Source organism: Lentzea alba (assembly GCF_011067745.1).
In the GTDB taxonomy this organism is placed as follows: Bacteria; Actinomycetota; Actinomycetes; order Mycobacteriales; family Pseudonocardiaceae; genus Lentzea; species Lentzea alba.
Genome location: NZ_JAAMPJ010000003.1, coordinates 395,285 through 452,955 on the forward strand (window position 1 = coordinate 395,285; position 57,671 = coordinate 452,955).

The 57,671-nt window shown below is 68.7% G+C and carries 50 protein-coding genes and 1 riboswitch (2 of these 51 running past the window's edge); of the genes, 23 read left to right on the plus strand and 27 right to left on the minus strand.

Annotated features, from left to right (window positions below):
- On the plus strand, positions 1-2,383 hold the 3' portion of the coding sequence (locus G7043_RS14295) for an amidohydrolase family protein (protein ID WP_166046089.1). Its footprint begins 638 nt before the window's first position; 2,383 of the gene's 3,021 nt are visible here — the last part of the coding sequence; the start codon falls outside the window, past its left edge; its stop codon occupies positions 2,381-2,383.
- Here the strand turns inward: G7043_RS14295 and G7043_RS14300 are convergent.
- Complete coding sequence (locus G7043_RS14300) at positions 2,380-3,309, minus strand: DUF6461 domain-containing protein (protein ID WP_166046090.1); 930 nt, start codon at positions 3,307-3,309, stop codon at positions 2,380-2,382. The two genes, G7043_RS14295 and G7043_RS14300, sit on opposite strands and share 4 nt — an antisense overlap.
- A 46-nt stretch (positions 3,310-3,355) precedes the next feature.
- Entirely contained in the window at positions 3,356-4,486 is a 1,131-nt protein-coding gene (locus G7043_RS14305) for an HNH endonuclease signature motif containing protein (protein WP_166046091.1), read from the minus strand.
- Positions 4,487-4,800: 314 nt separating this feature from the next.
- Here G7043_RS14305 and G7043_RS14310 point away from each other — a divergent pair, with 314 nt between their 5' ends.
- Positions 4,801-5,739 carry a phosphotransferase gene (locus G7043_RS14310; protein ID WP_166046092.1) on the plus strand — a complete coding sequence of 313 codons (939 nt, stop codon included), beginning with the start codon at positions 4,801-4,803 and terminating at the stop codon, positions 5,737-5,739.
- On the opposite strand, the gene G7043_RS14315 is transcribed toward G7043_RS14310, so the two are convergent.
- The 3 genes from G7043_RS14315 to metH form a co-directional block, all read right to left on the minus strand.
- Positions 5,730-7,652, minus strand: coding sequence for a putative bifunctional diguanylate cyclase/phosphodiesterase (locus G7043_RS14315; protein ID WP_166046093.1), 1,923 nt, complete (start codon positions 7,650-7,652; stop codon positions 5,730-5,732). The two genes, G7043_RS14310 and G7043_RS14315, sit on opposite strands and share 10 nt — an antisense overlap.
- Before the next feature lie 172 nt (positions 7,653-7,824).
- The gene (locus G7043_RS14320; RefSeq protein WP_166046094.1) at positions 7,825-8,859 is read right to left on the minus strand and encodes a sugar ABC transporter substrate-binding protein; all 1,035 of its coding nucleotides are present in this window, start codon (positions 8,857-8,859) and stop codon (positions 7,825-7,827) included.
- Between the two features lie 91 nt (positions 8,860-8,950).
- Entirely contained in the window at positions 8,951-12,523 is a 3,573-nt protein-coding gene (gene metH / locus G7043_RS14325; RefSeq protein ID WP_166046095.1) for a methionine synthase, read from the minus strand.
- 13 nt (positions 12,524-12,536) lie between these two features.
- Positions 12,537-12,619, minus strand: a riboswitch (S-adenosyl-L-homocysteine riboswitch).
- Between the two features lie 64 nt (positions 12,620-12,683).
- Here metH and G7043_RS14330 point away from each other — a divergent pair.
- Complete coding sequence (locus G7043_RS14330) at positions 12,684-13,514, plus strand: patatin-like phospholipase family protein (protein WP_313887874.1); 831 nt, start codon at positions 12,684-12,686, stop codon at positions 13,512-13,514.
- Positions 13,515-13,620: 106 nt separating this feature from the next.
- Complete coding sequence (locus tag G7043_RS14335) at positions 13,621-15,297, plus strand: glycosyl hydrolase family 8 (protein WP_166046097.1); 1,677 nt, start codon at positions 13,621-13,623, stop codon at positions 15,295-15,297.
- A gap of 12 nt (positions 15,298-15,309) precedes the next feature.
- Here G7043_RS14335 and G7043_RS14340 read toward each other — a convergent pair whose 3' ends face one another.
- The 6 genes from G7043_RS14340 to G7043_RS14365 are packed head-to-tail and all read right to left on the minus strand — an operon-like array spanning position 15,310 to position 19,351.
- Positions 15,310-15,633, minus strand: coding sequence for a hypothetical protein (locus tag G7043_RS14340; RefSeq protein WP_166046098.1), 324 nt, complete (start codon positions 15,631-15,633; stop codon positions 15,310-15,312).
- Positions 15,620-16,207 (minus strand): toll/interleukin-1 receptor domain-containing protein, encoded by a 588-nt coding sequence (locus G7043_RS14345; protein WP_166046099.1) that lies wholly within the window; start codon positions 16,205-16,207, stop codon positions 15,620-15,622. The genes G7043_RS14340 and G7043_RS14345 overlap by 14 nt, the downstream gene beginning before the upstream one ends.
- On the minus strand, positions 16,189-16,680 hold the full coding sequence (locus tag G7043_RS14350; protein ID WP_166046100.1) for a nucleotide exchange factor GrpE: 492 nt from the start codon (positions 16,678-16,680) through the stop codon (positions 16,189-16,191). The genes G7043_RS14345 and G7043_RS14350 overlap by 19 nt, the downstream gene beginning before the upstream one ends.
- On the minus strand, positions 16,681-16,881 hold the full coding sequence (locus G7043_RS14355; RefSeq protein ID WP_166046101.1) for a hypothetical protein: 201 nt from the start codon (positions 16,879-16,881) through the stop codon (positions 16,681-16,683).
- Positions 16,863-17,834, minus strand: a complete 972-nt coding sequence (locus tag G7043_RS49855) for a tetratricopeptide repeat protein (RefSeq protein ID WP_166046102.1) — start codon at positions 17,832-17,834, stop codon at positions 16,863-16,865. The genes G7043_RS14355 and G7043_RS49855 overlap by 19 nt, the downstream gene beginning before the upstream one ends.
- Before the next feature lie 2 nt (positions 17,835-17,836).
- A complete protein-coding gene (locus tag G7043_RS14365) occupies positions 17,837-19,351 on the minus strand; it encodes an Hsp70 family protein (protein WP_207311142.1) in 1,515 nt (504 codons plus the stop codon).
- 178 nt (positions 19,352-19,529) lie between these two features.
- Between G7043_RS14365 and G7043_RS14370 the strand changes: the two genes are divergently transcribed.
- Genes G7043_RS14370 through G7043_RS14390 form a run of 5 tightly spaced genes read left to right on the plus strand, consistent with a single transcriptional unit; the run spans position 19,530 to position 26,039 of the window.
- Positions 19,530-20,834: a serine hydrolase domain-containing protein gene (locus G7043_RS14370; protein WP_166046103.1), complete on the plus strand. Its 1,305-nt coding sequence runs from the start codon at positions 19,530-19,532 to the stop codon at positions 20,832-20,834.
- A gap of 7 nt (positions 20,835-20,841) precedes the next feature.
- On the plus strand, positions 20,842-21,543 hold the full coding sequence (locus G7043_RS14375; RefSeq protein WP_166046104.1) for a MerR family transcriptional regulator: 702 nt from the start codon (positions 20,842-20,844) through the stop codon (positions 21,541-21,543).
- 49 nt (positions 21,544-21,592) lie between these two features.
- Complete coding sequence (locus G7043_RS14380) at positions 21,593-22,477, plus strand: DUF5829 family protein (protein WP_242642247.1); 885 nt, start codon at positions 21,593-21,595, stop codon at positions 22,475-22,477.
- Between the two features lie 42 nt (positions 22,478-22,519).
- Complete coding sequence (locus tag G7043_RS14385) at positions 22,520-25,021, plus strand: helix-turn-helix transcriptional regulator (RefSeq protein WP_166046105.1); 2,502 nt, start codon at positions 22,520-22,522, stop codon at positions 25,019-25,021.
- A gap of 40 nt (positions 25,022-25,061) precedes the next feature.
- On the plus strand, positions 25,062-26,039 hold the full coding sequence (locus tag G7043_RS14390; RefSeq protein WP_166046106.1) for an alpha/beta fold hydrolase: 978 nt from the start codon (positions 25,062-25,064) through the stop codon (positions 26,037-26,039).
- 21 nt (positions 26,040-26,060) lie between these two features.
- On the opposite strand, the gene G7043_RS14395 is transcribed toward G7043_RS14390, so the two are convergent.
- Positions 26,061-27,488, minus strand: coding sequence for an amidohydrolase family protein (locus G7043_RS14395; RefSeq protein ID WP_166046107.1), 1,428 nt, complete (start codon positions 27,486-27,488; stop codon positions 26,061-26,063).
- A gap of 86 nt (positions 27,489-27,574) precedes the next feature.
- Positions 27,575-28,558, minus strand: a complete 984-nt coding sequence (locus tag G7043_RS14400; RefSeq protein ID WP_166046108.1) for a sugar ABC transporter substrate-binding protein — start codon at positions 28,556-28,558, stop codon at positions 27,575-27,577.
- A gap of 213 nt (positions 28,559-28,771) precedes the next feature.
- Between G7043_RS14400 and G7043_RS14405 the strand changes: the two genes are divergently transcribed.
- The gene (locus G7043_RS14405) at positions 28,772-30,736 is read left to right on the plus strand and encodes a putative bifunctional diguanylate cyclase/phosphodiesterase (protein ID WP_166046109.1); all 1,965 of its coding nucleotides are present in this window, start codon (positions 28,772-28,774) and stop codon (positions 30,734-30,736) included.
- Here G7043_RS14405 and G7043_RS14410 read toward each other — a convergent pair.
- From G7043_RS14410 to G7043_RS14435, 6 genes are all read right to left on the minus strand, one after another.
- A complete protein-coding gene (locus tag G7043_RS14410) occupies positions 30,733-32,064 on the minus strand; it encodes a M28 family peptidase (RefSeq protein WP_166046110.1) in 1,332 nt (443 codons plus the stop codon). The genes G7043_RS14405 and G7043_RS14410 overlap by 4 nt on opposite strands.
- Before the next feature lie 56 nt (positions 32,065-32,120).
- Entirely contained in the window at positions 32,121-33,131 is a 1,011-nt protein-coding gene (locus tag G7043_RS14415) for a YbaB/EbfC family nucleoid-associated protein (protein WP_166046111.1), read from the minus strand.
- Positions 33,132-33,300: 169 nt separating this feature from the next.
- Positions 33,301-34,608 carry a PepSY-associated TM helix domain-containing protein gene (locus G7043_RS14420; protein WP_166046112.1) on the minus strand — a complete coding sequence of 436 codons (1,308 nt, stop codon included), beginning with the start codon at positions 34,606-34,608 and terminating at the stop codon, positions 33,301-33,303.
- A gap of 65 nt (positions 34,609-34,673) precedes the next feature.
- Positions 34,674-35,186 carry a hypothetical protein gene (locus tag G7043_RS14425; RefSeq protein ID WP_166046113.1) on the minus strand — a complete coding sequence of 171 codons (513 nt, stop codon included), beginning with the start codon at positions 35,184-35,186 and terminating at the stop codon, positions 34,674-34,676.
- A gap of 82 nt (positions 35,187-35,268) precedes the next feature.
- Positions 35,269-35,577, minus strand: a complete 309-nt coding sequence (locus G7043_RS14430; protein ID WP_166046114.1) for a hypothetical protein — start codon at positions 35,575-35,577, stop codon at positions 35,269-35,271.
- Positions 35,578-35,592: 15 nt separating this feature from the next.
- Complete coding sequence (locus G7043_RS14435) at positions 35,593-36,165, minus strand: PadR family transcriptional regulator (RefSeq protein ID WP_166046115.1); 573 nt, start codon at positions 36,163-36,165, stop codon at positions 35,593-35,595.
- A 57-nt stretch (positions 36,166-36,222) separates the two neighbouring features.
- Between G7043_RS14435 and G7043_RS14440 the strand changes: the two genes are divergently transcribed.
- On the plus strand, positions 36,223-36,618 hold the full coding sequence (locus G7043_RS14440) for a nuclear transport factor 2 family protein (RefSeq protein WP_166046116.1): 396 nt from the start codon (positions 36,223-36,225) through the stop codon (positions 36,616-36,618).
- Here the strand turns inward: G7043_RS14440 and G7043_RS14445 are convergent.
- Positions 36,598-38,328, minus strand: a complete 1,731-nt coding sequence (locus G7043_RS14445; RefSeq protein WP_166046117.1) for a hypothetical protein — start codon at positions 38,326-38,328, stop codon at positions 36,598-36,600. The genes G7043_RS14440 and G7043_RS14445 overlap by 21 nt on opposite strands.
- 60 nt (positions 38,329-38,388) lie before the next feature.
- Positions 38,389-39,111, minus strand: a complete 723-nt coding sequence (locus G7043_RS14450; RefSeq protein ID WP_166046118.1) for a class I SAM-dependent DNA methyltransferase — start codon at positions 39,109-39,111, stop codon at positions 38,389-38,391.
- 52 nt (positions 39,112-39,163) lie between these two features.
- On the opposite strand from G7043_RS14450, the gene G7043_RS14455 reads away from it, so the two are divergent.
- Positions 39,164-39,910 (plus strand): DinB family protein, encoded by a 747-nt coding sequence (locus G7043_RS14455; RefSeq protein ID WP_166046119.1) that lies wholly within the window; start codon positions 39,164-39,166, stop codon positions 39,908-39,910.
- 57 nt (positions 39,911-39,967) lie between these two features.
- On the opposite strand, the gene G7043_RS14460 is transcribed toward G7043_RS14455, so the two are convergent.
- The 4 genes from G7043_RS14460 to G7043_RS14475 are packed head-to-tail and all read right to left on the minus strand — an operon-like array spanning position 39,968 to position 43,611.
- Positions 39,968-41,221, minus strand: coding sequence for an NAD(P)/FAD-dependent oxidoreductase (locus G7043_RS14460; RefSeq protein WP_166046120.1), 1,254 nt, complete (start codon positions 41,219-41,221; stop codon positions 39,968-39,970).
- Complete coding sequence (locus tag G7043_RS14465) at positions 41,218-41,988, minus strand: amino acid ABC transporter ATP-binding protein (protein WP_313887875.1); 771 nt, start codon at positions 41,986-41,988, stop codon at positions 41,218-41,220. Before G7043_RS14465 ends, G7043_RS14460 begins: the two co-directional genes overlap by 4 nt.
- On the minus strand, positions 41,985-42,698 hold the full coding sequence (locus tag G7043_RS14470; protein WP_166046121.1) for an amino acid ABC transporter permease: 714 nt from the start codon (positions 42,696-42,698) through the stop codon (positions 41,985-41,987). The genes G7043_RS14465 and G7043_RS14470 overlap by 4 nt, the downstream gene beginning before the upstream one ends.
- Positions 42,699-42,708: 10 nt before the next feature.
- Complete coding sequence (locus G7043_RS14475; protein ID WP_166046122.1) at positions 42,709-43,611, minus strand: substrate-binding periplasmic protein; 903 nt, start codon at positions 43,609-43,611, stop codon at positions 42,709-42,711.
- 121 nt (positions 43,612-43,732) lie between these two features.
- Between G7043_RS14475 and G7043_RS14480 the strand changes: the two genes are divergently transcribed.
- Entirely contained in the window at positions 43,733-44,797 is a 1,065-nt protein-coding gene (locus tag G7043_RS14480; protein WP_207311143.1) for a CdaR family transcriptional regulator, read from the plus strand.
- A gap of 136 nt (positions 44,798-44,933) precedes the next feature.
- Positions 44,934-45,950 carry an adenosine deaminase gene (add, locus tag G7043_RS14485; RefSeq protein ID WP_166046124.1) on the plus strand — a complete coding sequence of 339 codons (1,017 nt, stop codon included), beginning with the start codon at positions 44,934-44,936 and terminating at the stop codon, positions 45,948-45,950.
- On the opposite strand, the gene G7043_RS14490 is transcribed toward add, so the two are convergent.
- Positions 45,943-46,470: an isochorismatase family protein gene (locus G7043_RS14490; protein ID WP_166046125.1), complete on the minus strand. Its 528-nt coding sequence runs from the start codon at positions 46,468-46,470 to the stop codon at positions 45,943-45,945. The two genes, add and G7043_RS14490, sit on opposite strands and share 8 nt — an antisense overlap.
- A gap of 79 nt (positions 46,471-46,549) precedes the next feature.
- On the opposite strand from G7043_RS14490, the gene G7043_RS14495 reads away from it, so the two are divergent.
- The 4 genes from G7043_RS14495 to G7043_RS14510 all read left to right on the plus strand — a co-directional run bounded on the left by G7043_RS14495 (position 46,550) and on the right by G7043_RS14510 (position 50,179).
- Positions 46,550-47,419 (plus strand): SGNH/GDSL hydrolase family protein, encoded by an 870-nt coding sequence (locus G7043_RS14495; RefSeq protein ID WP_166046126.1) that lies wholly within the window; start codon positions 46,550-46,552, stop codon positions 47,417-47,419.
- 105 nt (positions 47,420-47,524) lie between these two features.
- Positions 47,525-48,433, plus strand: a complete 909-nt coding sequence (locus tag G7043_RS49860; RefSeq protein ID WP_166046127.1) for a helix-turn-helix transcriptional regulator — start codon at positions 47,525-47,527, stop codon at positions 48,431-48,433.
- A 97-nt stretch (positions 48,434-48,530) separates the two neighbouring features.
- Complete coding sequence (locus G7043_RS14505; protein WP_166046128.1) at positions 48,531-48,899, plus strand: STAS domain-containing protein; 369 nt, start codon at positions 48,531-48,533, stop codon at positions 48,897-48,899.
- Between the two features lie 11 nt (positions 48,900-48,910).
- Positions 48,911-50,179, plus strand: a complete 1,269-nt coding sequence (locus G7043_RS14510) for a tannase/feruloyl esterase family alpha/beta hydrolase (protein WP_166046129.1) — start codon at positions 48,911-48,913, stop codon at positions 50,177-50,179.
- 25 nt (positions 50,180-50,204) lie between these two features.
- Here the strand turns inward: G7043_RS14510 and G7043_RS14515 are convergent, their stop codons facing one another.
- Positions 50,205-51,194, minus strand: coding sequence for a LacI family DNA-binding transcriptional regulator (locus G7043_RS14515; RefSeq protein WP_166046130.1), 990 nt, complete (start codon positions 51,192-51,194; stop codon positions 50,205-50,207).
- Between the two features lie 126 nt (positions 51,195-51,320).
- Here G7043_RS14515 and G7043_RS14520 point away from each other — a divergent pair, with 126 nt between their 5' ends.
- The 5 genes in view from G7043_RS14520 to G7043_RS14540 are tightly spaced (at most 7 nt apart) and all read left to right on the plus strand, a layout consistent with a single transcriptional unit that may run on beyond the window.
- The gene (locus tag G7043_RS14520) at positions 51,321-52,361 is read left to right on the plus strand and encodes an ABC transporter substrate-binding protein (RefSeq protein WP_166046131.1); all 1,041 of its coding nucleotides are present in this window, start codon (positions 51,321-51,323) and stop codon (positions 52,359-52,361) included.
- Positions 52,351-53,889, plus strand: coding sequence for a sugar ABC transporter ATP-binding protein (locus tag G7043_RS14525; RefSeq protein WP_166046132.1), 1,539 nt, complete (start codon positions 52,351-52,353; stop codon positions 53,887-53,889). The genes G7043_RS14520 and G7043_RS14525 overlap by 11 nt, the downstream gene beginning before the upstream one ends.
- On the plus strand, positions 53,834-54,802 hold the full coding sequence (locus tag G7043_RS14530) for an ABC transporter permease (protein WP_166046133.1): 969 nt from the start codon (positions 53,834-53,836) through the stop codon (positions 54,800-54,802). The genes G7043_RS14525 and G7043_RS14530 overlap by 56 nt, the downstream gene beginning before the upstream one ends.
- Positions 54,799-55,749 carry an ABC transporter permease gene (locus G7043_RS14535; RefSeq protein ID WP_166046134.1) on the plus strand — a complete coding sequence of 317 codons (951 nt, stop codon included), beginning with the start codon at positions 54,799-54,801 and terminating at the stop codon, positions 55,747-55,749. The genes G7043_RS14530 and G7043_RS14535 overlap by 4 nt, the downstream gene beginning before the upstream one ends.
- A gap of 7 nt (positions 55,750-55,756) precedes the next feature.
- Positions 55,757-57,671: the 5' portion of an AbfB domain-containing protein gene (locus G7043_RS14540; protein ID WP_166046135.1), read on the plus strand. Its footprint extends 800 nt past the window's final position; the window shows 1,915 of its 2,715 coding nt (coding positions 1-1,915); it begins with the start codon at positions 55,757-55,759; the stop codon falls past the right edge of the window.

Below are 57,671 nucleotides of genomic sequence, written 5' to 3' on the forward strand. Positions count from 1 at the left end.
GATGCAGCTGTTCGGGGCCGCGTTCGGGCCCGGTGACCAGCCCAGCTACACGCAGATGCGACCTGGTCAGGCCGAGCTGATGCTGGGTACCACGGCGGTCGTCACCGGGCAGGACGTGTTCGGGTTCGCGCCGATCTGGGACGGCGACAGCGTTCTCTACACCGCTGACGGCAAGATTCAGCTGCGCGCCAACGGGTCCACAAAGGACATCCCGTTCGTGGCGACGGTTCCGGTGCGCACGACGCGGCGGCCGCACCGCACGAAGAACCTCGCGGGCGGCGTGGTCAAGGGCATCGCGAGCCCGGTCGTGTCGCCGGACGGCAAGAAGATCGCCTTCCGGGCGCTGAACGCCATCTACCTGCTGGACGACGGCAGGACCAGGAAGCTGACCACCGGCAAGTACTTCGACTCCGATCCGGACTTCTCGCCGGACGGCACGAAGCTGATCTACGCCAGCGACCGCACCGGTGTCGCCCAGTTGCGGGTCCGCGACCTGAACACCGGTGACGACAAGGTGTTCGCGCTGGCACCGCACGCGCAGCTCATGCCGCGGTACTCACCGGACGGCACCAGGGTTGCTTACCTCGACCAGGACGGCCAGCTGTGGATCGCGGACCAGCAGGGTCGCCGGCAGGTCACGCCGACCCTGTTCCAGCCGGGCCGGCCGACGTGGTCGAAGGACGGGAACACGGTCGCGCTCGCGGCGGTGAAGCCGTTCTCGCGCCGGTTCCGCGAGGGCACCAGCCAGATCCTGAGCGTCGACCTGATCAGCGGTGAGCTCAAGTACACCGAGCCGATGCCGTTCCGCTCGATCGCGACGCGTGGCGACGACGGCCCGGTGTGGTCGCCGGACGGCAAGCACATCGCGTTCGTCGTGGAGAGCGTCGCGTGGGTCGTTCCGGTCGACGCCAAGGGGAACTTCCTCGGCGAACCGCGGCAGGTCACCCGCGAGTTCACCGACTCACTGGCCTGGCAGGGCAACAACGCGCTGGTGTACCTGAACAACGGCCGCTTGCGCAGGTCTGCACTGGACGGACGTCCGACGACGATCCGGCACGACCTGAGCTGGCGCCGGCCGAAGGCACCTGACCGCAAGGTGATCCACGTCGGCGCCTACTGGGACGGCGAGGCGCACGAGCTCAAGAAGAACGTCGACATCGTCGTGGAGAACGGCGCGGTCAAGGAGATCCGTCCGCACCACGGTCGCGCCGACGTAGACGCGTCGAGCCTCACTGCCATCCCCGGTCTCATCGACGCCCATAACCACTGGCACCTGCGCGGCCGCCAGTGGGGCGCGCGGCAGGGCCTGGTGTGGCTGGCTTACGGCGTCACGACGGTCCGTTCACCTGGCGACCCGGTCTACCAGATGATCGAGACCCGTGAGGCCCTGGCCGCCGGAGCTCTGGTCGGACCACGGTTCTACGCCACCGGTGAGGCCGTCGACGGCTCGCGCGTCTACTACAACTTCATGCGCCCGACGCTCACCAGGGCACAGCTCGACCTGGAACTGCGCCGCGCACACGAGCTCGACTACGACATGATCAAGACCTACGTGCGCCTGCCGGTCGATCTGCAGCGTGCGGCCGTGCAACGGTCACAGGTTCCGCTGTCGTCGCACTACCTGTATCCGGCGGCCAACATCGGCATGGACGGCATGGAGCACGTCGGTGCCACCAACCGTCTCGGCTACTCGCACACCATCACGCGCCAGGGCCGTGCGTACCAGGACGTCGTAGCGCTGTTCGCCAGTTCCGGCATGTCGATGACGCCCACGCTGTTCCAGTCGCGTGCCTTGTACGACAAGGACAAGTCGCTCGCCACCGATGAACGCACCCGTGTGCTGTACCCGCCGTGGGAGTACGAGCGGAACCTGGCCGACGCCAACAACCAGGGCACTCCGGCGGGTACGTGGTCCCGCGCGATCTTGCAAGGCTGGGTGGAGTTCGCGCTGAAGGTCCACCGCGGTGGCGGTTTCGTCATCTGCGGTACCGACGCACCGCTGGACAGCCCTGCTGTCGCCACGCACATGAACCTGCGCGCACTGGTCGAATACGGCTTCACCCCACGGGAAGCGCTGATCACCGCGACCCGCAACCCGGCGAAGTGGCTGGGCCTGCCGCTCGGCACGATCAAGCCGGGTGTGCCGGCGGACATCGCGTTCGTCGAGGGCGATCCACTGACGGACATCAAGGCGGCCGCGAACGTCAAGCAGGTCATGGTCGGCGGGCAGTTGCACCGGGTCGCGGACCTGCTGGAGCCGTACCGGGGCGAGCAACCGACGTTCGGCGCATTCGCCGCGGACCTGCCCGCGTTGCCTTCAGCGGTGAACAAGCACTGGTGGCACGAACCGGAGTGGGCGGAGCGCGTCTGCTGCGACCACTAGCGCCGCAGGTCCGGCCGGAACGCGAAGGCCAGTTCCTGGAGCAGCCAGCCGAAGCGGTAACCGCGCTGGCGCTCCGCGTCGGTCATCCGGTGCCGCCCTGGGCCGTTGAGCGACCAGCTCGCCCGGCGTGCCAGCGTCGACCACTCGCGCACGTGTTGCCCCAGCTCGCTTTCCGGGGTGACGAAGACGGGTTCGCCTTGCTCGGCCGTCGCCAGTGCGTCGGCCAGGCCGGGCGTATTCGCCAGGTCCAGCTCAGCGATGATCTCCTCGGCGGTGCGCTCGGAGGGAGAACCGGAGGGGCGGGCGCGGCTGAACCAGTGGTCGAAGTGCATGCTGGGCAACGGCGCGACGAGCTGTTCGAACGTCGGTGAGACGCCGGTGATCAGCTCGGCCAGCCGCAGCGCGCGGCTGAAGCGGTGGTCGCCGTCGCTCTCCTCGTCGTTTTCCTCGTCGTCGCTCTCCTCGTCGTCAGGGTCGAATCCGACTTCCCGCATCAGGTCGAGCAGCCGGCCGTTGTCCGCGCCGTAGTGCACGGGCGGGTAGTCCACGTTGAAGCCACCGACGAGCGTGCCGTCCACGGCGTGGTCGAAGCTCGCTGACGCGTAGTCGTGCCGGACCAGGGAAACGGCCTCGGTGCCCTGCGACAGCGCGGTGGTCAGCATCCCCAGCCAGAACCCGGTCGGCTGCACCAGCGCCGTCCAGTCGCCGAGTGCCAGCGCGGACACCACCTCCGGATAGCCGTCGTCGTAGTTGTGCAGCGCGCTGATCTGTTCCGGCGTGCGTTCCGCCAGGGTGTCCGGCAGTCCGCCGACGCGACGCATGGCGTCGAGCGGGGCGAGGTCGCGGACGAACGCGAGTGTGAAGATCTCGCCCAGGAAGCGCTCTGCACCCGGATAGGCGTCAGCCCAGGAATGGTCGTGCGGCATGTGATCCCCCAGATCAGTCTGATGGACACGACCCTACTTCCAGCCTTCAGAATGGCGGCGGGTCGCCGAGCACTGGTTCCGGTTCGCGGTGGTAGGTCTTTCCGGCTGGGCTGCGGAAGCAGAACCTTCCAGGTGATGGCTGGCTGACTTGCCAGGCCGTGCGGTGCTTGACCCGGTGATGCCTGCGGCAGAACGCACCGAGGTTGCCCGCCGAAGTGGTACCCAGCGGGAACGGGACCGTGTGGTCGAGGTCGGTGTGGTGGGCCTGGCGGGTGCAGCCCGGAAACCTGCACGTGCGGTCGCGAGTCCAGACGAACCTGCGTAGCGCGGCGGGCGGGCGATAGGTGGAGGTGCCGAACTCCAGTGCTTCACCGGTCGTGGGATCGGTGAGCAGACGGCGCCAAGTGGAGTCCCCAGCCAGCTCACGAGCCAGGTCGGCGGTGATTGGCCCATACCCGGCCAGTTCGCCGGGCTGCTCGGACAATCCCATCAGCGTGGCCGCGGAAACGGCGACGTACAGCTCGACCTTGACTGCACTGGTCTTGTCGGGCGTGGCGAGGATCAGGTCGGCGACGACGTCAGCGCGGACCTGGTCGAGGGTCCGGGGATCGGTCGGGGTCTTGCTCTGACGGGCAATGGCATCGACACGCGCGTAGCACGCGGTGGCGAGATGCGCGGGCAGATAGGCCCAGAACCGGGCCATGTCCTCCTCCAGGGCGTCGATCCCGGTGCACCGCTGCTTCTTGCGCTCCTCAGCGCGTTCCTTGTGCCCCTCGGGATCCACCCGCATCACCACCCGGTTGGTGAACTGCCGCATCTGCGCACCGGTCTGTTCCGGGGCCTTGGCCAGCACCCGCTCCTCGACCTGGGCGGCGAGGTCGGCGGACAGCGGCACGGTCTTGTCGTGCAGGACCCGGGCCTTGTACAGATCGATCTCGCCCTTCTCCAAGGCGTCCAACGTGTTCGGCAGCTTGGAGGCGAGGTCGAGAGCCAAAGCGATCTGGTCGGTGGTCCACCGTGACGTCCAGCGCATGGCGGCCGCGATCTCGGCGTCGAAGAACTCCTTCCCTTCACACGCAATCGCGTAGTCGGCGAGCACACGCAACGACTGCGCCTGATGATAGGCAATTTCTCTCTCGTGATAAGCCAGAGCATCGAGAACCTCGACCGATTCCATACCCCAATTCTATTCTTGATCAAAAACAAAAATGACCAAAACCCACCACCTGATAAGGTGAACCCGCAGCTCAGGCATGCCACCGTATAGCTCGTACGTCTTTTCTCTCTCTATGACACGCAACCACTAGCAACCACCTACGCACCCGCACGCGTAAAACGCAAATGAACCACGCCCCGCAACCGCCTACGAAACAACACCACAGAAATTCGTTCCGGCACACGCCCGACGAAGGAGGGCATGTGCCGGGTCGCCGCAGGCGAAACGGCATAAATGATCTGCGCACACACCAGCGAACATGACACGCTCGTGCCATGACAACCTTCGCGACCCCAGAAGACATCGCCAACCGCACCAACGCGGCCAAGGAAGCCGCAGTAGCAGCAGGTCGCGAACTGGGCCTGGAGATCACGGAGGGCAAGGTCCTCTACGAACTCTTCTCCGTGGTGGTGCACCTGGCCCCGTCCCCGGTGGTGGCCCGCATCCCGACCGTCCTACCGCACACGACCACTCTCGAAGACCTGGCCAAACGCCAGCAACAAGAACTCGACGTGGCCCAATGGCTGCACGACCAGGGCACCCCGGTGATCCCGCCAAGCCCCCTGGTAGAACGCAAACCCGTCCAGAAGGACGGCTTCTCGATCACCTTCTGGCCGTTCACCGATGAGGACAAGTCCAAAGAACCGGACTACGTGAAGAACTCCGAACTGACCGCCGACCTCCACAAGGCGCTTCAGAACTACCCCGGCGAGCTGGACTTCCTGTCCTCAGCGGAACCGAGGTTCGTCAAGGAAGCCCTGGACAGGCTGGAAGCCCACCCCGAGATCGTCGCCCCAACGGACCTGGCCAGGGCCAAGCAGGAATGGCAAGTCCTGGAACCGCTGGTCAGCGACGAAGAGGCGTTCAGCAAGGCGTTCCCGGGCATCGAACTGCAGCCAGTCCACGGCGACTCGCCGCCGGCGAACATCTTCGCGAGCACCAACGGTCCGTTGTTCTCCGACTTCGAGCTCATCACCAAGGGCCCGATCGAGTGGGACCTGGGCGGCCTCGGCCTGGAGCACGAAGCCGCCTACAACCGTGGCGCCACCAAGAACGGCCTGCGCCCGATCGACAAGGACGTCCTCAGGTTCGTCAACTCGGTGGGCGCGCTCCGGGTGATGGCGTACCTGTCGTGCGCGGACCAGTTGCCCGCCATGGTCGAGTTCATGCAGCCGTTCATCAACCAGTGGCGGGACACCGAGTCCTACGCGTGAGCGGCCGCCCGATCTCCAAGCCAGGACACGACTTCCTCGGCGGGCAACGGCTCGCTGAGGAAGTACCCCTGGACCACGTCGCACCCGGCCTCGGCCAGAGCCGTCCAGGTGTCCTGGTCCTCCACGCCCTCGGCCACGGCCTGCAGCCCGAAGTTGCGGGCCAACGCCACGAGGGCGTGCACGATCGCGCTGTCGCCCGCGTCGGTGCACATGTGCGTGACGAACGAACGGTCGAGCTTCATCTCGTGCACCCGCATGCTGCGCAGGTAGGAGATCGACGAGTATCCGGTGCCGAAGTCGTCGATCGAGAGCCGCACGCCGAGCTCGGTCAGGCCGCGCAACACTTCGACCGCGCGGTCCGGGTCGGAGATGATCGCTGATTCGGTGATCTCCAGCGTCAGCAACCGCGCCGGCAGGCCGTGGCGCTTGATCAGGTCGGCCACGTCGCCCGGGAACTCGGTGTGGTGCAGGCAGGCCGCGCCGACGTTGACCGACACCGGCACCTCCCAGCCCGCGTCGGACCACGCCCGGCACTGCCTCAGCGCGGCGTCGATGACGTAGCGGGTCAGCGGCTCGATGAGGCCGTTCTCCTCGGCGATCGGGATGAACTCGTCGGGCCGCACGAGCCCGCGCGTCGGATGCTGCCAGCGGGCCAGGGCCTCGACGCCGCACACCGCGCCCGTGTTGGCCAGCGCCTTGGGCTGGTAGTGCAGGAAGAGCTCGCCGCGGTCGATCGCGTGCCGCAGTTCGGTCACCGCCGTCAGGTGTGCGGCGCCGCGCTCGTGCAGGCGTGCGTCGTACACGGCCACACCGGACTTCTCGCGCTTGGCCGCGTACATGGCGATGTCCGCGTGCCGCAGCAGTTCGTGGCCGTCACCCGAGTCGGACGGGCACAGCGCGACGCCGACGCTGCCCGCTATCTCGAGTTCCAGACCCTCCAGCGTGACCGGCATGGCCAGCGCGGACAGGATCTTGTCGGCGACCATCGAGGCGTTCTCGGCGGAACCGACACCGGGCAGCAGCACGGCGAACTCGTCGCCGCCCAGACGCGCCACCAGGTCCGTGTCACGGACGGCCCACGACAGGCGGTTGGCCACCTGGCGCAGCAGCAAGTCGCCGGTGTGGTGCCCGAGCGAGTCGTTGACCTCCTTGAACCTGTCCAGGTCCACGATCAGCAACGCCAGCGGCTCGTCCTTCTTGCGCGCCTTGTCGACGGCCTGTTCCATCCGGCGCGCGAGCAGCGTCCGGTTGGCCAGACCCGTCAGGGCGTCGTGGTGCGCCTCGTGCTCGTTCTTGGCGGCCTGGCGCAGGATCTTGCGGCGGTAGCCCAGCAGGACCATGCCGAACAGGCCCACCAGGAACGCGTCCAGCACGAACGCCACGATCTGGGCGACCCGCAGCCGCGTGTTCTTCTCGTCGGCCGCGTGCAGGTACTCGGTGGTGTCGAGCCGCTGGGCGCCGATCGTCGAGGAGATGGTGCGGCGCAACGACGAATGCGCGAGCTCAGCCTGATCGGCCTGCAACGGGTCCTCGCCGGCGATGACCTTGCGCAGCATGTCCGTGGACTGGTCGTAGAGCGGCAACAGCCGGGACGCGACCGCCACGTCGTTCGGCAGGCCTTGTGTGTGCAGCCACTCCAGCTCCGTGCGCGCGGAACCGACCGAGTTCTCCAACGGCTGGATGGTTTGCTCTGTGCGTGCGACCTGGATGTCGCGTAAGGCGTTGTCGGCGACGTTGATGTGCTCCAGCACGCGGCTCCACCGCTCGCTGGAGTTGTTGAGCGCCCGGACGTGCGCGGTCGTCGCCTGCGCGCTGACGCTGCTCCACAGCGCCAGACCCGCGAGGGCGAGCAGCCCGGCCGTCAGCCCCGCCGTCGCCACCCGTGCGGTGGCGCGGCCTTCCCAAAAGCTCACCGTGCCTGCTCCACCGTGCTTGCTCCGCCCCAAAAGCTCACCGTGACCGCTCCAAGGGTCGCACCCAACTCAAGAGATTCCCGCCGGGTGTGGCTCATCTCGCTTGCTCCAGCGGACGTACCGAGCCTGCCGGGTTGCCGACGAACTTGCGGCGTTCTCTGCTGGCTGTGGCTCATCTCGCTTGCTCCAGCGGACGTACCCAGCCTGCCGGGTTGCCGACGAACTTGTCGATCTGCTGCTGGAAGAAGTCCTTGCGCGCCTTCTCCGACTCCTGCCGGTGCAGGATCTGCTCGAGGTTCGCGGTGGTCACCGTCAGCCCCGGCGTCTCGACCCAGCCCTCGGGCAGCGCCACCCCACCTGTCGCGTGCCGGGCGAGCAGCCAGCCCGCCACGGCGCCCTTGAGGTAGTGCTCGGGCGAGATCGTCGCCACCACGGCGCCGTCCCGCACCGCCTGCAACATTCTCGGGTCGACCCCGAAACCGCCCACCAGCCACTTCGCTGACCTCTCGGTCTTCAGCGCGGCGAGGTTGACCCCGTCGCAGTCGCCCGTACCAACGAACGCCAGCGCGTCCGGGTTCGCTGCCACCAGCCTTCGCCACGCGTCACGATTCGCTTCGTCGTCACGTTGCGTGTCGAATGGCCCCAGCACCAACACCCCCGGTAGCTTTTCCGCGAATCGACCCCGGATCCCGTCGGCCCGGTCGTCGAACCCGGCGAGTCCCGGTGCGGTGTTTCCCAACACCACTGTTCCGGTCGCGTCCGGAGGCAATCGGCGCATCAACTCGTCAGCCAGCTTTTCGCCGAGTTCGTAGTTGTCGTTACCGATGTGAAGTTTCACCCCGGAACTCGCGGTGAGTCGCATGTCCACGCCGAGGACCGCGACGTGCCTGCTCAACGCCTCACCGATCGACGGCGCCATCAGTGCCGGTTCGGACGTGGCCACGGCGATTCCGCCAATCGCGGCCGTCGTCAAATCCCGGAACAACGCGACTTCCTTGTGCCCGTCCTGACCGGGCGGGCCCGTGACCGTCGCGCTGACACCACCGATGCGACCGACGCCTTCGTGGAACCCGCTGGTCATCTCCTGTGCGAAGGATCCACCCGTGCGCTTGACCACGAAACCGACGTGCGGTAACGCTTCCGACTTCGCGGCGCCTCCGCATCCGGATAACAGCACCAGGCCCAGCACCAGCGCCGCAGCTCGCATGGCGGCCGATGCTACATCGCTTGGTGCCAATCGGGATAACGCCTGCCGTGTTCACAAGAGAACCGGGAAGCGCTTTCACGTTGCGTAATCGTCAGGACGGTTCGTAACCGAGGTTCGGGCGCAGCCACTGTTCGACTTCGGCCAGCGGCTTGCCGTATCGGCGCGCGTAGTCCACGACCTGGTCGCGACCCAACCGGCCCACCGTGAAGTACTTCGCCTCCGGATGCTGGAAGATCAGGCCGCTCACGCTCGCCGCCGGGTTCATCGCGAACGACTCCGTGAGACCGACGCCGATTTCCTCCGCCCCGAGGAGATCGAACAGTTCCCGCTTCACGGTGTGGTCGGGGCAGGCCGGGTAACCGAGCGCGGGCCGGATGCCGCGGAACTTCTCGGCGTGCAGGTCAGCGAGTTCCGGCTGGGCGTCCGGCTCGAACCAGTCACGGCGGGCCCGCAGGTGGATCCACTCCGCGAACGCCTCCGCGAGCCGGTCCGCCAGCGCCTTCACCATGATGGCGCGGTAGTCGTCGTGCTTGGCCTCGTACTTCGCGGCCAGTTCGTCGGCACCGAGGATCGTCACGGCGAAACCACCGATGTGGTCGCCTTCGGGAGCCACGTAGTCCGACAGGCACCGGTTCGGGCGTGACAACGGCTTCTGGGTCTGCTGGCGCAGCATCGGGATCAGCGTGCCGTTTTCCAACTGGATGTCGTCGCCGACCGAATGGGCCGGCCAGTAGCCGTAGACGCCCTTTGCCTCGAACGACTCATCGGTGATGATTTCGTCGAGCAACGCGGTCGCGTCGTCGTAGAGTTCACGCGCCACCGGCTGGTCGAGGATCGCCGGGAACTTGCCTTTGAGCTCCCAGGCGAGGAACAGGAACGTCCAGTCGATGAACTCGCGCAGTTCACTCAGCGACGGCGTCATCGTGCGGGTGCCGGTGAACGCCGGCGTCGGCAATTCGGAGAAATCGACCTTCTCCCGATTCGCCTGCGCAGCCTCGAGCTTCAGCAGAGGCACCGACTTGCGGTTTTCGTGCTGCTCCCGCAACCGTGCCTGCTCAGCGCGGTTCGCGAGGTTCAGCTCGTGGGCGCGCCGGTCGTCCAGCAGGTCCGACACCACGCCGACGACCCGGGACGCGTCCAGGACGTGCACCACCGGTTCGTCGTAGACCGGTGCGATCTTCACGGCCGTGTGCTGGCGGGAGGTGGTGGCGCCGCCGATCAGCAACGGCAGCTTCATGCCGCGCCGCTGCATCTCCTCGGCGACCGAGACCATCTCGTCCAGCGACGGTGTGATCAGCCCGGACAGGCCGACGACGTCGGCGTGCTCGCGGATCGCGGTGTCGAGGATCTGCGCGGCCGGGACCATCACGCCGAGGTCGATCACCTCGTAGTTGTTGCAGCCCAGCACCACGCCGACGATGTTCTTGCCGATGTCGTGGACGTCGCCCTTGACCGTGGCGAGCACGACCTTGCCGTTGCCGCCGGCGGTCGACTTCGGCTCGTTCGCCATGAACGGCTCCAGGTACGCGACCGCGCGCTTCATCACGCGAGCGCTCTTCACCACCTGGGGCAGGAACATCTTGCCCGCGCCGAACAGGTCGCCGACGACCTTCATGCCGTCCATCAACGGGCCCTCGATGACGTCGAGGGGACGCGGCAGGGCAAGGCGGGCCTCCTCGGTGTCCTCCTCGATGAAGTCGACGACGCCGTGCAGGATCGCGTGTTCCAGGCGCTTGCCGACCGGGGCCTCGCGCCAGGTCAGGTCCACGACGCGCTTCTTGCCGGGGCCCTTGACGGTCTCGGCGTGCGTGACGAGCCGGTCGGTGGCGTCCTCGCGGCGGTCGAAGATGACGTCCTCGACCAGTTCGAGCAGGTCGGCGGGAATGTCTTGGTAGACCACGAGCTGGCCCGCGTTGACGATGCCCATGTCGAGGCCCGCGCGGACGGCGTGGAACAGGAACGCGGAGTGCATCGCCTCGCGGACGACGTCGTTGCCGCGGAAGGAGAACGACAGGTTCGAGATGCCGCCGCTGGTGCGGGCCCCCGGACATCGCTGCTTGATCAGCGGTAGGGCGTCGATGAACGCCTTGGCGTACCCGTTGTGCTCCTCGATGCCGGTCGCGACCGCGAGCACGTTCGGGTCGAAGATGATGTCCTCGGCAGGGAACCCGATTCGCTGCGTGAGCAGGTCGTACGCGCGGGCGCAGATCTCGACCTTGCGTTCGGTCGTGTCGGCCTGACCCTGTTCGTCGAACGCCATCACGACGACGCCGGCGCCGTGGTCGCGGATCGTGCGGGCCTGTTCGAGGAACGGGCCCTCGCCCTCCTTGAGGCTGATCGAGTTGACCACGCCCTTGCCCTGCACGCAGCGCAGACCGGCCTGCAGCACGCCCCAGCGGGAGCTGTCGATCATCACCGGGATGCGGGCGATCTCCGGCTCGGTCGCGATCAGGTTCAGGAACGTCGTCATCGCCTGCTCGCCGTCGAGCAGGTCGGCGTCCATGTTGACGTCCAGCAGGTTCGCGCCGCCGCGGACCTGGTCCAGTGCCACGGCCAGCGCCGCCTGGTGGTCGTCGGCCTCGATCAGCCGGCGGAACTTCGCCGAGCCGGTGACGTTGGTGCGCTCGCCGATCATCACGAACCCGGTGTCCTGGCCGATCTCGAACGTCTCCAGGCCGCTGAACCTGGTGCTGTTGCGGGGTTCGACGACCTCGCGGGGCTCGGTGTCCCGGACGCTGTCCGCGATGGCCTTGATGTGCGCGGGCGTGGTGCCGCAGCAGCCGCCGACGACGTTCACGATGCCGTTGCCCGCGAAGTCCTTCAGCAGTGCGGCGGTCTCGTCCGGTGTCTGGTCGTAGCCGCCGAACGCGTTGGGCAGACCGGCGTTGGGGTGGCAGGCGACGTAGGTGTCCGCGAGCCGGGCCAGATCGGAGACGTGCGGGCGCATCTCCTCGGCGCCCAGCGAGCAGTTCACGCCCACGACCAGCGGTTTCGCGTGCGCGATCGAGTCCCAGAACGCCTCGACCGTCTGGCCAGACAGGGTCCGGCCGGACAGGTCGACGATCGTCACCGAGATCCACAGCGGCAGGTCGGGCGCCACCTCGCGGGCCGCGGCGATGGCGGCCTTGCAGTTGAGGGTGTCGAAGATCGTCTCGATCAGCAGCAGGTCGACGCCGCCTTCGTGCAGCGCCGCGATCTGCTCCGCGTAGGACGCCTTGACCTGCTCGAACGTGACGGCGCGGAACGCCGGGTCCTCGACCTTGGGGGACAGGCTGAGCGTGACGTTGAGCGGGCCGACCGACCCGGCGACGAACCGCCCGCCGAACTCGTCGGCGGCCTGGCGAGCGAGCCGGGCGCCCGCGACGTTCATCTCGCGCACTCGGTCTTCGAGCCCGTAGTCGGCCTGGCCGATCGACGTGGCGGTGAAGGTGTTGGTGGTGGTGATGTCCGCGCCCGCCGCGAGGTACTGCCGGTGCACGTCGAGCACCAGATCGGGACGCGTGAGGTTGAGCAGGTCCGGGTCGCCCGCGACGTCGGGGCGGTGGTCGCCGAACTCGGTGCCGTAGTAGTCGGCGGGGTGCAGACCCGCCTGCTGGAACATCGTGCCCCAGGCGCCGTCGAGGACCGCGATCCGCTGGTTCAGCAGGGACTTCAGACCACTCACGCGCGCTCCCGAAAAGTCGGAAGCGCCCTTGTTCCGTGGTGGTGCGAAGCCGAGCGTGGCAGGCGATCATGGCCTGTTGCAGCGCTTCTCGGCTTCGCCGCCCAGGCTACCAAGACCGACCATGGACCAGGAAGCGGTCTCACTCCTTAGGATGGCCGCTGTGACTGGAGAACGCGCGTTGGTCCTGGGTGGCGGTGGTGTCACCGGAATCGCTTGGGAGACAGGGATTCTGCACGGACTCGCGGAAGCGGGTGCCGACCTGACGGAGGCGGACCTGTTCGTGGGGACGTCGGCCGGGTCCGTGGTGGCCACGCAGTTGGCGGGCGGTGTGCCGCTCGCCGACCTCTACGCGTCCCAGCTGGTGCCGCCCGACGGGGAGATCCCGGCGCGGCTGACCGCGTGGATGGTGATGAGGTACGCGCTGTCGTACGTGATGCCGGGGACGTCCGCGCAGAAGCGGGCCCGGCTGGGACGCGCGGCGTTGAAGGCCCGCACGCCGTCCGAGGCGGATCGGCTCGCGGTGTTCGCCTCTCGACTGTCCATTCAGGACTGGCCGGAGAGGGCGCTGAAGGTGACCGCGGTGGACACCGCCGACGGGAAGTTCGTGGCGTTCGACCGGGACAGCGGGGTGCCGCTGGTGAAGGCGGTCGCGTCGAGCTGCGCGGTGCCGCTGGTGTGGCCGCCCGTCACGATCGACGGCCGCCGGTACATGGACGGCGGCATGCGGTCGGTGGCCAACGCGGATCTCGCGGCCGGGTACTCACGGGTCGTGGTCGTGGCGCCGTTGACCCGGTCGATCAGCCCGGCCGGGACTCCCGCGGGTCAGCTCGCCCGGCTCGGGGTGCCGTCGATCGTGGTGAGCCCGGACAAGGCCGCGCTGGCGGCGATCGGGTCCAACCTGCTGGACCCGGCCCGGCGCAAGCCCGCGGCGGAGGCCGGCCGGGTGCAGGCCGCGTCGGTGGCAGAGGCGGTCCGTGAAGTCTGGAACTGATCGAACGCGCAATAACTGGTCCGTACCTCTTGTCGTAGGCCGCTGACCTGCATATTGTCGCCCGACTCGCATTGACAGCTTTGTTAACTAATTGCTGGAGGCGGTCGTGGGCGGCAGAACTACGGCGTTAGCGGCGGCCGGGCTCGTGCTCGGTCTCCTCGTGGCGGGGGTGACCAGTGCATCGGCGGCGGATCCACTGGTCTCCCGCGGCAAGGCGGTCACGGCTTCCTCCATCGAGGGAGCCGGTTTCGAGGCGGGCAAGGCGGTCGACGGCAGCACGTCGACCCGCTGGGCCTCGGTCGAGGGACACGACCCGGAGTGGCTGCGGGTCGATCTCGGCTCGGAGCACGCGATCAGCAGGGTCAAACTCGACTGGGAAGCCGCGTATGCGAGGTCGTATCGCGTGCAGACGTCCGCGGACGGTTCGGCGTGGACCGACGTGTACTCGACGACCGCCGGTGACGGTGGGGTCGACGACCTGACGTTGTCCGGCTCGGGCCGGTACGTGCGGGTCTACGGCACGGCACGCGGCACGGCGTACGGCTACTCGCTGTGGGAGTTCGAGGTCTACGGCGTCGACGGCGGCACCACTCCGCCGACCACAACTTCAACCCCACCGGCCCCAGGTCTCGGTTATCCGTTCGGCAGCAGGCAGACCCCGTACGCGGCGGGCATCCTGCGCCCGTCCGGCAGCACGTCGACCCTGGACGCCCGGATCGTCGACTACTACCAGCGCTGGAAGGCCGCGTTCGTCAAGCAGAACTGCGGCAACGGCTGGTACCAGATCATCTCGCCGGACGCGGAGTTCCCGTACGTGGCCGAGGCGCAGGGCTACGGCATGGTGATCACCGCGACGATGGCGGGCGCCGACCCGGACGCGAAGAAGATCTTCGACGGCCTGCTGAAGTACAAGCTCGCGCACCCGTCGGTGAACAACCCCGACCTGCTGGCCTCCGAGCAGGACACCGCGTGCCGGAGCGTCAACGGCAGCGACAGCGCGACCGACGGCGACATGGACACCGCCTACGGGCTGCTGCTCGCCGACCGGCAGTGGGGCAGTGCCGGCACCTACAACTACAAGCAGATCGCGGTCAGGAACATCAACGCGATCAAGAAGAGCCTGATCAACCCGAACACGAACCTGCTGCTGATGGGCGACTGGTCCGGTCCGGACAACAGCAGGCAGTACTACGGCTCCCGGTCGTCGGACTGGATGGCCGACCACTTCCGCGCGTTCCGCAAGGCGACCGGCGACTCGGCGTGGGACACGATCCGCACCAAGCACCAGGACCTGATCGCCTCGCTGCAGTCGAAGTACGCGGCGAGCACCGGCCTGCTGCCGGACTTCGTGCAGGACACCAACTCCTCGGCCAAGCCCGCCGTCGGCGAGATGCTCGAAGAGGCCGCGACCGACGGCAAGTACTGGTACAACGCCTGTCGCGACCCGTGGCGCATCGGGGCGGACGCGGCGGTCACCGGCGACGCCAGGTCGCTGGCGGCGGCGCGCAAGCTGAACACCTGGATCAAGGGCAAGACCGGCGGCGACCCGAACAAGATCGCGGTCGGCTACCAGCTGGGCGGCACGCAGATCAACAGCGGCAGCGACTCGGCGTTCGTCGCGCCGTTCGCGGTCGCGGCCACGACGGACTCCGGCAGCCAGGCGTGGCTGGACGCGTTGTGGAACAAGATGCTCGCCACGCCGATCGACACGAACACGTACTTCGGCGCGAGCATCCAGCTCCAGGTGATGATCACGGTGAGCGGCAACCACTGGATCCCGTGACCTCGTCCGCGGTCACAACTTCTGGCGGAACCACCGGCGGATGAGGCTGATGGTGATGGCGATCATGAACAGGTAGCCGAAGGCCCTGATCCCGTCACCGTTCACGTCGCGTCCGCCGGTGTACGCCGCGGCGCCGTAGAAGAAGAAGGCGACGTCGGCGACGAGCATCACGATGATGGCCCAGCCGGTCCACGTGCGGTACTTCGCGTTGATGAACGTGCGCTGGTCGTGGTGCACGTTCATCTGACCGTCGCCCTGGTTGGCGAAGACGTTGCCGCCGTTGGACGCGCTGTTCTGCTGGTACGGCCCGAACTTGGGGTCTCTAGGAGCGTTCATCGGGTTTCCCGTGGTTCAGGTGGATCGTGAAGTCGCCGCCGCCCTGGTTCGCGTAGACGTTGCCGCCGCTGGTAGCCGTGTTGTGCTGCACCGGGCCGCTCTCGGCCGGTGGGGTGCCCGGCCGGCCTTCCAGTTCGGCGATCAGCCCGCGGACGTCCGACTCGAACGTCCGGTGCCGCACCTGCCAGTACATGGAGAGGCTGAGCAGCTCGATGTCGGCCGGGAGCAAGGCGCGGTCAGGCAACTTGGTGTCGTCCAGCAGCACCGGCACGACCTGCATCTCGCGCTCGAACGCCATCCGCAGTTCGGTGCGCACCCAGTCGCGCTCATCGTCCAGGCACCGCACACCGTTGCGGTTCTTGATGGTCAGCCACGACGGTCCGATCACGGCGAGCACCACGTCCGCACGTTCGAGCTCGCGCCGGATTCGCCGCGGGTACACCGAACCCAGCGGCAACGAGTCGCGGTCGCGGAACACGTTGTCCTGGCCGTAGTGCTGGGCGAGGAGGCCGGCGATCGCCGCCGTCGCGTGCACGCTGTCCTTGATTCGGTAGCTCAGGAAGATGCGGCGCACGGCTCACCACCCTCCGCCGGCGTGAACTTGCCGACTTCGACCTCCGCGGCGCGCAACACCCGGTCGCCGTGCAGATAACCGCCGCGCACCTCGCGCAACACCACGCCGTCGTGCTCGGCGCTGTTCACCTCGGCGACGCGCACCGCCTGGTGCAGGTTCGGCGTGAACGGCGCGCCCACGCAGGCCATCCGGTTGACGCCCTGCCGCACGAGCAACTCCTCCAACTCGTTCGAGATCGAGTCCACGTCGTCGCACCGCGGTGCCGCCCCGATCCGGTCGAGCACGAGGATCACCTGACGCAGCACGGGGTCGAGGATCTGCCGGACCCGGTCCTCGCCCGCCTGGTCGAGCTGGCGGCACAGCTCGTCGTACATCTGCTTCTGCAGCCGGTCGTTGAGCAGCCTGCGCTGGAACAGGTCGCGCAGCTCGGCGAGTTCCTTGCCGAGCTCGTGTTCCGGGGTGTCCTCGTCCATTCAGCGCCCCTTCCGCTCGACACGGCCGAGCGCGGTGGCGGCCTTGAGCCGGTGCTTCCACATCGGCTTGTAGCGCAGGACGTAGAACATGCCGCCGATGAGCACCATCATCAGGAAGCCCATGAACACGCTGCCGGGACTGCCGGAACCCATCCCGCCGAGGAACGGGATGATGCCGAAGATCAGCAGGGCCAGGAACACTTGGGCCAGTTGACCCAGTCCCACGTCGGCTTGCGCGCCTCGGCGGCCATCTCGCGGAGTTCCTGGACCAGTGCCGCGATGTCGGGATCGCCGGTCTTGAGGTTCGCGATGGTGTCCGCGCGCTTCGCCACCAGCGACGCCTGCTCCTCGGACAGCACGTAGAAGCCGCCTTCGTTGATCATCTGGCCGTACGCCACGAACGGCCCGAGCTTGCCCAGGTGGTCCATCAGTTCGTCGTGCAGTGCGATGGCCAGGTAGTAGCGGAACGCCGGGTTGTCCGGGTGCTCGCGCACCACCGACTCCATGATCTCCAGGGCCTTGCCGCCCATGTCGTTCTGCAGGTACACCTGCGCGATCGACGTGCGGTACTCGGGGTTGCCGGGGTCGAGCCGCAACGCCTCCTCGTACTTGCGCAGCGCCTGCTGCCACTTGCTCATCGCGGCATAGGCCTCGCCGAGCCCGTAGTGGTACAGGGAGTTCTGCGGGGCCAGCCGAATCGCCTCGGCGAACTCGTACTCGGCATCGCCCGCGTTGCCCATCAGGAACGAGGAGTGCGCCCGCACGAACCACGCCGCGTCGTCGTTGCCCCGCAGGTTGATCGCCTCGCGGGCGGCGTAGTTGGCGGCGTTCGGGTTGTCCTGGTCGAGGTAGGTGCGGGCGCGGTCGAGCCAGTCGATGCCGTTGCCACCCGCGGCCGGTCCCGTCGGAGGCCGGTAGTCGGCGAGCTCGCGGTCGAACGCGGCCCGCGCGCTCGCGTCGAGCAGCACCTTCTCCGCGCGGTCGATGTCGCGGACGCGGGCCTCGGCCTCGGCCCGGCGGTCGGGATCGGCGCTGCCCTGCCGTTTGATCCACTGCCGGCGCTGCTTGGTGATGGCCTTGCGGATCTCGTCGGTGCCCGCGGCCTGGCCGACCTGGAGCACCTCGTAGAGGTTGACGAACTGGGAGGTGGTCACGGTCAGCTCACTTCCAACGCGCGGATCTTGCCGGTCGCGAGGTCCTTCTCCGCACTGTCCATGTTGGACACGTCGTGGACCTCGAACGTGCCCAGGGAGCGGTTCGTGGTGAGGTCGGCGACCTCGATGAAAACGGTCTGGTCGATGTCGTAGGCGAACGTCACGTCGACCGGCGCGCCCGCGGGATGGGCGGGGATGGGCAGGACCTGCTCGCCGAGCACCTTCACGAACGACGGGTCCGCGTCGTCTCCCTGGGTCACCGAGACCCTGATCTCGGTCTGGTTGTCCGAGACCGTGCGGAACGAGTCCGTGTGCTTGGCGGGAATCCTGGTGTTGGGCGCGATGATGACGACGTTCTCCATGCCGCCGGTGTCCGCGCGGGCCAGGATGCCGAGGCCCTGCGACGTCACGTCCCTGATCGTGATGGCGGGCAGGGCGGACTTCGTGCCGGTCCGCTCGACGTCGACGATGTGCGCCTGCACGGCCGCGCCGAGCGCGACGACCTCGTCCGGGTTGACCGCCCGTTCGGGTTTCTTGCCGGAGAACGACTCCACCATCTCGCGCACCATCGGCATCCGGGTCGACCCGCCGGCCAGCAGCACGGTGTCCACATCGGACCACGACAGGCCCGCGTCCTCCAGCACGATCGCGGTGAGGTCCCGGGTCCGGCTGAGCAGGCTCGAGGTCGCCTCCTCGAAGTCCTGCCGGGTCACCTCGACCGTCTTGGTCGTCCCGCCGGCGCTGAGCACGACCTTGGTCTTCTGGATCGTGGTCAGCGCGCGTTTGGCGGTCTCGGCCTTCTCCCGCAGATCCGCCTCGGTGTGGTCGTCGTCGAGCAGGTCGGGCCCGCCCAGCTCCTGGAACCGGGCGTTGAGCAGGTTCATCAGCGCGTTGTCCCAGTCGAAGCCGCCGAGGTTGCGGTCGCCGTTCGTGGCGACGGTGGTGAACTCGCGGTCCTCGATCCGCATGACCGTCACGTCGAAGGTGCCGCCGCCGAGGTCGTAGACGAGCACCGTGCCCGCGTCCGCCGTGTCCAGGCCGTAGGCGAGGGCGGCGGCGGTGGGCTCGTTCAGCACCCGGTGGACTGTGAGCCCGGCGATCGTTCCGGCGTCCTTGGTGGCCCGTCGCGCACCGTCGTCGAAGTACGCCGGCACCGTGATCACGGCCTGGTCGACGGGCCCGCCGAGGTGCAGCTCGGCGTCCTCCTTGAGCCGTTTGATGATCAGCGCGGAGATTTCCTCCGGGCGGAACGCCACGCCGTCGGTGGTCTCGAAACGCCACGTCGCATCACCCATGGCACGTTTCACGAATTGCACGGTGTCGAGCGGCGCCATTGCGGCGGAGCGTTTCGCCATGGTTCCGACGAGGGTCGTGTCGGATTGGAATAAAACCACGGAAGGCGTGATGTTCTCGCCCTCGCGGTTGGTGATGATCTCGGGTCTGCCCAGCTCACCCATTACGGCGACGGCCGAGAAGGTGGTGCCCAGGTCGATGCCGATCAGGTGTCCCAACCTCATCACCTCTTTTCTGTGGCGTTTTCCGGCGGGCCGGTCATTGCGTTTTCTGATGGCTCGTCTTGATTCTGCGCACTACATCGCGAGGCCCGATCGTGGTGTTAACGAAAAATGTGGACAGAAAGTGGACACGGGTTCGGGGTTGACCTTGACCCAGGGGCAAGGTTGGAGGCTTTGCGTCATGAACAACGACTTCGTCGCAGAGACCGCCGCCCGCTTCGACATCCCCGGCGGCGCCGTCGGCGTCCTGCACGACGGCCAGGAGCACTTCTTCAACCACGGCGTGACGAGCGTCGAGAACCCGTTGCCGGTCAACGAGGACACGCTCTTCCTGCTCGGCTCGGTCACCAAGACCTTCACCGCGACCGCGATCATGCGCCTGGTGGCTCAGGACCGCGTCTCGCTGGACGCGCCGGTGCGGGAGTACGTGCCGGAGCTGACGTTGCTGGACGACCGCGAGTTCACCGTCCGGCAGCTGCTCAACCACACGTCCGGGCTCGACTGGGGCACGCTGGCCGACACCGGCGAGGGCGACGACGCGCTGGCCCGGCACGTCGCCGAGCTCGCGACGCTGAAGCTGATCGCACCGGTCGGGGAACGCCCGTCCTACAGCCAGTCCGGGTTCAACCTGGCCGGGCGGATCATCGAGAACGTCACCGGGCAGACCTACGAGCAGGCCATGACGTCGTTGCTGCTGGAGCCGATCGGGCTGGGCAACACGCACTTCGACCGGGACGCGGTGATGACCCGCCGGTTCGCCGCCGGGCACGAGAAGGGCGAGATCGCGCGGCCGTGGCGGCACTGGCGCGGCAACAACCCCGGCGGTGGCATCGCCGCGTCGGTCAAGGACCTCCTCGCGTGGGCGCGCTTCCACCTGGGCGACGGCGACGGGGTGGACCTGGCCGAGATGCGCAGGCCGACGGCGTTGTTGCGGGGCAGCAACCTCGGTGACGCCATCGGAGTCGGCTGGTTCCTGCGCGAGATCGACGGCGTGCAGGCGATCGGGCACGGCGGTTCGTCCAACGGGCAGTTCGCCGAGCTGCTGCTCGTGCCGTCGCGGAACTTCGCGGTGGTGTCGGTCGCGAACCAGGGCCCGGACGGGATTCCGTTCAACCAGGCGATGGTCCGGCGCGCGCTGGAGCACTTCGTCGGCCTGCTGGACCGGGACCCGGAACCGTTGCCGTACAACGCTGTTCAAGCTGCGGAGGTGGCCGGCGGGTACGACAACGACGCGATGGTGATGACCATCGACGACACCGGGGCCGGGCTGGTGCTGGAGGTGCTGATCCGGCCGGAGATCCGCGAGTCCGCGGAGATGGAGCTGCCGGCCGACCACGCGCCGTTCCCGATGGCGCTGCTGCCGCGCGACGAGTACATGATCACGGACGGCGCTTTCACCGGGCAGCGCGGGTTCTTCACGCGGGACACTCAGGGCGTGATCATCGGGGTCGATCTCGCGGGTCGCATGTTCGGCCGGGTGGGATGATCCGGGGGTGATCACGATCGGCCAGCTCGCCCGGTACGCGGGCGTGACGATCAAGGCGGTGCGGCACTACCACAAGGTGGGGCTGCTCGCGGAGCCCGCGCGGGACGTCTCGGGTTACCGGCGGTACACCGCCCAGGACGCGATCGACCTGGTCAAGATCCGCACGCTCGCCGAGGCCGGGGTGCCGCTCGCCCGCGTTCGAGAGCTGCTGGCCGCGGGCGAGGACGAGTTCGCCTCGGCGATCACCGAGATCGACGAGGCGCTGCGCCTGCGGGAAGAGGAGATCCGGCTCGCCCGCGAACGGGTCGTGCGGCTGAGCGCGGGCAACGGGTTGTTCGTGTCCGCCGAGGCCGCCGCGATGCTCGACCGGCTCAGGGAGATCGGGGTGAGCGAGCGGGGCGTGCGGATGGAGCGCGACGTCTGGGTGCTCATGCAGACCGTCGCGCCGGACGAGGCGGCGGTGTGGCTCGCGGACAAGACGGATGCCCTGGCCGATCCCGAGTTCCGGGAGATCTACCTCGGGTACGACGATGCGTTCGGCTGGTCGCCGGACGACCCGCGGCTGCCCACGCTTGCGAGGCGGGCGGCCGAGTGGATGTCGTCGAGGCAGGAGCTGCCGGTGGCGGACCCGGAGATCACCGCGCTGGCGATGTCCGCGGCCGGTGCCTCGTCGCCGGCGTGGCACCGGATGGCCGAGCTGGCCCGGTAGGACAGCTGACTTGAGTCCGGCTTGAGCGGCCCGGTCATACGATCCCGGCATGGGGACCCGACGAGTTCTTTGCATGATCTTGGCCGCGTTGCTGGTGCTCGGTGCCGCGGGACCGGCACAGGCGGAGGAGCGTCAGTTGTTGTTCTACAACCACGCTTGGGGAACGTTCGACCGCGCCACCGCGGACGCCGTCGAACACTCCGCCTACATCAAGCAGTTCGCCGACTTCGAAGTCCGCACGACCACCGGTGCCGACGGCAAGAAGTGGACAGGCCGCTATCTACGCGGCCGCGAGACCTACCTGGAGCTGTACGGCATCGGTGACGTGGGTGGTTCGGACGGTGAACTCGGCTCCGCCGGCCTGGGGATGTCGACCGAACACGACCGCGATCTCGACGCCGTGAAGACCCGCCTTCGTGCCGCCGGCCAGACACCGATCGACTTCACCCAGACCCGGGACTTCGGTGACGGCAAGCCGGTGCCGTGGTTCGACGCCGTGTTCCTGGTCGAGCGCTACGAGAAGTTCGGCGCCTGGGGCATGGAGTACCGCGACGAGTACCTCGCCGACCCGCGCAGCAAGGTGGGCCCGGCGCGGTTCCCCGGTGACGTCAGCCGGGAGCGCTACCTGCCGGACGAGTACCAGAACCGGCTGATGCGCGACATCACCCTGATCCACGTCGCCGTGACCGCCGCCGACCTGGCGCCCACCGTGCCGCTGCTGCGGGCGGGCGGGTTCGCTGTGTTCGCCGACCAGACCGGGGTGGTGGCGGTGGGTGGCGGGACGACCATGCGGTTCGACGAGGTGCCGAAGGGGCGGACCGGGCTCAAGCGAGTGGAGTTCGCGCTCAACCGCTCGACGCCGCCGCACGTGGAGCGGCTGGGCACGTCCACGCTGGTGGTGGGGCCGGGGAAGCGCGCGGTCTGGACTTTCTGACACTCTTGGACCATCCGGGTCAACGAACGGGGTGTCGGGCGGGTGTCGCTGGTCGGGCGGGAGCGGGAACGGGAACGGCTGGCCGCGGTGGCGGCGTCCGGTGGGGCGCTGGTGATCGTGGGCGAGCCCGGCGTCGGGAAGTCGGCGCTGCTGTCCTGCCTCGACGGCCACCTGGTGGTCGGCGTCGAAGCCGAGCAGGACCTGCCGTACGCCGGACTGCACCAGGTGCTGCACCCGTTCCTCGACCTGTCTGCTCTTCCGGACGTGCGGCGGGCCGCGCTGGAGGTCGTTCTCGGACTCTCCGACGGGCCCGCGCCGCCGGTGCAGCTGGTCGGGCTGGCCGCTCTGGAGCTGTTGGCCGAAGCCGTTGTGCTGGTGGACGACGCGCACTGGCTGGACCGGGCGAGCCAGGACGTCCTGGGGTTCGTGGCGCGGCGGCTGACCGGTGGCGCGCTCGTGGTCACCGCGCGGGAACCGGTGTTCGCGGGCGTACCCACGATCGAGCTGGAACCGTTGGCTGATCAGGAAGCTGATGTGCTGCTCGCGGCGGTCGCACCTGGTCTGGACGCGGAACGACGGTCGCGGGTGCTCGCGCGGGCGGCCGGGAACCCGTTGGCGCTCACCGAACTGCCCTTCGGCGGCAACACCCTGGAAGAGGCGTTCGCGGCACGTTTCGCGACGCTGCCTTTTGAGGTGCGGTCGGCGTTGCTCATGGTGGCGCTCGGCGGGACTCCTGAAGTGGATCTGACAGCGGCGGTCGAGGCCAGGCTCGTGCAACGGGACGGGCGCTTCCGGCATCCGTTGATCAGATCGGCTGTCGTGCAGGCGGCGGGCGCGGCTGAAGTCCAGGCGGCACACCGGGTGCTGGCGGACGCGTCGGACGAGCCGGATCGGCGGGCGTGGCATCTCGCCGGTGCCACGCGGGGCAGCGACGAGAACGTGGCCGGTCTGCTGGAGAAGACGGCGGACCGGGCGTTGCGGCGGGGTGGCGCGGCGGCCGCGGTGAGCGCGTTGGAACGGGCGGCGCGGCTGGGCGACGACCGCGAGCGGGCCCGGAGGCTTCTCGGAGCCGCCGAACTGGCGGCGGAGGCGGGTCGGCGCGACGACGTCGAGCGGATTCTGCTGGACGTGCGCGGGTTGGACCTCACGGCTCGGGAACGGGCGTTGGTGACCTGGTTGCCCACGGCGTTCGACGACGGTGTCGGAGAGGGCGCGGCCGGGCCGGGGGAACTGGTCGGGCTGGCCGAGGCGGTGGTCCGCGACGGGGACGTCGAGCTGGGGATGCGGATCTTTTGGAGCGTCGCGATGCGGTGCTTCTGGGTGGAGCCGGGGGCGGAGGTTCGGGAGCGGATCGCTTCGGTGGCGCGGAGACTGCCGATCGAGCCCGGTGATCCGCGGATGCTGGCGATGATGGCCTACGTGTGCCCGGTCGGGCAGGGTGACGCGGTGGTGGCGGGGCTGCGGGCAGAACCTGTCACCGATGACCCCGCCACCCTCCGCCTGCTGGGCAGCGCGGCCCTCCAGGTCGGCGCGTTCGCGGACTCCGTCCGGTTCTCCCTTGCCGCACAACGAGGTCTGCGCGCCCAAGGCCAGTTCGGACTGCTGACCCGCGCCCTCGCCGTCGAAGCCTGGAGCCGGACCCGCCTCGGCGACATCACCGCAGCCGAACCCGCCGTCGCCGAAGCCGCCACGCTCGCCGAGGAGACCGGGCAGCCGTACATGCGCGGCCTGGCCGCGGCCGTGCAGGCCGAGATCGCCGCCCTGAAAGGCGACTACGAGCAGGCCGCCGGCAAGGCCGCCGAAGCCGAACGGATCGGGCTCGCGGCCGGGGCGCGGCCCGTGCTGGCCACCGTGCAGCTGGCCAGAAGCCTTGCCGCGCTGGGAGAAGGCCGGTACGCCGACGCGTTCGCCGCCGTTCGCCGCATCCACGACCCGGCTGATCCCGCCTACCAGCTGGCGTTGCGCCGGTACGTGCTGCCCGAACTCGTCGAGGCCGCCACCCGCAGCGGCAACTCCGACGAGGCCGCCAAGATCGTCGAGGAGCTCGACACCGCCACCAGGTCGCCCGCCCTCGCCGCGGGGCTGAGGTACGCGCGTGCCCTGCTGGCTGAAGGCGACGAGGCCGAGGCCCTGTTCATGGCCGCGCTCGACCACGAAAACTCGCCGTGGGACCGGGCACGGACGCAGCTCGCGTTCGGGGCGTGGTTGCGCAGGCAGCGCAAACCGGCCCAGGCTCGGCCGCACCTCAAGGCGGCCAAAGAGGCGTTCGAGGCGTTCGGCACCAGGGGCTGGGCGGAACGGGCCGGAGAGGAGCTGCGGGCGTCCGGCGAGTCGCGCAACGGGACCGGCGAGCTGACCGAGCACGAGCTGACCATCGCGCGAATGGCGGCGGACGGGCTGACCAACAAGGAGATCGGCGAGCGGCTGCACCTCTCGCACCGGACGGTCAGCACGCACCTGCACCGGATCTTCCCCAAGCTCGGGGTCACGGCCAGAGCCGAACTCAAGCAGGCCCTGATGACGTACGCGGACACCGTCACGTGACGGGCGCGAACGCCAACCGCTGAGCCCTACCGTCGAAGTCATGATCAGCAGGCGACAGTTCTCCCAGGCACTGGCCGTAGCGGGCATGGCGGCACCGATCGTGACGGCGACGGCCAAGGCGAGCACGCCGATGTGGGGGCCGATCAAGCAGGTCAGGGCCGGTTTGCTGGACGTCGGCTACGCGGAGATGGGCCCGGCGGACGGCCCCGTCACGATCCTGCTGCACGGCTGGCCGTACGACATCCACAGCTTCGTCGACGTGGCACCGGCTCTCGCCGCGCAGGGCCACCGGGTGCTCATCCCGTACCTCAGGGGCTACGGCCCGACGCGGTTCCTGCACGCCAGGACGATGCGCAACGGTCAGCCGGCCGCCGTCGCGAGCGACCTGATCGCGTTCATGGACGCGCTCAAGATCCGCAAGGCCACCCTCGCCGGGTTCGACTGGGGCGCCCGGACGGCGTGCGTCACCGCGGCGCTGTGGCCGGAGCGGGTGAAGGCGCTGGTGTCGGTCAGCGGCTACCTGATCATCAGCCTCGCCGCGAACCGGGAACCGCTGAGCCCGCAGGCCGAACTGGGCTGGTGGTACCAGTACTACTTCGCCACCGAACGCGGCGAGAAGGGCTACACGCAGAACACCTACGAGTTCAACAAGCTGATCTGGAAGCTCGCCTCACCGCAGTGGAACTTCGACGAGGCCACCTATGCCCAGAGCGCCACCGCCTGGAAGAACCCGGACCACGTCGCGATCGTCATCCACAACTACCGCTGGCGGCTCGAACTCGCGGAGGGCGAGCACCGTTACGACGGTCTCGAACGCAAGCTGCAGGCCAGGCCGGTGATCAGCGTCCCGACGATCACGATCGCCAGCGACTTCGACGGACCCAACAAGTCCGGTGCGGGCTACCGGGACCGGTTCACCGGACGCTACGAGCACCGGATCCTCGACGGCATCGGGCACAACGTGCCGCAGGAGGCGCCGGAGGCGTTCACCCGCGCCGTGGTCGACGCGAGCCGCTGAACACCTCCGGCCGCGCTCAGCTCACACAGCAGGCGGAGTGAGGATCCCGCCGGCCGTCGTGCGGATGCGAAGTGAGGAAGTCCTCGCATCCCGCACGATCCGGTCGACGTCGTAGGCGACCAGCTTGCCGCCGCGCTTCACGATCCGGCCGTCCGAGAACACGGTGTCGACGTTGGCAGGGGTCGCCGCCTGCACCAGCGTGGTCTCGAACAACCCGCCGGGCGCGAGGTTGATGTCGTTGGTGCGCACCAGGATCACGTCCGCCCGCTTGCCCACCGTGATCGACCCGGTGACGTCGCCGAGCCCCAGCGCGCGGGCGCCGTTCACCGTCGCCATCTGCAGGACGTCGCGGAACCCGATCTCCGGCAGACCCGCGGAAGGCGTGCCCTGCCACGGAATTCCGGTGTTCCAGACGAGCCGCATCGCCTCGAACATGTCCGACGGCGCGATGGACGTGGCGTCCGACGACAGCGAGGTCGGCACACCGGCCTTGCGGAACCGCAACAACGCGTCGCGCGGATCACCCGCGGTGCCCAGCCGGAACTCGGAGTGCGGCGACCAGCTGTGCGGCGTGCCGGTGCGCGCCATGATCTCCATGTCGCTATCCAGGGCCGTGACGTAGTGGCACAGCAACGTCTTGGGCCCGAGCCAGCCGCGTCGTTCGTAGTCTGCGGCGTCCACCGTTCGCGGCGGCGCCTGACCGGCGTGGATCGCGATCGGCAGGCCACGGCCCAGCGCCGCCTCGATGTCCGCGAAGAACGCGGGCTCGGTGCTCTGCGACAACCCACGCAGGTTGACGCCCAGGTGCACCAGGCCGTCGAACGCGGTCCCGCCGCTGAAGTACTGCTGCCGCACGCGATCCACGTCGGTGAGGTCCATCGGCACGTCACGCGGCATCTGGTCCACGTGGCCGTAGGAGAACCGGGCGCGCAGCAAGCCGTCGCGGTGCGCGCGGAGTTCGGCGTCGGCGTGCGCGGGGGAGCGGGTGTTGTTCGACCAGTTGTGCACGGTGGTCACGCCCGCGTTCGCCAGTTCGGCCAGCCCGAGCAGCACGCTGCGGTAGACGTCCTGGGCGCTGTACAACGTGGACGTCGCCCGCTTGGCCGCGAAGTAGGGGAAGCCGTCGGCCACGAAGTTGCGGCCCAGCGCGCTCCACATGTGGTGGTGGGTGTTGACGAAGCCGGGCATGACGATCATGTCGGTCGCGTCGACGATCTTCGCGCCGCGGGCGTGGAGATCCCGTCCGACGGCCTCGATCCTGCCGTTGTCGATCAGGACGTCCGCGCGCGGCAGCACCCCGAGCGTCTGGTCGACGGTGACGACCGCGCCGCCGCGGATCAGGTAGCGGCGGCGGACGCCGTCAGCCTCCGCGGTGGCGGGGACGGTCGTCGTGGCGGAGATCGCCATTGCGGCGCCAAGGGATTTCGCGAGTGTCCGTCGGTTGATCATGCGGCCTCCAAAAGCAGGGAAGGCCTGCATGCTCGCTCCAGTTCAGCGTCCTGTCACCCGCGTGGAAGATCCACCGCGCAAACGGCTCACCGCGCCTGCTCCAGTGGGCGCAGGTGCTTCGCCGGATCCGCCGTGAGAGCGTCGATCTGCGGTCGGGCGGCCTCCAGCCGGCTGGCCTCGGTCGCCTGACGGCGGATGATGTCGTCCACGTTGGACGACTGCACCAGCAGTCCCGGTGCGACGAACCAGCCCTCGGGGAACTTCCGGCCGGACTTGGCGTGCTGGGCCAGCATGTACCCGGCCACCGCGCCCTTGAGGAAGTGCTCGGCCGACACCGTCGCGAACAGGTGCCCGTCCTTGACGCCCTGCAGCGCCTTGGGATCCACGCTGAACGCCCCGGCCAGCCACTTCGCGTTCTTCTCGGCGTGCACGGCGGCGAGGTTGATCGCGTCGACGTCACCGGCACCCAGCAGCGCGACGGCGTCCGGGTTCGCGTCGGCCAGCCGTTGCCACGTCGCGAGGTTCGCCGTCAGGTCGCGCCCGGTGTCGAGCGGCCCGATCACCTGCAGCTTCGGCATCCGTTCGAGCAGCCGGGCCCGCATTCCCAGCGACCGCTGGTCCAGCGCGGGCATCGCGGGGGAGTTGCTGCCGATGATGATCTTGCCGCCGGTGTCCGGCGTCAGCCGGTCCGCCGCCGCGTCCGCGAGCAGCCTGCCCATCGCGAAGCTGTCGTTCTCGATCATGAACTTGACCCCGCTGGCCGGCGCGACCTGGCCACCGGCGATCGCGATCACCGGGACGCCCTGCTCGATCACCTGGGCCGTCGGCTGGGCCACCAGTTCCGGTGCGACGGCCGACAGTCCGATCCCGCCCTTGGCCCGCGTGGCCAGGTCCTTGAGCAGTTCGACCTGCTTGAGACCGTCGTGCGTGTCCGGTCCGGTGACCTCCGCCTTGACCCCGCCGGCGATGGTCGCGCCCACCCGGAACCCCTCGCTCATCTCCCTGGAGAAGTCGCGGCTGTTGTTCTGGGCGACGAATCCGATGGTGGGCGGGTCATCGGACGTCTTCATCGCGCCGCACCCGCTCACCCCCGCTGCTGCGAGCAAAAGCGCAGGTAGGGCGAGATGGGCGACGCGAATCATGGGGCAGCCCCGTCGGTTGTTCGTTTGGAGGCGTCAGAGGCTAGTGCACGGCGCCGCGAGGTGTCGGCTTGCGTGGAATCCTTTGGCTGCGTACCAATAGCACCTTCGCCGGAAAGCGATATCCCACGTGAGGCGTCCTGGATGCTGTCCAACTGGGTCGAGGCCCGCACCACCGCGCAGACGACCGTCGTCAGCCTGACGATCGGCCTCGCCGCGCTGGCGGGTCTTGCGCTGTGGACGAGTCTGAGCATGCAACGTGCCGCCACGCACCTGCACGAGCTCAACGAGATGAGCGACCGCTGGGGTCTGGTGGTGCAGCACGTCGACGTCGGCGACCACGCCCTGCACGACTACCTGCGCTCCGGCACACCGGTGATGCGCCAGCCCGTCACGAACGCCACCGGTGCCGCCGACGAGAGCCTGCGCTGGCTGCGCGAGAACGGCGGCCCCGCCGACGTCCGCGCCGCCACGATCGTCGGCGACCTCTACGGCGACTACTCGAGCCTGCTGCGCGAAGCCGTCGTCGCGGGCGACCGCGGTGACACCACCGCGGCGTTCCAGAAGGCGGACCAGGCCGAGCTCACGCTGGTCTCGTTGCGCAAACAGCTCTCCACGGTCGTGCAGTTGAAACGTCTGGAAACCACCGAGTACCTGCGCTCCGCGGAAACGCAGAACGGCCGTCTCCGACTGGCCGCGCTCGTCGCGTTCATCATTGATCTCGGTCTGGTCGGGCTGTGCGGCGTCGTCCTGCTCGGGCACCGCCGCAAGATCCTGCGCCAGGCAGCGAAGAGCGAGCACGAGGCGTTGCACGACGCGTTGACCGGTCTGGCCAACCGGACCCTGCTCACCCAGCGCACGCAGCAGGCCATCCGGCGCTCCGACCAGATGGGCGACCCGCTCGGGCTGTTCCTGATCGACCTCAACCGCTTCAAACCGATCAACGACACGCTCGGCCACGCGTTCGGCGACCGCCTGCTGCAGCACGTCGCGAACCGCCTGACCGGCGCCGTCCGCGAGGTCGACACGGTGGCGCGCCTCGGTGGCGACGAGTTCGCCGTCCTGCTGCCCTCGGTGAACACGGCCGCGAACGCCCTGATCGTCGCCGAGCGCGTGCACCGGGCGCTGGAGGACGCCGTCGACCTGGACGGCCTGTCGGTCGACGTCGGCTGCAGCATCGGCGTGGCGATGTACCCGAACGACTCCTCGGACGCGCACGAACTGCTCAAGCACGCCGACATCGCCATGTACGCGGCCAAGCGCGCCCGCCTCGGCACGTGCGTCTACGACCCCGGCCGCGACGACCAGAGCGCCGCCCAGCTCACCGTCATCAGCGACCTGCGGCACGCCATCGACCACGGCGAACTGGTGCTGCACTACCAGCCCAAGGCCGACGCGCGCACCGGAGCCGTCTGCGGCGCCGAGGTCCTGTGCCGCTGGCAGCACCCGCGCCTCGGCCTGCTCGGCCCGGACCGGTTCATCCCGGCCGCCGAGGAGACCGGCCTGATCGAACCGCTGACCCAGTACGTGCTCGACCACGCCCTGGCCCAGTGCCACGCCTGGCACCTGACCGGCTGGGACGTGCCGATCTCGGTCAACGTCGGCGCCCAGTGCCTGCACGACCTGACGTTCCCCGACCAGGTCGCCACCGCGCTGAAGCAGCACGGCCGCCCGCCCGAAGTGCTGACCCTGGAGATCACCGAAAGCGCGATCATCGCCGACCCGCACCGCGCCAGCGAAGTCCTGCTGCGGCTGCGCGAACTCGGCGTGCGGCTGTCCATCGACGACTTCGGCACCGGCTACTCGTCCATCGCGTACCTGCGCACGATGCCGGTGCACGAGATGAAGATCGACCGCTCCTTCACCACGAACATGCGCACGGACTCGTCCAGCGGCGCCATCACCCGCTCGTTGCTGGGCCTCGCGCACAACCTGGAGCTGGAGGTCGTCGCCGAGGGCGTGGAGGACGAGGAGACCTGGAGCGCGCTGGCCGCCCTGGGCTGCGACATCGTGCAGGGGTACTGCCTGAGCAAGCCGTTGCCGGCGGACGAGTTCGCCGAGTGGTTGCGGGACCGCATGCTCGGCGAACTCACCGCGCCTGGTGTCTAACGTTCGCAGGCCAGCCGATAGGCGGCCGCGCCGATCAGTTCCAGCGACACCTGCAGCCGTTCCAGGCTGATGTTGTCCCGGATCGTGTCCTCCGGCGTGTGGTAGATCGGCTCCAGCTGGGCCGGTCCGCCCTCACCGCGCCAGCTGAAGTTCGCCGACGCCATGCCCTTCTCGTGGAACGGCACGTGGTCGCTCGACCCGCGCGCCACCGGGCCGTGCACCCGCGGGTCGTACCCGAGCCGTTTCGCCGCCGCCCGCACGCCGGCGGTCGTGGCGTTGTCGGCGCCGTCGACGGACAGCAACCAGTACGCGGTGGCCGGGTCGTGGCTCGTGGCGACCATGTCGTTCTGGAACACGCCCTTGATCCGCGCGATCTCCTCGGGCGGGAGCTGCGAGACGTAGTGCCGCGAGCCGAGCAGGCCCTGTTCCTCCGAGCCCCACAACGCGAACCGCAGCGCCTTGTGCGTGGGCAGATAACGCAGCACGCGGGCCAGCTCCAGGCACAGCACGGTGCCGCTGCCGTCGTCGTTGGCGCCCGGCGAACCCGGCACGCTGTCGTAGTGCGCGGACACCATCACGACCCCGTTGTCGCGCCACGGGAAGGTCGCCGGGCGGTCCGCGATCACGTTGTAGGACGTGAGGTTCGGGTGGTGCACGGTGCTGATCGTCAGTTCACCGGAACCCTGGGCGCGCAGCTTCTCCGTGTGCACCTGGGCGAGGCCGATGACGGGCACGGTGACGTTGCGGTCCAGCGCCGGCGAGAACGCGCTGGACCTGCTCGCGGTGGCCGAGATCCGGCCGAGGATCACTGCCACCGCACCGCGTTCGATCGCCGCGTGCACGTGGGCCGAGCCGGTGGGGGCGTTGACGTAGAACGCGATCTTGCCGGTGAGGTCCGGCAGCTGCCCGTCGACCACTTCGACGAACGGCGCCTTGACCGTCACGCCCAGGGAGCCGAAACGAGACGCGCCGGCCTGCCCGAGGCCCAAGAGGTCGGCCAGGTATTTGTCCGGCACGGTGAACGGCTGCGTCGTCACCTGGTACCGCAACGCCTTGAGCTCGCGGACGAGGTAGTCGCGGGCCTGGTGCTCGGACGCGGTGCCACCGATCCGCGGCCCGATCTTGTCGCTCAGCACCTTCAGGTGTTTCAAGGCGTTGCGGGCCCGGACCCGTGCCACGACGGGGAAGTCGCCGAGGTTCAGGTCCGGTAGTCCGGTGGCGCCCGGTCTCTGTTCGGTCGCCGCGAGCGCGCTCGCGGGATTGGCCACCACGGCGGCTACCCCGGCCGCCGCCGCGAGGAAGTCACGTCTGCGCACGTCGTCCCCCATCTCCCGATTCTCCAGCCAGCCGAACGTAGGCAGGACGGGAGGTGGCGGACAACCGACTAGTGGCTGGCTTTCGGGGACGCGTGATCGAGAACGAGGTCCTGCACCTGCCTGCGCGCGTCGGCCCGTGCTACCTGCACGCACGCCATCAGCTGCGCGGCGAGCAGGTCGGGATCGAGACGGCGGACCTCGGGGCCGAACGAGACGCCCGTCGTCAGGCCGTTCGAGTCCACGGTCACCGTGACGCCGCCGCGGGTGGCCTCACCGCTCACGGCCGCGAGCAACCTGACCAGTTCGAGGTAGTGCCGGCGTTCCCGTTCCTCGGCAGCCGTGTTCAGCTCCTCCCACCACGCCAACCGGCGGCGCAACAACGCTTGAGCGGTCGCCGGATCGGACACCGGCACCCGCCACGCACCGGACGCGGTGTGCAGCACCAGCGCGTTCGACTCGGTGGTGACGCGAAGGATGCGGGCGAACGCGACGCCGAGGTCGAGCCGGCCGCCGGACCGCGTGGTCCAGTCGACGCGGTCGGTACCGATCACGACGCGCGCGCCGTGGCCGTCCAGCACGAGCGGGAACGCGGTCGAGCCGAGTTCGAGGACCGGCGCTCCCAGCAGCGAGCGGCGGGCCAGCCGGGCGAGCCACGACGCCGAGCCCGCACCGAGGACTCCGGCCGCGCACAACGCCTTCACCGCGACGGCCGCGCCGGGACTGAGCCGCAACGCGATGCCCGAGCCCGGCAGCACGCCGAGCACGAGCTGCGCGCCGGTCATCAGGGTGGTGGCGGGCAGCCACGAGTGAGGGTCGCTCAACCCGTTGCGGCGCAACCAGCTCAGCAACGCCCACGCGCAGGCCGCCGCGGCGACGGCCGGAATCGCGGACCACCACGGCATGATCCGCTGACCGGCCGACGTCATCCCGGCGAGCACGATGCACACGATGCCGATCGCGACGGGCAGCACACCGGCGGAGAGGATCAGCAACGTCCTGGTGCGCCGCCAGCGAGCAGCCAGCGCGTGCACGACCTGCGGATCGTTGATCAGAGGAATGGCGTGGGGAAGTAACGTCATCAGCGCGCCCCTCGTCAGCTCTCCGCCGTCACCACCTGTGACGTGCGGGCCGACCAGACTTCCCGGCTCACCTGGGCGTAAATATGCCGTAAATGTCCAGTTCAGGCAAGCCCTGTCCACTGTGGACGGTGTGGCGCGCGAGCCCGCGCGCCACACCGGATCCGTTGTGTCAGGCCGCCTTCGCGCGCCTGCCGAGCACGGCGTCGACCACCAAAAAGACCACGAGACTGATCCCGAGCAGCGGCACGAACCACCCGACGAGCAGCGCGCCGAGACCGAGGCCGATCAACGCGCCGCGCGGAGCCTTGCGCCACTGGCCACGCGGCGTGGGACGGCCGAAGCCGCGGGTCGGCCTGCGCTTCCACCACATCCGGTAGCCGAGCACGACCAGTGCGACCAGCCCGCCGCCGAGAAGCAGCAGGACCAGCTGGTTGACCCAGCCGAACAACACGCCCATGTGCGCGTCGATGCCCCACCGGGTCAGCTTCGCGGCGAGCGGGTAGTCGGCGAAGTTCACCGAGCTGACCACGGCACCGTCCTGGATCGCCACCGAGTCGACCTGCGTGGGCCAGCCGCGGCCGATCTCGGCGACCTTCCACGCGCCACCGGACTCGGCGGGCAGACCGATCTCCAGGGGCTTGGCGTCGATGCCCGACGAGCGGGCCGCCCACAGCACCGTGTCGACGTCGCCGTAACTGGTACCGGTGGAGCTGTGCTCGCCGTGTTCGGAGTGGTCGCCACCGCCGGTGGGCACCTTCAACGACGGCGTGGTCCAGTCGAGGGCCTTGCGCAGCGTCGCGACGTTCTCGCCGGCGTACGCGGACCACGTGAGACCCGTGGCGGACAAGAACAGCGCGCCGACGAGCACCCACACGCCCAGCAGGCCGTGCGTGCGGATGCGCTTGCTGTTGCGCGCCCTCGTGATCCACAACACCAGCCCGCCCAGCGCGACCACCCACAGCCAGGAGGCGGCGAGCTCGCTGTAGATCCGGCCGGGTTCGCCGAGCATCAGGTTGCGGTGCAACTGGCTCAGCGTCATCCGCAACGGCAGCGAGCCGCTCGAGCCGTAGACGACGAGATCACCGGTGACGCGACCCGTGCCGGGATCGACGAAGACAGCACGGCGTTCGGACTCGCCGAGGCCCTTCTCGGAGAACAACACGCGGGTGGTGTCGCCGGGTTCGGGAGCCGGGCGCACCGCGACGAGCGTGCCCTCCGGCGAGGTCGCCAGCGCGGCGTCGACCTGCTTCGCGAGCGGGAGTTGCTGAGAGGACACGGGAACGCGGAGCTGGTCGGAGTAGACCCAGGACTCCAGCTGAGGCGTGAGGGCGTACAGCACGCCGGTCAGCGCGGCGACCAGGATGAACGGGCCGACGAGGACGCCGGCGTAGAAGTGCAGGCGCAGGAACAGTCCTCGCCACGCGAAGGATCTGCGTGGCGGAGCGCTTGTGGTGGGTGTGGGGGCTGTGGTGGTCATCGGAGCACTCCAAATGGGCGTGAACAGGTGCAGGACCGCGTTGGAAGCGGCCCTGTGAAGGGGATTCAGACCTGTTCAGCCGGAGGACCGCGCCACGACAGCACGTCCAGGAAGACGATCGTGGTCGGCGCGAGGCGAGGCGTGGCGACGACCAGAGGTGCAGTGGCGGGCAGGGACGGGAGCCTGCGGGGGAGGACCGACGCGATCGCGCGGGCCACCGTGAGCACCGTGCGTTCGGCGACGGCGAGCACGGCCACGGTCAGAAGGGTCGCCACGACGTGTGCGGCGAGCATGCGCGACGGGTCAGGCTCGTGTGCGTGCCGGGACACGGCGAGCGACACCATCAGGTGCATCGCCAACTGGCCGCCGCCGACCAGCACCAGCAGCCGTCCGGGAGTGAGCTCGTGCCGCGCGAACCCGGCGCAGGCCCACGTCAGCAGCGCGACGAGCGAGAAGACCAGTCCGGCGTCGGGTAGATGACCCTCCGCGCTGGAGTGCGCGAGGACCGCGAGGGCCCCGGTGACCACGCCGACAGCCGCACAGCGCGCACGGCGCAGCGGCAGAGGTGGCAGGGTCACAAACAGGAGCCTAGCTGCCTGAACAGGTAAGATCAGCCCCTACGAATCTTGTGGCCTCACGGTTCAACACAGCGTTGATTTTCTAGATGCCTTCGAGGTCGAGGGTCTGCTGGTGCGGGCCACCGGTGAACGAGCTGGTGAGCAGCCCCGCCGACCGGCACCGCCCGCACGTCACCGGTGACGTCGTCGCCTTGAAGCGGGTGAAGTCCCAGCTGCCCGTGCCGACGTGACAGCCGGGGCCGGGCACCTCCAGGCCGAGCCAGCCCTGCAGCCGCACGGCGTGCACGACGTCGGAACCCTCGAGGTAGCCGTTGAGCCGCCCCGCGAACCGGTTGCGCGCCTCTTCCGCGGGTGCGCTGAGAGCCTCCTGCAACGCCGAAATGCCGTTCATGGACCCGATTCAACCTCACGTGGGCGCGTCGAGCCGGGCACCACGCCGCTCTAGCACCGTGAGGCTGCGCGCACACCACCGCACGTTGTCCCGCTCGAACGACAAGCCGCGCAACAAGGTCAGGTACGGCCCGACGCGGTCGGCCGTCTCCAGGAACTCCTCCTCGGTGCGGCCGTCGAGCAGCTTGGCCCGGAGGCGTTCGTACCGCGCGATCTTCGCCTCGGCCCACTGCCTGCGTTCCCTGAGTGACGCTTTCACCGCCTCGACGTCACCGGCGTCCGCGGCGAGCACCGCGACCAGCAGCTCGTCGCGGATCGCGGTGGGCTTGTGCGGCTCGGCGGTGAACGCGGCCAGAGCTTCGAGACCCGCCGTGGTGAGCGAGAACACCCGTTTGTTCGGCCGGCGTTCCTGCTCGACCGTCCTCGCCTCGATCAGCCCGCCGGTCTCCATCCGGTCCAGCTCGCGGTAGAGCTGCTGCGGTGTGCACATCCAGAAGTTCGCCACGGACGCGTCGAACACCTTGGCCAGGTCGTAGCCGGACGCCGGCCCGTCGAGCAGGGCGGCCAGCACGGCGTTGCGCAGCGACATCATCCCAGGTTACGGTGCGGTTACCTAGTCAACAAGTTGAGTATGTGAGGGCGGGCCGTGGACGCATTCCGCAAGGCAGTCGAAGCGCGCGACACCGACGCCATGGCGGCTTGCCTGGCCGACAACGTGGTGTTCACCAGCCCTGTGGCGTTCAAGCCGTACCCCGGCAAGCCGATCACCGCGGCGATCCTGCGCGGCGTGATGCGGGTGTTCGAGAACTTCCGCTACGAGCGCGTGATCGCCGACGGGCCGAACCACGCGCTGGTGTTCCGGACCGAGGTGGGCGGCAAGGAGGTCCAGGGCTGCGACTTCCTGCACCTCGACGAGAACGGGTTGATCGACGAGTTCACCGTGATGGTGCGGCCGCTGTCCGGCGCCCAGGCGTTGTCCGAGGCGATGGCCGCGCAGTTCGAGCAGATCCAGGCCGAGGCCCTAGAAGCGTTCAACTCCTAACGCGGTCAGCACCAGGTCGAGGTTGCCCAACCCCTGCAGGTTGCGGTTGGTCTGGGCGAAGAGCTCCACGATCGCGACGTTGCGCTGGTCGTCCGCGGACATCTTCTTGAGCGCGGCGTCGTCGCGGATCCCGGTCTCCCGCAGGAACACCATGACCGCGCCCACACCGGCGAGGTCCGCGTCGCTGTAGGCCTGGTAGTCGGTCTGGTTGCTGAGCGAGGTCATCACCACGATCAACGTGTTGCGCATGTCGTCGCGGGACATGGTGTTGAGCTGGTGCTGGCTGCGGAACCGCCCGGCCAGCAACACACCGCGCACGTAGAACGGCGTCGAGCCCGGCCGCCTGCCGCGGGTGGCGAGATCGCTGCCCAGCGCGATCTGGGCCAGCTGCAGGTTCGTGAAGCCCTGCAACGCCTGTCCGGCACCGGTTTGCGCGCCGAGTTCGACGATCATCACGTTGCGCTGGTCGTCGGCCGTCATGCTCTTGAGCGCCGCGTCGTCGCGGAGTCCGTTGCGCCGCAGGAAGACCATGACCGCGCCCATGCCTGCCAGCGTGTCGTTGTCGAAGCGCTGGTAGTCGTTCTGGTTGCTGAGGGACGCCAGGCACACGATCAGGGTGTTGCGCATGTCCTCGTAGGGCATGGTGTTGAGCTGGTGTTGCGTGCGGAACCCGCCTGCCAGCAGGACACCGCGGATCGGGAACGAGATCACCGATCCGGGCAGCACCTCCACGTCGACGAAGTCCTCTGCGACAGTGGTGCGCCGCAACGAGAAGTCGCCCGCGGGGCAGGCCCAGTCGGTGCGCGAGAGGTCGGCCACGCCGTCGTACCGCACGCGGCCGTCGGGGTTGATCGAGTGCACGACCAGACCTTCGACCGCGATCCCCTGGTCGTAGGTCTCCGCCTTTGCACGGCGCAGCTCCACGCAGAACACACGTCCGTCGCGCCGTTGGGACGGCACGGCGATCATCACGGGTTTGCCCGAGCCCGGAGACGAGTAGTCGGGCTTGTACAGCCGCACTTTCACGGGCAGGTCGCGGACGTTCACGACCGACGAGCTGTCGCGGAACCGCGGGTCGCGGTACAGGTGCGCGCCCGGCACCAGCGGTCCGACGATGAGGTTCGCCGGTATGTTCGTGAACGGGGATTCCTTGTTCAGGCCGCCATCGGGGAGCGCCGCCACCGACTTGCGGATCCAGCTCGCCGCCACCGAGCCGTAGGTGCGGGCGCTCATCGCCGAGTACGGCGACATGTAGGCCGCGCCGGCGGCGTCGAGTTCGTGGTCGAGCTCGAAGCTGTGCCCCAGCTCCTGGCACGCCGCGTCGAACGGCGTGATCGAGTCGACCACGGTCGCCCGGATCTTCTTCTGCAAGCCGTCCGGCCCCGGCACCCACACCTCGCCGCCGCCCCACCAGCCGGTGGGCCGCGCGAACCAGATCAACAGGACGTCCGTGTGCACCCAGTCGACCTGCGTGGCGGCCTTCACCACCGCGTCCTGCAGGGCACCCCGGCCGTCGTTGGTGACCGTGCCGGGGTCGGGGACGACGACCGGGTCGTAGACCTGGCTGCTCACGTCGAACAGGCCGCGCGAACACCGCCACCAGAAGTCGCCCAGGCTGTGGCGGATGCCCGGCCGCATCCAGTTCTCGAACTGTTCGCGCGACCAGACGCTGTCCGTGGCCGCGTACTTCACCGGAACTACGGCGATCATGTCGCCTCCTCTGTGCCGCCACGAGTGGACACAGAGGAACTCGACCGCGGCGCGAGAACGTTACGCGGCGAACTCGTACACGCTCACGTGCCGCCTGCTTTCCGCCGTGAACGGCTCGCCGTTCCAGCCTCCCCAGCGGTCGCGCAGCCGCAGCCCCGCGATGCGCGCCATGAGGTCGAACTCGGCCGGGTACGTCAGCCGCTGCCGGATCGGGCCGAACCGGACGCCGTCCGCGCTGATCTCCACGTGGTTCTCGTCGAGCATCTGCGTGACCGGGTCGTACCGGTTGACGTCGAACCCGACGTGGTCGATCTCCAGCGTCTCCACGTCGATGAACTGGTGCCGTGGCCGCGCCGCCCAGGTCGGCAGCCCGCTCTCGATCACGAACACGCCGCCGGGTTCGAGGTGGCGTGCCGCGTTCTCGAAGCAGCGCACCTGGTCGTCCTGGGTGAGCAGGTTGCAGATCGTGTTGAAAACCAGGTACACCAACGAGTACGTGCGTCCGGTGCCGACCTGCGACATGTCGCCCATCGTCACGTCGATGCCGGCGCCGCCGGGCTTCTCCCGCATTCTCGCGACCATGCCGGGGGAAAGCTCGATGCCGTCCACCGCCACACCGGATTCGGCCAGGGGCAACGCGATTCGTCCGGTACCGATCGCGAACTCCAGTGCCGTCTTGCCGAATCTCCCGAGGAACCGCACGGTGTCGGCCTCGTCGCCGCGCAGCGTGTTGTCGTAGGTCTTCGCCGTTTCGGAACTGAAACTCGGGTTGAATCCCTTCACCCGACCCACGCTAGACCCGGCCGCCACCGAGTTTTCGGACTAGGATTTCGATGTGGACATCACTGGGGAAGACCTGCGGGATTCACGGTTCGAGTTCGTCGACCTGACCGGTGCGACGTTCCGCGAGGCCAAGCTGGACCGGGTCGTGATGCGCGGTGTCGAAGTGCTCGATCTCGACATCGACGGGTACATCGGCAAACTGGTGGTCAACGGGGTGGACGTCGCGCCGCTGGTCGAGGCCGAGCTCGACCGCCGGTACCCGGAGCGGCCCAAGATGCGGCCGACGGACGCAGCGGGCTACCGCGAGGCGTGGGAGATCATCGAACGGTTGTGGGCGGGCACGGTCGAGCGTGCCCGCGGCCTCGACCCCGAGCTGCTGCACGAGTCGGTGAACGGCGAGTTCTCGTTCATCGAGACGTTGCGGCACCTGGTGTTCGCGACGGACTCGTGGATCCGGCGCGCGCTGCTCGGTGAGCCGGCGCCCTGGCATCCGCTCGGCCTCGGGTGCGCCGGGATGGACGACATCCCGAACGTCCCGCGCGACCACGCGGCCCGGCCGTCGCTCGACGAGATCCTCGCGATCAGGCGCGACCGGATGGACGGGATGCGCGACGTGCTGGCGAACCTGACCGACGAGCAGCTGGCCTCGGACACGGTGGCGGTGCTGGAACCCGAGGGCTGGCCGCCGTCGAAGAGCTATCCCGTGGCCAGGTGCCTGCGCTGCATCCTCAACGAGGAGTGGCAGCACCGGCTCTTCGCCGAACGCGACCTCGACCTCCTGACCGCACGTCCCGCGTGATCGGCAGGCGCCCCGGCAGTGCGCGGAAGCTCACGGACCTCTCGCGGTCGACGCGGATCAGCGGAAGCGGAACGGCTCCAGCACGCTCGGCCGCCGCCCGCTGAGGTAGTACTCGGCGAGTGCCTTCCCGGTCGCCGGTCCCAGCGTCACCCCGAGCATCCCGTGCCCGGTCGCCACGAACACGTTGTCGTGCTTCGGCGTCCGGTCGATCACCGGGAGCCCGTCGGCGAGGAACGGCCGCCCGCCCACCCACGGATCGCGGATCCGGCGCGGCAGGTCGTCCGGATCGTCGAACCACGCCCCGAGGTAGTGCCTGCTGGCCTTGGCGATCGCGACCACCCGCCGCCAGTCCAGCTTCCGGTTGTTGCCGCTGAGCTCCATCGTCCCGGCGATCCGGGTGGACCCGTTCATCGGCGACGCCACCACCCGCCGGTCCCCGAAGTACAACGCGTGCCTCGGCGCCGGGTCGAGGTCGACCGTGAAGCTGTACCCCTTGCCCGCCTGCATCGACAGCCGCACCCCCAGTGAGGCCAGCAGTCGCTGCGACCACATCCCGGCCGCCACGACCACGCCCGAACACCGCAGATCGCCCTCGGACGTGTGCACGACCCGGACCCGGTCGCCGCCGGAGAACCCGTTCACGGCGACGTTCTCCCGCACCTGCCCGCCGGCGTTCCGCACTGCCCGGGCCAGCGATTCCACCAGCCGGACCGGGTCGACCACGCCCTCGCCCTCCACCAGGTAGGAGGCCTGGACACGAGGTGACAGGGCGGGGTCCAGCAGTGCCGCGTCCGGCCCCAGCGTCACCCCCGAGGGCATCGCGTAGTTGCCGTCCGCCATCGACCGCTGCACGTCCAGGTGATGCCGTGCCTCCGCGGCCGAGAGGAACGCGTGCACCATTCCCGGTCGCCGCAACGTGGTCTGCACGCCGTCGGAGGCGAGCTGGTCGAACAGGTCGAACGTCGGTGCGTTCAACGCCGTCACGGCCTCATATCCGTGCCGGAACCCGGCCCGCGTGCTGCTGCGCCACATCCGCCACAGCCACACGAGAAAGCTGGAGTCGACCGGCGGCCGCAGGTACAGCGGCGAGTCCGGTTTTCCCAGCGACCGCAAGGCGAAGCGGGTCACGCCGGGCGCGGGCACCGGCGCGGAGTGCGAGAGGCACACCCAGCCCGCGTTGCCCCACGACGCACCGGAACCGAGTGCGGATCGTTCCACGACCTCCACCGCGACCCCTGCGGACGTCAGGTAGTGCGCCACGCTCAGGCCGACGACGCCGCCTCCGACGACAACCATCGGATCGGAGCTCATGATCCCCCTTCGCGGGTGAAGTGCGTCAGGAACTCCCTGGTCCGCGGCGACCGCGGGTTCGTCAGCACCTGCGCCGGCGCGCCCTCCTCGGTGATCTTGCCCGCGTCCACGAACACGACGTGGTCCGCGACCTCCCTGGCGAACGCCAGTTCGTGCGTCACCAGCACCATCGTGATGCCGGTCGCCGCGAGCTCCCGCATCACCAGCAACACCTCGCCGGTCGACTCGGGGTCCAAAGAGGACGTCGGCTCGTCGAACAGCAGCACCGACGGCCGCAGCGCCAGGGCCCGTGCGATCGCCACCCGTTGCTGCTCACCGCCGGACATCTGCTCCGGATAGGCGGTGGCCCGGTGCGCGAGGCGGACCCGGCGCAACAACGTCACGGCACGTTCCAGCGCCTCCTGCTCCGGCACACCCGCGTCGAGCGGTGCCAGCATCACGTTCTCGATCGCGGTGAGGTGCGGGAAGAGGTTGAACCGCTGGAACACCATCCCGACCGACCGCCGCAGCTTCGGCAGGTCGGTGCACACCGCGCCGTCCGCGAAGATCGGCGCGCCGTCGACCGCGATCGTGCCGCTGTCCGGGCGTTCCAGCAGGTTCAGGCAGCGCAACAACGTGGTCTTGCCGCCACCGGACGAGCCGATGATCGCGGTGATCGTGGCCTGCCGGACCGCGAGCGACACGTCGTCGAGCACCAGCCGTCCGTGGAACGACTTGCTCAGCCCGCTGATCGTCAGCACGTCGTGCTGAGCCAGTACTTCCGTCACGCCGGCACCTCCAGCAGTTCGCGCGCCGCACGCAACCGGCGCCGGCGGGTCGGGGAGAGCGGCACACCGGCGTGGATCCGCCGTTCCAGCCACAGCAACCCCTGCGAGAGCGGGTAGCAGAGCACGAAGTAGATCGCCGCGATCACCAGGTAGACCTCCAGCGCGCGGAACGTGGCCGAGGTGATCAGCCGGCCCTGCGACATCAGCTCGGCCGCGGAGATCGTGACCAGCAACGACGTCGACTTCAGCAGATCGACCAGCATGGTGTTCGTGCCGGGCAACGCCAGCCGCATCGCCTGCGGGAACACGACCTTCCGGAACGTCGAGAGCTTGCCCAGACCGAGCGCCGACGCGGCCTCCTGCTGTCCGTTGTGGACACCGTTGATCGCCGACCGGAAGATCTCCGAGAGGTAGGCGGCGTAGAACAGGACCAGGCTGAGCGTGCCCGCCTGGAACGCGTCCAGCTTCAGCCCGACCGACCCGAGCCCGAAGTAGGTCAGGAAGATGACCGCGAGCAACGGCACGTTCTTGAACAGTTCGGTGTAGATCAGCGCCGGAATCCGCAGCGCTTTGAGCGTGCTCAGCCGCAGCAACGCCACCGCGAGCCCGAGCAGCGCGGCTCCGGCGAAGCCCGCCACCGTGTAGGACACCGTCTTCAACAAGCCTTCCCAGAGGTCGGTGGAGTACTCCGACCAAGGCACTTCGAACATGCGCAACCCCCTAGATCGAAGGCGGAGTCCAGTCCGCGGGCCGGTCGACGCCGCGGCGCAGCGGTGCGATGTGCGCGGCGGGCTTGAGGAACTGATCGGGATCGCCGCCGAACTTCTCGATGAGCTTCGTCATCTCACCGCTCGCGTACATCGCGCGGATCTCCTTGGAGATGGCCGCCTCCAGTGCGGTCGCCTGCTTGGGCAGGTAGAAGCTCGTCATGTAAGAGCGGAAGTACTCGTACTCGGGCTTGGCCTTCACCTGGTCGTCGGTCGGCGGCGTCAGGTACTGGGTCTTGATGCCGAGGTCCGGCCGGGCCTGCTGCGCGGCGATGATGATCAACGGGTCGAGGAACCCGACGTCCGCCCGGCCGGCGCCGAGGTCGTCGATCACGCCGTTGCCGTCCGGGTAGGCCTGCAGCTTCGCGCCCGGCACCGCCTGGATCGACTTCACCCACACGTAGCCCTCGACCGTGCCGAGTCGCAGGCCCTCGAGGTCCTTGACCGTTTTGTAGGTCTTGTCGGACTTCACCGCCATCGCGGGCGGTGAGTAGTAAGGCGGGTCGGTGAACAGACCCTGCTTCTGCCGTTCGGCCGACCACGCGACACCGCCGATGGTGATGTCGACCCGCTGCGACTGGACGCCTGCGAGCATGCCGGCGAAGTCGGTGACCTCCGGTTGCACCTTCAGGTTCAGCTTCGCCGCGACGGCGTTGAGGATCTCGCTGTCCAGCCCGCTGAGCTGGCGGTCCTTGTAGTCGGTGTAGGGCGCGTAGGGCTGGATGGCGACCTTCAGCACGCCCGGTTCGATGGTGCCCAGCTCCGAGTTCGCGGCCGCCCCGGACGAGCAGGCGGCCAACGTGAGACCGGTGACCAGGGCGAGCCCTGCGGTTTTGAGCACAGCGGTTCTCGTCATGGCGCACGTCCTTACTGGCTATGAGGTGGCACACACCGTAAGCCCGTTCGGACCAAAGGTCACTGGACAACCTGACCAGAACTTCTCGGTGATTCGGGGCGGGTGGTCGTACGATTCGTACGTGCTGACCGGATCGATCGCTCAGGAGATCGCGGCCGACACGAGCGCGATCATCGGGTTCAACGTGTTGATCACCGACCGGGACGGTGTCGTGATCGGCAGTGGTGACCCCGGCCGCGTCGGGTCGTTCCACGAGGCGTCCGTGGAGGTCGTGCGCCGGGTGCGGGCGATGAGCCACGGCCCGGAGGCCGCGCGCCGGTTGTCGGGGGTCGAACCGGGCATCACGTTGCCGTTGGTGCTCAACGGCGAGGCGGTCGGCACAGTCGGCATCACCGGTTCGCCGGACCAGGTCGAACGGTTCGGTCGCCTGGTGCGCAACCAGACCGAGATCCTGCTGCGCGAGTCCGTGCTGCTGTCGTCGCGGCTGTTCCGCGAGAAGGCGGTCGAGGACCTCCTGCGGGATGTGGCGCACTTCGATCCCGCCACCGCGGATCCGGGCATGCTGACGTTCCGCGGCGACGACCTCGGTTATGACCTGCGGTTGCCGCGTGTCGCGGTCGTGGTGGAGACGTCGGCCGAGCCCGCTTTGGTGTTGCGGCGGTTGCGGAAGGCTTTCGTCGACCCCCAGGACGTGATCGGGCGAGGTGGCTCCGGGCGGTTCGTGGTGCTGCACAAGGACAACGGCACGATCCCCGCGGTTGACCTGGAGTGTTCGGTCGGCGTCGGCGGACGTGCCTGCGGGGTGCCGGCTCTGCATGATTCCTATGTGGACGCTTCGACCGCGCTGTACCTCGCGGCCCGGTTGCCGGGTTCTTCCGGCGTCGTGCACATCGACGATCTGCGGGTGCACGAGCTGGTCGCTTCCAGTGGCGCGCGGTCACGGCTGGTGCGCGCGTTGATCGGGCAGTTGCGGGAACAGCCCGACTGGCCGATGCTGCGGGTGACGATCGTGGAGTGGTGCGAAAGCGGGTTCAACCTGGTGCGCGCCGCGGCGGCGTTGAGCATCCACCGCAACACGTTGATCTACCGGCTGGGCAAGATCGAGGACGCCGGGCTGAAGGTGCGTGACCCGCGGACGGCGTTGAAGCTCTACCTGGCCTGCGTGGCCGATGTGCTGGGCCCGTGAAAGCTGTTACGTTGAGGATCGTGCCGGACTTCAAGCTGCCGCTCTACGGCGCTGACACCGAACGCGGCGACCTCGCTCCCTGAGTCGCCGTCGTTCTCGTCCGTCACCCATCACACGTTTCGCAGGGAGCTTTGCCATGCGTTCGTTCATCCACGCGCTGCCGAAGGTCGAGCTGCACGTCCACCTCGTCGGCTCGGCCGGCGTCGACACGGTCCTGGAACTCGCCCGCCGCCACCCGTCGGCCGGTGTGCCGACCGACCGGGACGAGCTGGCCCGGTTCTACGCGTTCCGGGACTTCGACCACTTCCTGAAGGTCTACTGGGCGGTCCAGTCGATGCTGGAGGACCGCCATGACATCCACACCCTCGTCGTCGGCCTGGCCCGTGAGCTCGCCGCGCAGAACGTCCGGTACGCCGAGGTCACCGTGACGCCGTACAACCACCTGCTGGACGGCATGTCCGGCGACGAACTCCTCGCCGGGCTCGCCTCCGGGCGTTCCAGCGCCGCCGGCCTGGGAGTGGAACTGGCCTGGTGCTTCGACATCCCGGGCGAGAAGGGCCTGGCCGGGGCGAGGGAAACGCTTGCGTTCGCGGTGACCGAGCGTCCCGACGGCCTGGTCTCCTTCGGCCTCGGCGGACCCGAGGCCGGCGTCGGCCGCGCCCAGTTCGCGCCGTTCTTCGACGCCGCAAGGGCCGCGGGCCTGCACTCGGTGCCACATGCGGGGGAGACCAGCGGTCCGGAGACGATCTGGGCCGCGGTCCGGGACCTGCGCGCCGAGCGGATCGGGCACGGCACGAGCTGCGTCGAGGACCCGGCCCTGCTGGAACACCTGGCGCTGAAGGGAATCGTGCTGGAGGTGTGCCCGACCTCGAACGTGCGCACACGACAGGTGGCGTCGATCTCGGCGCACCCCGTGCGGCAGATGCTCGCCGCCGGGGTGGTGGTCACGCTGAACACCGACGACCCGCCGTTCTTCGGCGCCACACTGGAAGGCGAGTATCTGGAGGTGGCGTCGGCGCTCGACCTCGGGCACGCGGACGTGGCGCGGCTGGCGGAGAACGCCGTGCTGGCGTCCTTCCTGCCGAACTCGCGCAAGACCGAGCTGCTGGAGGAGATCGCCGCGGTGCAAGCCCCGGCAGCGGGGTTCAGGTGAAGATCGTGCCTGATGAGCGCACCGTCACGGTGCCACCGGGGTGGATCATCGCGCTGAGCAACCGGTTGTGCCGCCGGACGATCTGCTCGGCGGTGAGACCGGCCTCGGGGTCGCCGGTCGCCGCCGTCGAGTGGCCGTCCTCGACCAGCACCACGTCGAACTCACGGCTCACGGCGGCCCGCGCGGTCGCGTCCACGCAGTAGTCGGTGGCCACGCCCGTCAGCACGATGGTGTCGACGTCCTTGAGGAGGGTCGCGAGGTCGCTGCGGTAGAAGCCGTCCGTCGCGGACTTCTGGACCACGAAGTCCTGCGGCTGCAGGCGAAGGCGCGCGCTGAGCCGTGTGCCCGGCGCTTCGGGTGCGAACATCGCGCCGCCGACCTGTTGCAACGCCACGACCGGCACGCCGTGGGCACGGGCTCGGTCGGCGAGGTCGGCGATCAGGTCCGCCAACTCCGCGCCCCGCCAGATGAAGGGGATCAGCACCTCTTGCACGTCGACGATCACGAGCGCCGGCTTCATCCGGCCACGCTATCGGAGTTCGGCGGCGGAGCGCGGGGTGTCTGGGGCAGGATGGGGGAACATCAACATTGGGGGTTTTGTGAAACGAACGCTCGTCGTCCTCACAGCCGTTCTGGCCGCGCTCGGGATCGCTCCCACGGCCAACGCCGCGCGCACCACGTCGCTCGTGGTGCTCGGCGACTCCTACGCGTCCGGCACGGGAGCCGGCGCTTATCAGGACGGAACCGCCGGCAACTGCTGGCGCAGCAACAACTCCTACGGCGAACTGGTGGCCGCCCGCCTGCGCGCCGCCGGCCGGCTCGGCTCGTTCACGAACGTGAGCTGCAGTGGCGCCGCCACCGCGGACTTCTCCCGTCCGTTCAAGGACCGTCCGGCCCAGCTCGACGCTCTGAAGCGCGACACCAACCTGGTGCTGCTCACCGTGGGTACCAACGACATCGACTACGCGACCTATGGCGGCATCTGCATCCAGGCGGACTGCACCGGTGCTCCGACCGACGCGATTCTGGCCAAGCTGCCCCAGATGGGCGGCAACGTCACCGCGCTGCTCACCGAGATCCACAAGCGCAGCCCGTACGCCCGGATCGTGGTCGTGGGCTACGGCCGTCAGGTGTCCCCTTCGGTCAACCCGCCCGGCGCCACCCTCGACCCGATTTGCGGCGACGGCATCCTCACCACCTCGGAACGCAGTGAGGGCAACAAGGTGGCCGACGGCCTCGACGCCACCCTGCGCTCCGCGGTGATCGCGGCCGCGCGCAAGTACGTGCCCGTCACGTACGCCAGCCCGTTCTCCCGTCCCGACACCTTCGACGGGCACGCGCTGTGCGAGGCCGGCACGCCGTTCCTGCGCGGGTTCGACGCGCTGGCACCGGGACAGGAAGGGCCGGAAGCCGTGTTCCACCCGAACCAGCAGGGCCAGGCGGCACTGGCCACGCTCGTCCGAGCCTGATCAGTTCGGCCTGATTCGCTGACCGGCGGAGCGCTCTGCGCAAGTCAGAGCGTTCCGCCGTTCTGGTGATGGACGCCGCACGAACGGGCGAGGATCGTGCAGCAGGTGGAGCAGGTCGTCGAAGTGACGGGCTTGGACGCGGCGTACGAGGTGATCAGCTCGGTGTACGCGCGGCTGCGGTTCACCAGCGGTGACTGGAGTTCGGTGCTGCGGTTGGCCTCCCGGAGGCTCGGTCCGGTCCGGTTCGACCAGTTCGGCGGTCACATGGGGTTCGAAGCGTCCGGTGAGCCGATCAGTGACTACGTCTTCGGGCATCTGACGTCCGGGCGGGTCTCGTACACCTCGGACGGTGAGGACCGGTTCATGGCTCCCGGTGAAGTGTTCCTCACCGTCCCTCCCGGCCGTCCTTTCACGGCGGGAGCCCAGGACCCGCAGGCGTCGATGGTCGTGTTCGGCCAGGCCGTGCTGGACGAGGTCGCCGATGGCGTCCGTTTCGAAAGCTGCCGCCCTCTCTCGCCTCGCGCAGCTGCTGCATGGCTGTCGACGTGCGTACATCTGCAAAATGAAGTACTGCCGGTGTTCAAAGACAACCCGCTTGTGACGGCGAACGCGACACGGCTGTTGGTGGCCACCACACTCGCGACCTTCCCCAACAGCACGCTGGTTGGCTGGACAGCGGCGGAACGTCGTGACGCACACCCTCGGACCGTGCAGCGAGCTGTCGCGTTCATCGAGGACAACGCCGCGAAAGACATCACCGCCGCTGACATCGCGCGCGCCGCACGCGTGTCCATCCGCGCGACGCAGCTCGCGTTCCGCCGTCACCTCGACACGACGCCGATGGCCTACCTCCGACGCGTGCGCCTCTCGTGTGCGGACGCCGACCTGCGCGCCGCGAACGGCTCCGTCACGGCGATCGCCGCCCGGTGGGGTTACGCCCGTCCGAGTGTCTTCGCCGCTCACTACCGCGCCGCTTACGGAGTCTCGCCGTCGCAGACCCTGCGGTCATGCTGACGCACTTCGCTTTCCCGGCCGTGCCTTCGTTTCCGCTGCTATCGTTCGGGCTTCGCGGTGCGGTGAAGTGAACTCCCTTTCTATGAGGTGAGATCCGATGACCGGCTGTGAGACCAGCCCGTTCGCCGTGCGGACGCAACGCTCTGGCACCCGTTTCGTGGCCACTTGCAACGGCGAGATGGACATCACGACCTGCGACCTGTTGTTCGCCGCGGTGCTCCCGGGCATCACCGACACCGCGACCGAGCGCGTGTCCATCGACCTGGCCGAGGTGACCTTCCTGTCCGCGAGCGGCCTGCGCAGCCTGCTGCTCCTGCTGTGCGCCGCGCACTACAACGGCAAGTCGTTGACCCTGCACCACACTCAGCCCCAGGTGCGCCGAGTGCTCGACCTGTTCGGCTTCACCACCTTCAAAGCGGGCCTTGTGTGGGATGCGACCATGTCGCCGAAAGACCGCCATCGCTAGCTTGACCAGCTATGTTGCTCCCGCTGGTACTGGTACTCGCGCTGACCCCGCCCACCGCCGCGGTCACGGTGCCGGGCGCTGAACATCAGCAACTCGCCCGCCTGACCGACCTCACCACCACCGGCACCACGCGGTCCGGCCACACCGACCCGGCCGACTGGGCGGGCCTCACGAGCGCCGCGCTGCCCGTGCCCGCCGCCGTTCCCGGCATCCAGATCGACGGCTACTTCCCGGACACCTCAAGCACGAACACCAACCACGGCTGGCAACACGACGCCCAGTTCGTGCTCAGACTGCCCGACCGCTGGAACGGCGGCCTGGTCGTGACCGGCGCCCCCGGCGTGCGCGAGCAATACGCCAACGACCGCGCCATCTCCGACTGGGTCCTGTCCCGCGGCTACGCCTTCGCGTCCACCGACAAGGGCAACACCGGCGCCCAGTTCTACCGCGACGGCCGCGCGATGGAGGAGTGGAACCGCCGCTTCACCCAGCTCACCACCGCCGCCCGCACCGCGGTCACCCGCCGCTACGGCCACGCCCCGCGCCGCACCATCGCCACCGGCATCTCCAACGGCGGCTACCTGGTCCGCTGGCAACTGGAGAACCGCGGTCACCTGTACGACGGCGGCGTCGACTGGGAAGGAACACTGTGGACGACCGACGGCCCGAACCCGCTGACCTTCCTGCCTCCCGTGCTCCGCGCCTACCCGGCCTACGTCGCGGGCAGCTCGGACGCGCACGCCCAGATGGTCGCGGCGGGCTTCCCCGCCGGCACGGAGTTCCTGTGGGACTACCACTACCGCTATTACTGGGACCTCACCCAACGGATCTACCGCGAGGAGTTCGATCCGGGGTTCGACGGCGCCTTGGAGGCAGGGGTTCCGTTCTGCGCCTCGGGAACTCCTTCCTGCGATGCGGACTACTCGTATGCCGCGCGACGTCGAATCGCCGGACCGTTGGTGTCGCGGATCGACCTGACCGGCAAGGTGAAGCGGCCGCTGCTGACCGTGCACGGGACGTACGACGTGCTGTTGCCGATCAGCCAGGACTCGGACGTGTACGCGGCGATGACGCCCGATCGGTTGCACCGGTACTACCGCGTTGAGCAGGGCACGCACGTGGACGGGTTAGTGGACGCGTATCCGGACCGGCTGCGGCCGCTCGCGCCTTGCCACCGTGCGGCGTTCGTGGCGCTGGAACGGTGGCTGGACGGGGTGGCGCCGCCGAAGTCCGCGACCCTGTCCAGGCCGGCTGACGTGTCGACGTGCCCGCTGTCGTGATGTGGTCCCAGGTCGAACGGCACGCTCACCGGGCCACGGTGCTTTCCCGGACCAGCAAGGAGAACGGGGTCTGCACGTCGGCCGGCACGAGATCGGGCGAGCCCGCCCGCGAGTGCAGCAGGTCGACGGCGGCGGAGGCGATGGCGGCCTTGTCGGGAGCGATGGAGGTCAGGGACGGCGAGCTGTAGAGGCTTTCCTCGTTGTTGTCGAAGCCGACGACGGCCAGGTCGTGCGGCACGCGCACGAGACGTTCGGCGGCGGCGCGCATGGCGCCGATGGCCAGCAGGTCGTTGAAGCAGAACACGGCGTCGGGTGGGTTTCGCAGGTCCAGCAACGACTTCATCGCCGCGGCGCCGTCCGCGCGGTGGTAGTTCAGAGCGGGCACCACCAGTGAGGGGGCGAACTCCAGGTCCGCCTCGGCCAGCGCGGCGCGGTAGCCCTCCAGGCGCAGGGCCGCGGTGCCGCGCTGGGGGTGGGCGCCAATGGCGGCGATTCGCTTGCGGCCCAACGAGACCAGGTGACCGACCGCGGTCTTGGCGGCGGCCACGTTGTCTATGCCAACGCGGGAGATCGGGACGTCGACGGCGTGCTCGCCCAGGAGCACCGCGGGGACGGACAGCTGGAAGTCGTCCACCTGCAAGGCTTCCGGGCTGAGGATCGCGGCGTCCACCAGGTGCGGGCCCAGTGAGGCCAGGGCGAGCCGTTCGCCGGACAGGGTGCCGAAGGTCTGCTCGATGAGCACGTTCCACTCGTGTTCCTGGGCGGCGGCGATCACGAGGCCGGCCAGTTCGGCGAAGTACGGGATGGAGAGTTCGGGCAGGACCAGCGCGATGAAGCCCGTGCGGCCGCGGCGCAGGTTGCGGGCGCCCAGGTTCGGGCGGTAGCCGGTGGCCTCGAGGGCCGCTTCGACGCGGGCGCGGTTGTCCGGTTTGACGAACGAGTAGCCGTTGACCACGTTCGACACGGTCTTCACCGAGACACCCGCCAGCCGGGCGACGTCCTTGAGCGTGGCCACGCGCAGCCTCCAGAAAAGTACCGGGAAAAGTACCGGGAAGTCTCGGTATTTACATCGTTGGAACAACGATGCAAATCTAGCTTGTGAGAGCGCGTCCACGCACAGCCTGGTACGTAGGAGCCAACGATGTCTCGCATCCTGCTGATCGCCGCCACCGCACTTCTCGTCACGGGGTGCACCGCCAGAGAGAGCCAGCAGACCACGAGCAGTGGCGGGCCGGCCGCGTCCGCCGCCCAGCAGCAGAGCGCCGGACCGGGCTGTGCGCGGAGCAGGACCGGCTACCCGCAGGTCGAACTGGAAGGGGCAACGGTCGGCTTCTCCCAGTCGGAGAAGGAAACGAACCCCTTCCGCACCGCCGAGACCCAGTCGATCAGGGACGAGGCGGCCAAGCACAAGGTGAACCTGCTGGTCACGAACGCGCAGAGCGACCTGAACAAGCAGATCAGCGACATCAAGTCGTTGCTGGACCGCGGGGCGAAGCTGCTGATCGTGGCACCGCTCAACTCCGACGGTCTCCAGCCCGCGTTCGACGCGGCCAAGGCCAAGCAGGTGCCGGTGGTCACCATCGACCGCAAGGTGACCTCGCAGCCCTGCACGGACTACCTGACGTTCATCGGCAGTGACTTCGTCGAACAGGGCAAGCGCGCCGCCCAGCAGATGATCAAGGCGACCGGCGGCACCGGCAAGGTCGCGATCCTGCTCGGTGCCTCGGGCAACAACGTCACCGTCGACCGGACCAAGGGCTTCAAGGACGGCATCGCCGGCACCCCCGGCCTGACGGTGGTCGCCGAGCAGACCGGCGAGTTCGATCGGTCCAAGGGCCAGGCCGTGATGGAGCAGCTCATCCAGAGCAACCCGGACATCACCGCCGTGTACGCGGAGAACGACGAGATGGGCGTCGGCGCCGTGACCGCGCTCAAGGCCGCGGGCAAGCAGCCGGGCAAGGACGTCAAAGTCGTGTCCATCGACGGCACGCGCACCGCCGTGCAGTTGATCGCGGACGGCGGCTACACCGCGGTCGTCGAGTCGAACCCGCGGTTCGGGCCGCTCGCGTTCGACACGCTGGAGAAGTTCGGCAAGGGCGAGGAGATCCCGCAGAACATCGTGATCTCCGACGACGAGTACGACACCACCAACGCCCAGCAGAAGCTCAACAATGCCTACTGAAACATCTGCTGGTCCGGTGATCGAGGTCGCCGGCGTGACCAAGACCTTCGCCGGCGTGCGCGCACTCGACGACGTGGACTTCGCACTCAAACGCGGCGAGATCCACGCGCTCGTCGGGGAGAACGGTGCCGGCAAGTCGACCTTGATCAAGGTGCTGACGGGCATCCACACTCCCGACGGTGGCCGAGTGACGCGCAACGGCCAGATCTCCACGATCTACCAGGAGGTCAACCTCGTCCCGCTGATGAGCGTGGCCGCCAACCTGTTCCTCGGCCGCGAGCCGCGCACCCGGTTCGGCCTGATCGACCGCACCCGCCGCGACGCCGACGCCGCCGAACTGCTGCGCGGCTACGGCATCACGGCGGACGTGACCAGTCCACTCGGGACACTCGCGGTCGGCGAACAGCAGATGGTGGCGCTGGCCAGGGCGGTCGAGGCGGACGCGGACGTCGTGATCATGGACGAACCCACCTCGTCGCTCGAACCGCGCGAGGTGGAGACGCTGCTCGAGGTCGTGCGCAAACTCCACCAGGAGGGCATCACGATCATCTACGTCAGCCACCGCATGGACGAGCTCTACCGGATCTGCGACACGGTCACGGTCCTGAGAGACGGGCGGAACGTGCACAGCGGACCTCTCGAAGAACTTCCGCGCATCGAACTCGTCTCGCTGATGCTCGGCCGGTCGGTCGGCGAGATCGAGAAGCACGGCACCACGGCGTTCGGCGAAGATCACCACGCCGACACCCGGCCGGTGCTCGAAGCACGAGGCCTCACCAGCACACCGCGCATCAACGGCGTCGACGTCTCCATCCGGCCCGGCGAGGTCGTGGGCCTCGCCGGACTGCTCGGATCGGGTCGCACGGAGACCGCGAAAGCGATCATCGGCGCACTCCCGCTCGACCACGGCACGGTGTTCGTCGCGGGCAAACCGGTGCCGCGCAACGTGAAAGCCGCCACCAGGGCCGGTATCAGCATGCTCGCGGAAGACCGCAAGACCGAGGGGATCATCCCGAACCTGTCCGTGCGCGAGAACATCGTGCTGGCCGCGCTGCCGAGGCTGAGCCGGTTCGGTGTGATCAGCAGGTCCAAACAGGACCGGATCGTCGACACGTTCGTCAAACGCCTGCGCATCAAGGTGTCCAGCCCGGAGCAGAAGGTCGCGGAACTGTCCGGTGGCAACCAGCAGAAGGTGTTGCTGGCCAGGTGGTTGTGCACCGAACCCAGGATCCTGCTGCTCGACGAACCCACGCGCGGCATCGACGTCGGCGCCAAAGCCGAGGTGCAGGCGCTGATCGACGAACTGGCGCGGGAAGGCTTGGCGGTGTTGCTGATCAGCTCCGAGCTGGACGAACTGCTCGACGGCGCGGACCGGCTCGTCGTGCTGCGGGACGGGGAGGTCGCGGGTGAGCTGGAAGGAGCTCAGCTCACCCGCGAACACGTGCTCAAGGCCATCGCGGCGGAGGTGATGGATGACGCTGCCAGCCACCAAAACAGACACCAAAACAGCCACCAGAACAGCCGCTAGGACACGCTGGCTCCAAGACAACGGTGTCTACGTCGCCGTTGTCGCGCTGCTGCTGTTCAACGCCGTGTTCACGAGCAACTTCCTGACGCTGGGCAACTTCCGCACCCAACTCGTCCAGGCCGCACCCGTTCTGATCGTCGCGCTCGGCATGGCACTGGTGATCGGCACCGAAGGCGTCGACCTGAGCGTCGGCGCCGTCATGGCACTCGCCGCCGCGATCATCCCGCTCTACCTCGGCGCGGGACCGCTGCTCGCGATCCTGATGGCGCTCGTGGCCGGCTTGACCGCCGGAGCCTTCAACGGCTTCCTGGTCGCCAAGGTGGGCATTCAACCGATCGTCGCCACACTGGCGTTGCTGGTGGGCGGCAGAGGCCTGGCGCTGGTCATCGCGGACGGCCAGCTCGTCCAGCTGCACGACCCGGCGTTCCTCGCGCTCGGCACCGACGACCTGCTCGGCCTCCCGATCAGCGTGCTGATCGCGGCACTGCTGGCCATCGCGATCGCCGGACTCACGAACCGCACCACCTTCGGCCGTCAGCTGGTCGCGATCGGTGACAACCGCAAGGCGGCCACCCTGGCCGGTCTGCCGGTCAACCGGGTGCTGGTCGGCGTCTACACCCTCTGCGGCGTGCTCGCGGCGATCTCGGGCGTGCTGGCCACGTCCAGGCTCGGCGCCAGCGACCCCGCCGACATGGGCCTGCTGATGGAACTGTCCGCGATCACCGCGGTGGTCGTCGGCGGAACCCCGCTCACCGGCGGCAAGGTCCGGGTGCTCGGCACGGTGTTCGGCGTGATCCTGATGCAGCTCGTCCGCGCGACGCTGATCAAGCACAACCTGCCGGACTCGATCGCGCAGATGATCCAGGCCGCGATCATCGTCGCCGCCGTGTACGTGGCCCGGGAGCGCCGATGATCACTCAAGCGGCAGCAGTGCGAACCAAGGTCCTGCAACGGCAGGGCGCCGCGGTCGCGCTCGTGCTCGTGGTCGCGGTGTCGTGGCTGGTCTTCCCGCGCTTCGGCAGCCTCGACAACCTGCGCGACCTCGCCCTGCAGGGCTCGTTCCTCGCGGTGATCGCGCTCGGCATGACGTTCGTGATCATCACCGGCGGCATCGACCTGTCCGTCGGCTCGCTGTACGCCCTCGGCGGCGTGCTGGCGGCCTGGGGTTCGCAGTACGGGTTCCTGGTGGCGCTGGCCCTGCCGTTGCTCGTCTGCGGCGCGATCGGGCTGGTCAACGGCCTGCTGATCGCCCGGACGAACATGGCGCCGTTCATCGTCACGCTGGCATCGCTGTTGTTCGCCCGCGGACTCCTGCTCGCGATCACCGACGAGGGCGCCACCACCTACCAGATCGCGCCGGACAGCGCGTTCGTCGAGCTGGGTCGCGGCACGGTGTTCGGCTTCGGCTATCCGATCTTCATCGCAGCCGTGCTGTGCGTGCTCGGTGGCCTGGTGCTGAACCGGACCACCTTCGGCCAGAACGTGTTCGCCACCGGCGGCGCCGAGCAGTCGGCGATCCTCCTGGGCGTTCCCGTCGCCAAGACCAAGATCCGTGTCTACACGGTGAGCGGCACGCTGGCGGGTCTCGCCGGCGCCCTGACCGCCGCCTACCTGCAGTCCGGGGTCACGGTCATCGGCGTCGGCACCGAGCTCGACGCCATCGCGGTGGTGGTCATCGGCGGCACCCTGCTGACCGGCGGCATGGGTACCGTCGTCGGCACGGTGATCGGCGTCGGCCTGATCAAGGTCATCCAGAACGTCATCAACCAGATCGGCACGCTCGACAGCAACTACCAGTCCGTGGTCAGCGGCGTCTTCCTGCTCGTCGTCGTTGTCCTGCAACGAACACTCCGGAGATAGGAGAGCCATGACCAGACGCGTCCTGGGCGTGTTGGTCGGAATCCTGATCACAGCCACCACCGTCGCACCGACCGCGCACGCCGCGGAGTGGGTGCCGAAAACCCCTCCGCTGACGACTCCCTGGACCGACCAGGTGTCGCCGACCAACGCCCTGCCGGAATACCCGCGTCCGCAGCTCGTGCGCACGGAGTGGCAGAACCTCAACGGTGTCTGGGAGTTCGCGGGTGCGCCGAACCTGACCAACCCGCCCTTCGGCAGGCCACTGGCCGAAGGCGTGCTCGTGCCTTACCCGATCGAGTCCGCGCTGTCGGGGATCAAGCGGCACGAGGACAACATGTTCTACCGCCGCACCTTCACCGTGCCGTCCTCTTGGGACGGTCGGCAGGTCAAGCTCAACTTCGGTGCCGTCACCTGGGAGACGAGGGTCTGGGTCAACGGCAGGCAGGTCGGCACGCACACCGGCGGCTTCGACGCGTTCTCGTTCGACATCACCTCGGCGCTGACGACCGGTGCGAACGAGATCATCGTCGGCGTGCACTCGCCGGTCGACGGCAGCCGGTACCCGATCGGCAAGCAGCGCCGGAACCCCGGCGGGATCTTCTACACGGCGGCGTCCGGCATCTGGCAGACCGTGTGGCTGGAACCGGTGCGCAGCGCGCACATCACGCGCCTCGACACCACCCCGGACGTGCCGGCGGGCGTGCTCGACCTCGTCGTCCAGGGCACCGCGGGCCAGCAGGTCACCGCCGAAGTGCTCACGAACGGCCAGGTCGTCGGCTCCGGCAGCGGCACGGTCGGCGGCCATCTGCGGATCCCGGTGCCGAACGCCAGGTTGTGGTCGCCGGACGACCCGTTCCTCTACGACCTGCGCGTGACGTTGGCCGGCGGCGACGTCGTGACCGGCTACTTCGGCATGCGCTCGCTCGGCAAGGCGATGGTCGGGGGCGTCATGCGGCCGTTGCTGAACGGGAAGTTCGTCTTCCAGTTCGGCACGCTCGACCAGGGCTACTGGCCGGACGGCGTCTACACGGCGCCGACCGACGCGGCGTTGCGCTGGGACCTCGAACGCCAGAAAGCGCTGGGGTTCACCATGGTCCGCAAACACATCAAGGTCGAACCGGCGCGCTGGTTCTACCACGCCGACAAGCTCGGTCTGATGGTCTGGCAGGACATGCCGTCCGTCGACGCGGTCGACGAGGTCCCGAACTCGCACGCCAACTACGAGTCCGAGCTGCGCCGGATGATCGACCAGCTGAAGGGCATCACGTCGATCGTGCAGTGGGTGCCGTTCAACGAGGGCTGGGGCGAGTACGACGCGGGCCGGATCGTGGACCTCGTGCGGTCGATCGACAACACCCGCCTGGTCAACCACAACTCGGGCTCCAACTGCTGCGTCTCGGATCCCGATCCGGGCAACGGCGACATCATCGACGACCACGCCTACCAGATCACCACGACCACCCGGCAACCCGACGCCAACCGGGTCGCGATGCTGGGTGAGTTCGGTGGCCTGGGCCGCCGGGTCGTCGGCCACGAGTACCAGCCGGGCGCGGGATTCGCTTACGGCGCCCTGTATCCGGACGAGCAGTCGTTGACCAAGCGGTACGAGGAGGTCACGAAGCAGGTCGCGCGACTGGTGCACACGCGCGGGTTGTCCGCGTCGGTCTACACCGAGCCGTACGACGTGGAGAACGAGGTCAACGGCTTCTACACCTACGACCGCCGCGTGCTGAAGATGACCGAGGCACGCGTGCGGGACATCAACCTGAAGGTGCTGGCCATCGCCCGCGGCACGGCGGTGGGACCGGACGACGTGGTCTCGTTGCGCGTTACCACTTCCGGCTTCACCAACCGCTACCTCCGTCATCAGGAGGGACTCGCCCGCACCGACGTGATCAGCACCGACCTGGGCCGGCTGGACG

Bases quoted from the DNA above. Each gene is read 5' to 3' on its own strand.
- G7043_RS14300 (WP_166046090.1), bottom strand. From the start codon at position 3,309: ATGCCGCACGACCATTCCTGGGCTGACGCCTATCCGGGTGCAGAGCGC.
- G7043_RS14305 (WP_166046091.1), bottom strand. From the start codon at position 4,486: ATGGAATCGGTCGAGGTTCTCGATGCTCTGGCTTATCACGAGAGAGAA.
- G7043_RS14310 (WP_166046092.1), top strand. From the start codon at position 4,801: ATGACAACCTTCGCGACCCCAGAAGACATCGCCAACCGCACCAACGCG.
- G7043_RS14320 (WP_166046094.1), bottom strand. From the start codon at position 8,859: ATGCGAGCTGCGGCGCTGGTGCTGGGCCTGGTGCTGTTATCCGGATGC.
- G7043_RS14340 (WP_166046098.1), bottom strand. From the start codon at position 15,633: ATGAACGCTCCTAGAGACCCCAAGTTCGGGCCGTACCAGCAGAACAGC.
- G7043_RS14350 (WP_166046100.1), bottom strand. From the start codon at position 16,680: ATGGACGAGGACACCCCGGAACACGAGCTCGGCAAGGAACTCGCCGAG.
- G7043_RS14365 (WP_207311142.1), bottom strand. From the start codon at position 19,351: ATGAGGTTGGGACACCTGATCGGCATCGACCTGGGCACCACCTTCTCG.
- G7043_RS14370 (WP_166046103.1), top strand. From the start codon at position 19,530: ATGAACAACGACTTCGTCGCAGAGACCGCCGCCCGCTTCGACATCCCC.
- G7043_RS14380 (WP_242642247.1), top strand. From the start codon at position 21,593: ATGGGGACCCGACGAGTTCTTTGCATGATCTTGGCCGCGTTGCTGGTG.
- G7043_RS14390 (WP_166046106.1), top strand. From the start codon at position 25,062: ATGATCAGCAGGCGACAGTTCTCCCAGGCACTGGCCGTAGCGGGCATG.
- G7043_RS14395 (WP_166046107.1), bottom strand. From the start codon at position 27,488: ATGATCAACCGACGGACACTCGCGAAATCCCTTGGCGCCGCAATGGCG.
- G7043_RS14400 (WP_166046108.1), bottom strand. From the start codon at position 28,558: ATGAAGACGTCCGATGACCCGCCCACCATCGGATTCGTCGCCCAGAAC.
- G7043_RS14405 (WP_166046109.1), top strand. From the start codon at position 28,772: ATGCTGTCCAACTGGGTCGAGGCCCGCACCACCGCGCAGACGACCGTC.
- G7043_RS14410 (WP_166046110.1), bottom strand. From the start codon at position 32,064: ATGGGGGACGACGTGCGCAGACGTGACTTCCTCGCGGCGGCGGCCGGG.
- G7043_RS14415 (WP_166046111.1), bottom strand. From the start codon at position 33,131: ATGACGTTACTTCCCCACGCCATTCCTCTGATCAACGATCCGCAGGTC.
- G7043_RS14420 (WP_166046112.1), bottom strand. From the start codon at position 34,608: ATGACCACCACAGCCCCCACACCCACCACAAGCGCTCCGCCACGCAGA.
- G7043_RS14430 (WP_166046114.1), bottom strand. From the start codon at position 35,577: ATGAACGGCATTTCGGCGTTGCAGGAGGCTCTCAGCGCACCCGCGGAA.
- G7043_RS14435 (WP_166046115.1), bottom strand. From the start codon at position 36,165: ATGTCGCTGCGCAACGCCGTGCTGGCCGCCCTGCTCGACGGGCCGGCG.
- G7043_RS14445 (WP_166046117.1), bottom strand. From the start codon at position 38,328: ATGATCGCCGTAGTTCCGGTGAAGTACGCGGCCACGGACAGCGTCTGG.
- G7043_RS14460 (WP_166046120.1), bottom strand. From the start codon at position 41,221: ATGAGCTCCGATCCGATGGTTGTCGTCGGAGGCGGCGTCGTCGGCCTG.
- G7043_RS14470 (WP_166046121.1), bottom strand. From the start codon at position 42,698: ATGTTCGAAGTGCCTTGGTCGGAGTACTCCACCGACCTCTGGGAAGGC.
- G7043_RS14475 (WP_166046122.1), bottom strand. From the start codon at position 43,611: ATGACGAGAACCGCTGTGCTCAAAACCGCAGGGCTCGCCCTGGTCACC.
- add (WP_166046124.1), top strand. From the start codon at position 44,934: ATGCGTTCGTTCATCCACGCGCTGCCGAAGGTCGAGCTGCACGTCCAC.
- G7043_RS14490 (WP_166046125.1), bottom strand. From the start codon at position 46,470: ATGAAGCCGGCGCTCGTGATCGTCGACGTGCAAGAGGTGCTGATCCCC.
- G7043_RS14505 (WP_166046128.1), top strand. From the start codon at position 48,531: ATGACCGGCTGTGAGACCAGCCCGTTCGCCGTGCGGACGCAACGCTCT.
- G7043_RS14510 (WP_166046129.1), top strand. From the start codon at position 48,911: ATGTTGCTCCCGCTGGTACTGGTACTCGCGCTGACCCCGCCCACCGCC.
- G7043_RS14520 (WP_166046131.1), top strand. From the start codon at position 51,321: ATGTCTCGCATCCTGCTGATCGCCGCCACCGCACTTCTCGTCACGGGG.
- G7043_RS14525 (WP_166046132.1), top strand. From the start codon at position 52,351: ATGCCTACTGAAACATCTGCTGGTCCGGTGATCGAGGTCGCCGGCGTG.
- G7043_RS14530 (WP_166046133.1), top strand. From the start codon at position 53,834: ATGACGCTGCCAGCCACCAAAACAGACACCAAAACAGCCACCAGAACA.
- G7043_RS14535 (WP_166046134.1), top strand. From the start codon at position 54,799: ATGATCACTCAAGCGGCAGCAGTGCGAACCAAGGTCCTGCAACGGCAG.